Origin of the sequence: Gottfriedia acidiceleris, assembly GCF_023115465.1 — a bacterium.
GTDB lineage: Bacteria > Bacillota > Bacilli > Bacillales > Bacillaceae_G > Gottfriedia > Gottfriedia acidiceleris_B.
In genome coordinates, this window is sequence record NZ_CP096034.1 from 115343 (window position 1) to 172284 (window position 56942).

A 56942-nucleotide genomic window follows, 5' to 3' on the forward strand; every position below is an offset into this window, starting at 1 on the left:
AATGAGAGAGCGAATTGCAGAACTGCTTGAAACGACATCTGATTGTATTAATGTTAAAGCAACAACAACTGAAAAATTAGGATTTACAGGAAGAAAAGAAGGAATTGCATCTCAAGCTGTTGTATTGTTACAAAAGAAGGCTTAAACTAATAAAGTATATTAATTATTCAGTGGAGAGTGTCTATAAATGTCAAATAGAGTAAGAGTTCGTTATGCACCTAGTCCGACAGGTCATTTACATATTGGAAATGCACGTACAGCATTATACGTATATTTATTTGCTAAGCATTTTAACGGTGATATGGTATTACGTATTGAAGATACTGATATTGAACGTAATGTTGAAGGTGGCGAAGAAAGCCAAGCGAAATATTTACACTGGTTAGGTATTGATTGGGATGAGGGTCCAGATAAAGGTGGCGAGTACGGTCCTTATCGTCAGCTAGAAAGATTAGACTTATACAAACAATATGCTAATGAATTAATTGAAAATGGTCATGCATACAAGTGCTATTGTACTGAGGAAGAGCTTGCAGCGGAACGTGAAGCACAATTAGCGGCTGGTCATCCAACTACACGTTATAGCGGAAAATGCCGTCATTTAACAGCAGAAGAAAGATCTGTAAAAGAAGCAGCAGGTGCAGAGCACACTATTCGTTTTGCGGTACCATCAAACGATACGTATGAGTGGGAAGATATCGTTCGTGGAAATATTAAATTTGAATCAAAAGATATCGGTGACTGGGTTCTTGTTAAAAAGAACGGAATCGCTACATATAACTACGCGGTAGTAGTTGACGATGCATTAATGAAGATTAGTCACGTACTACGCGGTGAAGAGCATATTTCTAATACTCCTAAACAAATAATGGTATATCGTGCATTAAATTGGGATGCTCCAGATTTTGGTCATATGGCAGTAATTGTGAACGAAAACCGTAAAAAGCTTTCAAAACGTGACGAATCTGTATTACAATTTATTGAACAATATCAAAATCTTGGTTACTTACCAGAAGCGTTATTTAACTTTATTGCACTTCTTGGTTGGTCACCAGTTGGTGAAGAAGAAATTTTTAGCAAGGATGAATTTATTAAGATTTTCGATCCTAGCCGTTTAAGTTCTGCTCCTGCTATGTTTGATAAGCAAAAATTAACTTGGATTAACAACCGATATATTAAAGAGCAACCATTAGAAAAAGTAGTAGAAATATCATTACCACATCTAATTAAAGCTGGTTTTGTAAATGAAGAACGCACTGCAGATGAAAATCTGTGGGTTACAAATCTAGTAGCTTTATATCAAGACCAAATGAGCTTTGGTGCTGAAATTGTAGAATTATCAAGCTTATTCTTCAAAGAAGTATTAACATTCGGTGAAGAAGAGAAAGCTGTTATTTCTGAAGAGCAAGTGAAGGAAGTACTTTCAGCATTAGTTGAAGAACTTAAAGCTTCTGAAGAATTTACAGTTGATTCAATTAAAGCTGCAATGAAATCAGTTCAAAAGTCAACTGGACAAAAAGGTAAAAAGTTATTTATGCCAATTCGTGTTGCAACAACTGGTCAATGTCATGGTCCTGAATTACCAGCAGCGATGACTTTATTAGGAAAAGAAAAAGTTATTGCTCGTTTACAACAAATAATTGGTTAACATTTTGATTAATTTGTAATATATATAAGTAATATTCATATAGGTAAAATGTTGATAGGGAAAAGTAAATGGCTATTCGTTACCCAGAGAGAATCACATTGGTGAAAGTGATTTTAACGGTAGTCATAGAAGTGCCCCCTTGAGTCCTTAGCCGAAAAATACGTTTGAGTAGGCTATGGCGGTGGAAACCGTTACATTACATGAGTTGAGATAATCTAGTTTATCTAAACAGAGTGGAACCGCGCATAAAGCGTCTCTGTGTATTTTATATACACAGGGACGCTTTTTATTTTTTATAAGAAATAAATAAAATTCTTAATAAATTCTTTAAGGGGAAATGAAGATGCTAAAGTACATGAAGGAAGATGTAGCGACGATATTTGAACGCGACCCAGCCGCTACTAGCTATTTAGAAGTTATTCTTACGTATGCTGGTTTACATGCATTATGGCTTTATCGATTTGCACATTATTTCTATCGGAAAAAATGGCACTTTATTGCAAGAAGTATTTCACAGTTTGCTCGTTTTTTAACAGGGATCGAGATTCATCCAGGGGCGAAAATTGGTAGACGATTTTTTATCGATCATGGAGCGGGAGTCGTAATTGGAGAAACATGTGAAATCGGTGATGATGTTACAATTTATCAAGGGGTAACATTAGGTGGAACCGGTAAGGAAAAGGGTAAGCGACATCCAACCTTATTGAGTGGGGTACTAGTAGCTACGGGAGCAAAAGTTCTAGGATCAATCACAATCGGAGAAAATGCAAAAATCGGTGCAAATTCAGTTGTACTAAAGGATGTTCCAAATAATACTACGGTTGTTGGTATACCTGGTAAGATAGTTGTTCAAGATGGAATTAGAGTAAATAATCAATTTGATCACTGTGATCTACCTGACCCAGTAGCAGATCGATTACTACAACTTGAAGCGGAATTAGAAGAGCTAAGAAGTTTAATGAGAATATCTGAAAGGAAGTAAAACGATGGCAATTCAAATTTATAATACATTAACAAGGAATAAAGAAGATTTTAAACCGATAGAAGAAGGCAAGGTCAAAATGTATGTATGTGGACCTACTGTATATAACTATATTCATATTGGTAATGCAAGACCTGCTATTGTGTTTGATACAGTAAGACGTTATTTTGAATATCGAGGATATGAAGTAAACTATGTTTCAAATTTCACTGATGTTGATGACAAGTTAATTAAAGCAGCAAATGAATTAGGTTCAGATGTCCCAACTATAGCAGATCGATTTATTAATGCATATTTTGAAGATGTTCAAGCACTAGGTTGCAAAACAGGTACGAATCATCCTCGTGTAATGGATAATATGGATATTATTATTAAGTTTATCGATGAGCTAGTAAAAAAAGGCTATGCATATGAATCCGAAGGTGATGTTTACTTCAAAACAAAGGAATTTGATGGTTACGGTAAACTTTCACACCAATCAATTGAAGACCTTCGAATTGGTGAAAGAATTGAAGTTGGTGAAAAGAAAGAAGATCCATTAGATTTCGCTCTATGGAAAGCAGCAAAACCAGGTGAAATATCTTGGGAAAGTCCATGGGGGAAAGGTAGACCAGGATGGCATATTGAGTGCTCAGCAATGGCAAAGAAATATCTTGGGGAAACAATTGATATTCATGCAGGCGGTCAAGACTTATCATTCCCACACCATGAAAATGAGATTGCTCAGTCAGAAGCTTTAAGTGGGAAAACTTTTTCAAATTATTGGATGCATAATGGATACATCAATATTGACAACGAAAAAATGTCGAAGTCATTGGGTAACTTTGTATTGGTACATGACATTATTAAAATCGTTGATCCTATGTTATTACGTTTCTTCATGTTATCAGTGCATTATCGTCACCCAATTAACTATAGCGAAGAACTTTTACAAGAAGCTAGAAATGGTTTTGAACGTATTAAAACGGCTTATCAGAATAGTAAGCATCGTTTAGAAAGCAGTACTAATTTAACAGAAGATGACAATAAGTGGTTAAAAGAAATAGCAGATGAAAAAGCTGTCTTCACAAAAGTAATGGATGATGACTTTAATACAGCTAATGCGATTTCTGTTTTATATCAATTAGCTAAATTGGCAAATCAATATTTACTAGAGACACATACTTCTACGAATGTATTAAATCAATTAGTAGCAACTTTTGATGAATTATCAAATGTACTAGGCATTACATTAGTTAAAGAAGAAGCGATGTTAGATGATGAAATCGAAGCATTAATTCAAAAACGAACAGACGCACGTAAAAATCGTGATTTTGCATTAGCAGACCAAATACGTGACCAATTAAAAGAATTAAATATAATCATTGAAGATACTCCGCAAGGTATTCGCTGGAAAAGAGGGTAACTTCATGATTGAAAGTAACCAAAATATTGATGCTAAACAATTAAACAGTTTAGCACTTGCTTATATAGGTGATGCTGTATATGAAATTTATGTACGACATCACCTCCTTGAAAAAGGGACAGTAAGACCTAATCAACTTCATCGAGCAGCAACAAGATTTGTTTCTGCGAAAGGACAAGCTAAAGTAATTAGAGAAATGCTTTTTACTGAGATATTGTCAGATGAAGAAGTCGCGGTCGTTAAAAGGGGCCGTAATGCAAAGTCAGGAACTGTACCAAAAAATACGGATGTACAAACGTATCGATACGCAACCGCAATGGAAGCGTTAATTGGATACCATTATTTATTAAAAAATGAAGATAGACTCAATACAATTGTACAATTTGCGATTCAATTTATTGAGAATGATAAAGGAGCATAATATGTCTGAGGAATTTATTATTGGACGTAATCCAGTTATGGAAGCAATACGTTCAGGTCGTGATATAAATAAAATTTGGGTTAGCGAAGGAGCAAATAAAGGTCAAATCCATAAACTTTTAGAATTAGCTAACCAAAACAAAGTGATCGTTCAAACAGCACCAAACAAGAAATTAGATGGAATGGTTAAAGGAAACCACCAAGGTGTAGTAGCGCAAGTAGCAGCATATGAATATGTAGAAATTGATGATTTATTTGAAGTGGCTAGTAGTCGAAATGAACAACCGTTCTTCTTAATACTTGATGAAATTGAAGACCCTCATAATTTAGGCTCAATTATGAGAACTGCAGATGCAGTTGGCGCTCATGGAATCATTATTCCAAAGAGAAGAGCTGTAGGTTTAACTTCAGCGGTTGCTAAAGCTTCTACGGGAGCCATTGAATACATTCCTGTAGCTCGAGTAACGAACTTAGCAAGAACTGTGGATGAATTAAAAGAAAGAGGAGTTTGGATTTTTGGTACAGATGCAAAAGGTGCTGATGACTATCGAAACATGGATGGCCAAATTTCTCTTGGGTTAATTATTGGTAGTGAAGGTAAAGGCATGAGCAGGATCTTAAAGGAAAAATGTGATTTCCTAATCAAGTTACCAATGGTCGGTAAAGTTACATCTTTAAATGCGTCTGTTGCGGCTAGTTTATTAATGTATGAAATACATCGTAAGAGACACCCGCTTGGATCATAAGAAGAAAGAGATTCTTATTGTAGATGGTTATAACATGATTGGAGCTTGGCCGAATCTTAGAAAACTTCGAGAAATTGACTTTGATAAATCACGTGATTATCTTATTACTCAACTTGCTGAGTATAAGGCATTCACAGGGATGTATATAATTGTTGTATTTGATGCTCATTTTGTAAATGGAATCGAAAAGGTCGACAAGAATTCAAAGGTCGAAGTGATTTTTACTCGAAAAAACCAGACGGCTGATGAAAAAATTGAAAAACTTGCAATTGAGCTTCGTCATGTTAACCATCATATTTATGTTGCGACATCTGACTTTACTGAGCAATGGCAAATATTTGGACAAGGTGCACTTCGTATACCTGCAATGGAACTTTATCGATCGGTTACTCAAAATAAAAAAATGATAAGCAGTCGAATTAGTGAAATACCTGATCAAAGACTGACGATTAGCAAGACTTTAAATTCGAAACAAACAGAAATTTTAGAAAAATGGCGAAGAGGGGAACGATGACTTATTGTTTCCTTCTTCTTTGTGCTGTATAATTTAAATAAATTGTTTGGTCGGAGGTGCTAATTTTGAACGTTGAACAGGAATTGAAGCTAATGATAGAGTATGGCCCTTTAGAAGATGAGGTAATTCTCGAATATGTTCGAGAAGGTGATCAAGAGGCACTAACATTTTTAATTCAAAAGTACCGCAATTTCGTTAAAGCAAAGTCTAGGTCTTATTTCCTAATAGGAGCTGACCGTGAAGACATCATTCAAGAAGGTATGATTGGATTATACAAAGCAATTCGTGATTACAAAGAAGACAAACTTTCGTCCTTCAAGGCGTTTGCAGAATTATGCATTACAAGACAAATTATTACAGCAATTAAAACAGCAACTAGACAAAAGCATATCCCATTAAATTCTTATGTTTCATTGGACAAGCCTATTTATGATGAGGAATCTGATCGTACATTACTGGATGTTTTAACAGAAACAAAAAACATGGATCCAGAGGAACTTGTTATCAATCAAGAAGAAAATGTGGACATAGAGCTTAAAATGTCTGAATTATTAAGCGATTTAGAAAGGAAAGTATTATCACTCTATTTAGATGGTCGATCTTACCAAGAAATATCAGAAGAGTTAAATAGACATGTGAAATCGATTGATAATGCTTTACAAAGAGTGAAAAGAAAACTTGAGAGATATATGGAAATAAGAGAACTGTCAGTTTAATTAGATCAAAGAAACTCCTTTGTAATTCATAATAATTTATAGGAATACAAGGGTATAGAAATGAGTTTGACAGTTTATTGTTCGCATGGTACATTCTTAATGGATAATTATAGATGAATTAGGTTGGTGTCACCATGAGAAAAAAAGTTGTCCTGTCGTGCGCTAATTGCAATAATAGAAATTACTCCACGATGAAGAATTCCTCTTCTGTAGAACGTTTGGAGATGAAAAAGTTTTGTAAAACGTGCAATGAGCATACTACACATAAAGAAACAAAATAGATTAAGTAAGATAAATGATAATTGCGAATGTCCTTATTCTGTATATAAACTAAAGATCATGCACTATTTTTGGACAAGGCGGACGTTTCGTAAATCTCTAAACTAGTATATATGGGGGTTGCATCTGTGGGTCGTATCGGTAAGTTTTTTCGCGAAGTAAAAAGTGAAATGAAAAAAGTTTCATGGCCTAAACGTAAAGAATTAGTTAATTCAACAGTTACAGTATTAGCTACAGTTTTGTTCTTTGTAGTATTCTTCGCTGTAATTGACACAGGAATTTCTAAACTAATTCGACTTATTCTTGAATAAGTTAAAACTAATTGTGCTATAATGAGTGATAATGTTTAAAAAAAAGCCCGGTGACGGGTTTTTTAATTTGCAAGAAAGTTGACCGGGGAGGGAAGGACAAGTAGTCCTCTAACATGGAAAAAAGATGGTATGTAGTTCATACTTACTCAGGATATGAGAATAAAGTAAAAGCTAATTTAGAAAAACGTGTAGAAACAATGGGAATGCAGGATAAAATTTTCCGTGTAATAGTTCCAGAAGAATCAGAAGTAGAAATGAAGAACGGTAAAGAAAAAGTAACGAAACGTAAAGTGTTTCCAGGTTATGTGTTAGTTGAACTAGTCATGACTGACGATTCTTGGTATGTAGTTCGAAATACACCGGGAGTAACTGGTTTCGTTGGCTCAGCTGGATCTGGTTCAAAACCAACCCCACTTTTAGAAGAAGAAATTACACATATTCTAAAACATATGGGTCTAGATGAACAAATAATTGATTTTGATTTAGATGTAAATGAAGTTGTTCGATTAAAAGAAGGTCCGTTTGCGAATTATACTGGATCAATTAAAGAAATTGACTTCGAAAAGAAAAAAGTGACTGTGTTAGTAGAATTCTTTAATAAAGAAACGCCGGTAGAACTGGATTTACATCTTGTTGAAAAATTATAATACAAGACCTTGCATTTTTAATTTGAAAATGTTAGACTTTTAAAGGTCAATATGCATCGAAAAGATGGTATTAACTTCTGTATAAGAATATGCATGCAAATGCAAAACGATATGAGTGGGAGGGTGTAAAACCCCATTACCACATCACGGACTTAAGGAGGTGTGTCTCGTGGCTAAAAAAGTAATTAAAATGGTAAAATTGCAAATTCCTGCAGGGAAAGCAAACCCAGCACCACCAGTTGGTCCTGCACTAGGACAAGCAGGTGTTAACATCATGGGATTCTGTAAAGAGTTCAACGCTCGTACAGCTGACCAAGCTGGTCTAATTATTCCTGTTGAAATCACTGTATTCGAAGATCGTTCGTTTACATTCATTACGAAAACTCCTCCTGCTGCTGTACTTCTTAAAGTAGCGGCTGGTATCGAGTCTGGTTCAGGTGAACCAAATCGTAAAAAAGTAGCAACAGTTAAACGCGATAAAGTGCGTGAGATTGCTGAACAAAAAATGCCTGATTTAAATGCTGCTTCTGTTGAAGCTGCTATGCGTATGGTAGAAGGTACTGCACGTAGTATGGGTATCGTTATTGAAGACTAATCCCATCTTCAATAAGGTGTGATTGAGGAGGTTGCGAACATCGTTTGATGTGTTTTATCGCAACCTTTATTCGTGGGAGGAAAATCCGTTAAAACCACATTAGGAGGAATAAAACATGGCTAACAAAGGTAAAAAATACCAAGAAGCTATTAAATTAGTAGATCGTACAGCTGTTTACGCAGTAAACGAAGCTGTTGAACTTGTTAAAAAGACTACAACTGTTAACTTTGATGCAACAGTTGAAGTAGCATTCCGTTTAGGAGTAGACCCAAAGAAAGCTGACCAACAAATTCGTGGTGCAGTAGTTCTTCCGCACGGTACTGGTAAAGTACAACGTGTATTAGTATTCGCTAAAGGTGAAAAAGCTAAAGAAGCTGAAGCTGCTGGTGCTGATTTCGTAGGCGATGCTGACATGATTAACAAAATCCAACAAGGTTGGTTCGATTTTGATGTAGTAGTAGCAACTCCAGACATGATGGCTGAAGTTGGTAAATTAGGACGTGTATTAGGACCTAAAGGTTTAATGCCAAACCCGAAAACAGGTACAGTTACATTTGACGTAACAAAAGCTGTTAACGAAATCAAAGCTGGTAAAGTTGAATACCGTGTTGATAAAGCTGGTAACATTCACGTACCAATCGGTAAAGTATCTTTCGAAAACGAAAAGTTAGTAGAAAACTTTACAACAATCTTTGAAACTATGGTAAAAGTTAAACCTGCTGCTGCTAAAGGAACATACATGAAGAATGTTGCAATCACTTCAACTATGGGCCCTGGTATCAAAGTAGATCCAGCTAGTTTCTAAGATAAAAAACAAAGTTGACAATTCGACAAGAACTCTCTATAATGGAGATTGTCTTGCTAATTAAATAGACTACCGTAGACAGTAGGTGCTTAAGCTTAATATCCTACCGAGGTGTATAACTGATAAATTCGTGCATATACAACCTCCATGTCTTTTTTTGAAAAATTCGTGGAGGTTTTGCTATGGTTACACTTTTGCGGTATATACACTAAAATCCACAGGAGGTGTAATAAATGAGCGCAGTATTAGAAGCTAAAAAACAAGTTGTAACTGAAGTAGCTGCAAAATTACGTGATAGCAAAGCAACAGTTGTTGTTGACTACCGTGGTTTAAATGTTGCTGAAGTAACTGAATTACGTAAGCAATTACGTGAAGCTGGCGTTGAGTTCAAAGTTTACAAAAACACTTTAACTCGTCGTGCTGCTGAAGAGGCTGGTTTAGTTGGTTTAAATGAATCATTAACTGGTCCAAACGCAATCGCGTTTAGCATGGAGGATGTAATTGCTCCTGCTAAAGTAATCAACGATTTCGCTAAAAAACATGAAGCTTTAGAAATTAAAGCTGGTGTAATCGAAGGAAACGTTGCTACTGTTGAAGAAGTTAAAGCTCTTGCTGAACTTCCATCTCGCGAAGGTTTACTTTCTATGTTGCTTAGCGTGCTACAAGCACCAATCCGCAACTTCGCTCTTGCAACTAAAGCAGTTGCAGAACAAAAAGAAGAACAAGGCGCTTAATGCCAAGATCGCTTAAAATATATAATTTAAAGGTATAAACAAGGAGGAAATTAACAATGACTAAAGAACAAATCATTGAAGCAGTTAAAAACATGACTGTATTAGAATTAAATGACTTAGTAAAAGCAATCGAAGAAGAGTTCGGCGTAACTGCTGCTGCTCCTGTAGCTATGATGGGTGGCGCTGTTGAAGCTGCTGCTGAGCAAACTGAATTTGATTTAGTATTAGCTAGCCCTGGCGACCAAAAAATCAAAGTAATCAAAGTTGTTCGTGAATTAACTGGTTTAGGATTAAAAGAAGCTAAAGAATTAGTTGACAACACTCCTAAAGCAATTAAAGAAGGAATCAGCAAAGAAGAAGCTGAAGAAATGAAAGCTAAACTTGAAGAAGTTGGCGCTAACGTAGAAGTTAAGTAATTTCTAAAAGTTTTTAGAAAAGCTCGCATTTATGCGAGCTTTTTTTGTACATATGGGATTACTTTTGGAAAGACTGTTGATAAGTATATTTATGGAAGAAGGATTTTTTTATGGCAGATCATTATTTTACAAATCAACCGAATAGTAAAACTGATAAAAAGGTATTTTCGTTTACTCTGAGAGGTAATGATTTGAAATTCCAATCTGATTCGGGTGTTTTTTCTAGGAATGAAGTTGACTTTGGATCCCGTGTTTTAATTAACGCATTCACATTTCCAGAAATTGAAGGTAATATTTTAGATGTTGGATGTGGGTACGGCCCAATAGGATTATCAATCGCAAAAGATTGTACTAGTCGAATCGTGGAAATGGTTGATGTGAATTTAAGGGCAATTGAATTAGCGAAAGAAAATGCGAATGTAAATAAAATAGAAAATGTAAAAATCTATGAAAGTAGCATCTATGAAAATGTAATAGGTGAATATGCGGCTATTTTAACAAATCCGCCAATTCGTGCTGGAAAAAGTGTTGTTCATGAAATTTTAAAAGGGGCTCATGATAAATTACTTCCTGGTGGAGAGTTATGGGTAGTTATACAAAAGAAGCAAGGAGCGTCATCAGCTCTTGATTTATTAAAAGAGACTTTCGACGAGGTTGAGGTAGTAAAAAAGGATAAAGGATATTATATCATAAAAAGTAAAAAAGATTGACTGTAATTTTTGCTTGTGATAGTATTATTAAATGCCAATATATATTTATTTTCAAAAATGATTTTTTGAAAGTGGGTATATTTCTATATTCTTTGGAAATGATAGTAAAATGACTGTCGTTGAGTTTAATAAATGGTTTTCATTTTGAAACCATTTTATTTTTTGTTTAACAAGTAAGGGATGTTTTCTGCTTATTTGTTACTATTTTTTTGTTTTAAATACTCTTGATTTAAGGGGTGAATATGTTGACAGGTCAACTAGTTCAATATGGACGACACCGCCAACGCAGAAGTTATGCTCGTATCAGTGAAGTTTTAGAGTTACCTAACTTAATTGAAATTCAAACAGCATCTTACCAATGGTTCTTAGATGAAGGTTTGAGAGAAATGTTCCAAGACATTTCACCAATTGAGGATTTCACAGGTAATCTATCATTAGAATTCATTGATTACAGCCTAGGTGAGCCGAAGTATGTTGTAGAAGAATCGAAAGAGCGTGACGTAAACTACGCTGCTCCACTTCGAGTGAAAGTTCGCCTATTAAATAAGGAAACTGGCGAAGTTAAGGAGCAAGACGTTTTCATGGGGGATTTCCCACTGATGACGGACACAGGCACATTCATTATTAATGGTGCTGAACGTGTAATCGTTTCACAATTAGTACGTTCTCCAAGTGTGTACTATAGTGGAAAGATCGACAAAAATGGTAAAAAAGGTTTTACGGCTACAGTTATTCCGAACCGTGGTGCTTGGTTAGAATACGAAACGGACGCGAAGGATGTAGTTTATGTACGTATTGACCGTACAAGAAAATTACCTGTAACGGTACTACTACGTTCGCTTGGGTTTGGTACAGACCAAGAGATTCTAGACTTATTAGGCGAAAACGAATACCTACGTAATACTCTTGAAAAAGATAACACAGATAGCACTGAAAAAGCGCTTCTTGAAATCTATGAAAGATTACGTCCAGGTGAACCACCTACAGTAGAAAACGCTAAAAACCTATTAATTACTCGCTTCTTTGATCCGAAGCGTTATGACTTAGCTAGCGTTGGACGCTACAAAATAAATAAAAAATTACACATTAAAAATAGACTGTTTAACCAACGTATTGCAGAAACATTAGTGGATCCAGAAACTGGTGAAATTATTGTAGAAAAAGGGACAACTCTTGATCGCCGTACGTTAGACCGTATTCTTCCATTCTTAGAAAAGAATATCGGTGAAAAAGTTGCTCACCCTGCTGGTGGTGTATTAGAAGATGAGATTACTTTACAATCTATTAAAATTTACGCTCCTGTAGAAGATGGTGAACAAGTTATTCAAGTTATTGGAAATGCGAATGTAAGCAAAAGTGTGAAAAACATTTCACCTGCGGACATCATCGCTTCAATTTCTTACTTCTTTAACCTGCTACATAACGTAGGTGACACTGACGATATTGACCATTTAGGAAATCGTCGTTTACGTTCAGTTGGTGAATTACTTCAAAACCAATTCCGTATCGGTCTATCTCGTATGGAACGTGTAGTACGTGAACGTATGTCAATTCAAGATACAAACGCAGTTACTCCACAGGCATTAATTAATATTCGCCCTGTAATTGCTTCGATTAAAGAATTCTTTGGTAGTTCACAGCTATCTCAATTCATGGACCAAACAAATCCTCTTGCTGAATTAACTCATAAACGAAGACTATCAGCACTTGGACCAGGTGGTTTAACACGTGAACGTGCAGGATTTGAAGTGCGTGACGTTCATTACTCACACTATGGTCGTATGTGTCCGATTGAAACGCCTGAGGGACCAAACATCGGATTAATTAACTCACTTTCTTCTTATGCAAAAGTAAATCAATTTGGTTTCATTGAAACTCCATATCGTCGTGTAGACCCTGAAACAGGTCGTCTAACTGATAAAATTGACTATTTAACTGCTGATGAAGAAGATAACTATGTAGTTGCCCAAGCGAATGCTCGTTTAGGTGAAGATGGTAGTTTCTTAGATGAAGATGTAGTTGCTCGTTTCCGTGGAGACAACACTGTTGTAAAACGTGAGCGTATTGACTACATGGATGTATCTCCTAAACAAGTAGTATCAGCTGCGACAGCATGTATTCCTTTCTTAGAGAACGATGACTCAAACCGTGCCCTAATGGGAGCGAACATGCAACGTCAAGCAGTACCATTATTAAACCCTGAATCTCCAATCGTAGGTACAGGTATGGAATACGTTTCAGCAAAAGACTCAGGTGCTGCAGTAATTTGTAAACACCCAGGTATCGTTGAACGTGTTGAAGCGAAAGAAGTTTGGGTACGTCGCTACTTAGAAGTAGATGGACAAAAAGTTAAAGGTGACCTTGATAAATATCGTATGTTAAAATTCGTACGTTCTAACCAAGGTACTTGTTATAACCAACGCCCAATCGTAAGTGTTGGTGACGAAGTAGTAAGAGGCGAAATTCTTGCAGATGGACCTTCAATGGAAAAAGGTGAATTAGCACTAGGACGTAACGTATTAGTAGCGTTCATGACATGGGATGGTTACAACTACGAGGATGCGATCATTATGAGTCGCCGTCTTGTTAAAGAAGATGTTTACACTTCAGTTCATATTGAAGAATATGAATCAGAAGCTCGTGATACAAAATTAGGACCTGAAGAAATCACTCGTGATATTCCAAACGTTGGTGAAGATGCACTTAAAAATCTTGATGAGCGTGGAATTATCCGAATTGGTGCAGAAGTAAAAGATGGCGATTTATTAGTTGGTAAAGTAACGCCTAAAGGTGTAACTGAATTAACTGCTGAAGAACGTCTTCTACATGCAATCTTCGGTGAAAAAGCTCGTGAAGTTCGTGATACCTCTTTACGTGTTCCACACGGTGGAGGCGGAATTATTCTTGATGTGAAAGTATTCACTCGTGAAAACGGTGATGAATTACCACCAGGAGTAAACCAACTTGTTCGTGTTTATATCGTTCAGAAACGTAAAATCTCTGAAGGGGATAAAATGGCTGGACGACATGGTAATAAAGGGGTTATCTCTCGTATTTTACCAGAAGAAGATATGCCATTCTTACCTGATGGAACGCCAGTTGATATCATGTTAAATCCTTTAGGGGTACCTTCTCGTATGAACATTGGTCAGGTATTAGAGCTACACTTAGGTATGGCTGCAAGATATCTTGGCATTCATGTTGCTTCTCCAGTATTTGACGGAGCGCGTGAGGAAGATGTTTGGGGAACAATTGAAGAAGCTGGTATGGCACGTGATGCGAAAACTGTACTTTATGATGGACGTACAGGTGAGCCATTCGATAACCGTGTATCTGTTGGTGTCATGTATATGATTAAACTTGCACACATGGTTGACGATAAGCTACATGCTCGTTCAACAGGACCTTACTCACTTGTAACACAACAACCACTTGGTGGTAAAGCGCAATTCGGTGGACAACGTTTTGGTGAGATGGAGGTTTGGGCACTTGAAGCATACGGTGCTGCTTACACATTACAAGAAATCTTAACAGTTAAATCTGATGACGTTGTTGGACGTGTGAAAACATATGAAGCAATCGTTAAAGGTGAAAATGTACCAGAACCAGGTGTTCCTGAATCATTCAAAGTATTAATTAAAGAATTACAGTCACTTGGTATGGATGTTAAGATGATGTCTGCTACAGACGAAGAAATTGAAATGCGTGATACTGAAGATGATGATGATCAAACTTCAGAACATTTAGCGATGGATATGGAATACGTAAAAGAATAAGTATTATATAGGGTAAAACCTTAGGACAGAAAGGGAGGTAGGCCCCTTGATAGATGTAAATAATTTCGAGTATATGAAGATCGGACTTGCATCGCCTGACAAAATTCGCTCGTGGTCATACGGGGAAATTAAAAAACCTGAAACAATTAACTACCGTACATTAAAACCTGAAAAAGATGGTCTTTTCTGTGAACGCATTTTCGGTCCTACGAAAGATTGGGAATGTCACTGCGGAAAATATAAACGTGTACGTTATAAAGGTGTAGTTTGTGATCGTTGTGGAGTTGAAGTAACTCGTGCAAAAGTACGTCGTGAGCGTATGGGTCATATCGAATTAGCTGCACCAGTATCACATATTTGGTATTTCAAAGGTATTCCAAGCCGAATGGGACTTGTTTTAGACATGTCCCCTCGTGCTCTGGAAGAAGTAATCTACTTTGCTTCTTACGTAGTAACAGAAGCTGGGGATACTCCTTTAGAAAAGAAACAATTGCTTTCTGAGAAAGAGTTCCGTGCTTATCGTGAGCGTTACGGTCAAACTTTCCAAGCATCTATGGGTGCTGAGGCAATTAAAAAACTATTAAGCGATATTAATCTTGAAAAAGATGTTGATTCATTAAAAGAGGAGTTAAAAACTGCTCAAGGTCAACGTCGTACAAGAGCAATTAAACGTTTAGAAGTTTTAGAAGCATTCCGTAACTCTGGTAATGAGCCTTCTTGGATGATCTTAGATGTGCTACCAGTAATCCCACCTGAATTACGACCAATGGTTCAATTAGATGGTGGACGTTTTGCAACTTCTGATCTAAACGATTTATATCGTCGTGTAATTAACCGTAACAACCGTTTAAAACGTTTATTAGACCTTGGTGCACCAAGCATTATCGTACAAAACGAAAAACGTATGCTTCAAGAGGCAGTTGATGCGTTAATTGACAATGGTCGCCGTGGCCGTCCAGTTACTGGACCAGGTAACCGTCCATTAAAATCTCTTTCTCACATGCTTAAAGGTAAGCAAGGACGTTTCCGTCAAAACTTACTTGGTAAACGTGTTGACTACTCTGGCCGTTCGGTTATCGTTGTAGGACCAAACTTACAAATGTATCAATGTGGATTACCAAAAGAAATGGCAATTGAATTATTCAAGCCATTCGTGATGAAAGAATTAGTAGAGCGTGGATTAGCACATAACATTAAGTCTGCGAAACGTAAAATTGAGCGTTTACACCCTGAAATTTGGGATGTATTAGAATCAGTTATTCGTGAGCATCCGGTGTTACTAAACCGTGCCCCAACTCTGCACAGACTTGGTATCCAAGCGTTCGAACCTACATTAGTAGAAGGCCGTGCAATCCGTCTACATCCACTTGTATGTACTGCATACAATGCCGATTTTGATGGTGACCAAATGGCTGTTCACGTACCGTTATCAAGTGAAGCACAAGCAGAAGCTCGTATCCTAATGCTTGCAGCACAAAACATCCTGAACCCGAAAGATGGTAAACCAGTAGTTACACCATCTCAAGATATGGTACTAGGTAACTATTACTTAACTCTTGAGCGTGCAGGCGCAGTCGGTGAAGGTATGGTATTTAAAGATATCAATGAGGCGTTAATTGCATATCAAAATGGTTATGTACATTTACATTCTCGTGTTGCTGTTGCAGCAAATTCGTTAAATAACGAAACATTTACTGAAGAACAAAATAATTCATTATTAATCACAACGGTTGGTAAGCTAATCTTCAATGAAATCTTGCCTACTTCGTTCCCATATATTAATGAACCTACTCAGAGTAACCTTGAGAAGGAAACTCCTCAAATGTATTTCGTGGCTAAAGGTGCGAATATTAAAGAGATTATTGAAAGTAGAGAAGAAATTGCTCCTTTCAAAAAGAAAATACTTGGAAATATCATCGCTGAAGTATTTAAACGTTTCAAAATTACTGAAACATCTAAAATGCTAGACCGCATGAAGGATCTTGGATTTAGACACTCTACTAAAGCTGGTATTACAGTTGGTGTATCCGATATCATCGTATTACCTGAGAAGCAATTAATTATTGCTGAAGCTCAAGAAAAAGTAGATAAAGTTCTAAAACAATTCCGCCGTGGTTTAATCACAGAAGATGAGCGTTACGATCGTGTAATCGCAATTTGGAGTGATGCAAAGGATGTTATTCAAGGCAAACTGATGGCTTCCCTAAATAAACGTAACCCAATCTTTATGATGAGTGACTCTGGTGCCCGTGGTAACGCATCAAACTTTACTCAGCTTGCTGGTATGCGTGGTCTAATGGCCAACCCGGCTGGTCGTATTATTGAGTTACCAATCAAATCTTCATTCCGTGAAGGTCTGACGGTACTTGAATACTTCATCTCTACACACGGTGCACGTAAAGGTCTTGCCGATACAGCACTAAAAACTGCCGATTCAGGTTACTTAACTCGTCGTCTAGTTGACGTTGCACAAGATGTAATCGTTCGTCAAGATGATTGTGGTACTGACCGTGGATTACACGTTAAAGCAATTAAAGAAGGTAACGAAATTATTGAGGGATTATACGATCGTTTAGTAGGTCGTCATTTACGTTCAACGATACGCCACCCAGAAACAGGTGTGTTACTTGCTCAAGAGAACGATTTAATCACAGAAGACTTAGCTCGTGAAATTATTGATGCTGGTATTGAAGAAGTTAATATCCGTTCTGCGTTCACATGTAATACTAACCATGGAGTATGTAAAAAATGTTATGGCCGTAACTTAGCTACAGGTGCTGAGGTTGAAGTTGGTGAGGCAGTAGGTATTATCGCTGCACAATCAATCGGTGAACCTGGTACACAGTTAACGATGCGTACATTCCATACAGGTGGGGTAGCAGGAGACGATATTACTCAAGGTTTACCTCGTATTCAAGAGCTATTTGAAGCACGTAATCCTAAAGGTCAAGCGGTTATTTCTGAAATTGATGGTATTATTTCAATTTCTACTGACGCGAAAGATAAACAAGAAATTATTGTTCAAGGCTCAGTAGAAACTAGAAACTACCCAGTTCCTTATGGCGCAAGACTAAAAGTTCAAGAAGGTGAAACGATTGAACGCGGTCAAGTAATGACTGAAGGTTCAATTGATCCTAAAGAACTTCTAAAAGTAAAAGGTACAAATGCTGTTCAAGAATACTTACTACGTGAAGTACAAAAAGTATACCGTATGCAAGGGGTAGAAATTGGTGACAAGCACGTAGAGGTAATGGTACGTCAAATGTTGAAGAAAGTTCGTGTAATGGATGCAGGCGAAACTGATTTATTACCTGGTACATTATTAGAGCTTCACCAGTTTACTGAAGCAAATAAAGAAGCTTTATATGCAGGTAAACAACCAGCTACTGCACGCCCATTATTACTAGGTATTACAAAAGCTTCATTAGAAACAGACTCATTCCTTTCTGCTGCATCATTCCAAGAAACAACGCGTGTATTAACAGACGCTGCGATTAAAGGAAAACGTGATGAGTTGCTAGGATTGAAAGAGAATGTTATTATAGGTAAGTTGGTTCCAGCTGGTACTGGTATGAACAGATACCGTAAAGTAGATCTTGTTAAAGATTTAAATGAATCAGTTGAAATGAACGAAGAAGTATTAGTTGAAAAATAATCTTAAAATATTTTAAAACTTGAGTTGACATCATTTGATGAAAAATGATATTATATTCAAGGTTGCTCCTAGACAATAGCACTGCTAATCTAAGCAGGTTAGATCCGGGGCTAATTTAGGAATATACAGTTAAAACTGTTTTTGTGAGAGGGGAGGCTTCTTCCTTCTTGCAAAAACTTTGTTTTCAACTTATTATGAACCACCTGGATGTGTGGTCTTATAAATATTTGAAGGGAGGAAAACTCATGCCTACTATTAACCAGTTAGTGCGTAATGGACGTACTTCTAAAGTATGGAAATCAAAATCACCAGCATTAAATAAAGGTTTCAACTCATTAAAGAAAAAATCAACTGATTTATCAGCTCCACAAAAACGTGGTGTTTGTACTCGTGTTGGTACTATGACTCCAAAGAAACCGAACTCAGCATTACGTAAATATGCTCGTGTACGTTTAACAAACCAAATCGAGGTAACTGCTTATATCCCAGGTATCGGACACAACTTACAAGAGCACAGTGTTGTTCTTATCCGTGGTGGACGTGTAAAGGATTTACCGGGGGTACGTTACCATATCGTTCGTGGTGCATTAGATACTGCAGGTGTTGACAAACGTATGCAAGGTCGTTCTAAATACGGAACTAAGAGACCAAAAGCAGCTAAGAAGTAATAAATTACAACTAGCCGAAAGGAGGAAATAACATGCCACGTAAAGGTCCTGTTGCAAAAAGAGATGTATTACCAGATCCGCTTTATAATTCAAAGTTAGTTTCTCGTTTAATCAACAAAATGATGATTGACGGAAAAAGAGGAAAATCTCAAGCTATCTTATACGGAGCATTTGAATTAATCCAAGAACGTTCTGGTAAAGAACCAATGGAAGTATTCGAAGCAGCTCTTAAAAATATCATGCCAGTTCTAGAAGTAAGAGCTCGTCGTGTTGGTGGTTCTAACTACCAAGTACCAGTTGAGGTACGTCCAGAGCGTCGTACTACTCTAGGTCTACGTTGGTTAGTAAACTATGCTCGTCTTCGTGGAGAAAAAACGATGGAAGAGCGTTTAGCTAACGAAATTCTTGACGCAGCTAACAACTCAGGTTCTGCAGTTAAGAAACGTGAAGATACACATAAAATGGCAGAAGCGAACAAAGCGTTTGCTCACTACCGTTGGTAAGATTAAAAGCAATTTAGTTATTTCTGCACATAATGAATGTTGGTTAAGTCGTTCACCTATTTCTAATTTAGCTTGCTAGATTAAATAGGTGAACGTCGGATTACATAACTTAGGATCATAATTGTTCTTTGATTGTAGTGCTTGCTTAACTTAATAACATGAGGTATGTATAGGAATAACTTTTTCTTGTACTAAAAAATCCTAACTAATACTGGAAGGGAGAAAGAACCCTGATGACAAGAGAGTTCTCCTTAAATAACACTCGTAATATCGGGATCATGGCTCACATTGATGCTGGTAAAACAACAACAACTGAGCGTATCCTTTATTACACAGGTCGTATTCACAAAATTGGTGAAACTCATGAAGGAGCTTCACAAATGGACTGGATGGAGCAAGAGCAAGAACGTGGTATCACTATCACTTCTGCTGCTACAACAGCTCAGTGGAATAACCACCGTGTAAATATCATTGACACTCCAGGTCACGTAGACTTCACTGTAGAAGTTGAACGTTCACTACGTGTACTTGATGGCGCAGTAGCAGTACTTGATGCACAATCAGGTGTTGAGCCTCAAACTGAAACAGTTTGGCGTCAAGCAACTACTTACGGAGTTCCACGTGTAGTATTCGTTAACAAAATGGATAAAATCGGCGCGGATTTCTTATACTCTGTAGGTACTTTACATGACCGTTTACAAGCTAACGCACACCCAATCCAATTAGCGATGGGTGCTGAAGATAACTTCTGGGGCATTGTTGACCTAGTTGAAATGAAAGCTATTAAGTACAATAACGACTTAGGAACTGACATTGAAACTATCGAAATTCCAGAAGAATATCAAGAACTAGCTGAAGAGTACCGTGGTCGTTTAGTCGAAGCGGTAGCTGAACTTGACGAAGAATTAATGATGAAATATCTTGAAGGTGAAGAAATCACAATTCCTGAATTAAAAGCTGCTATTCGTACAGCTACATGTTCAGTACAATTCTACCCAGTAGTATGTGGTTCTGCTTTCAAAAACAAAGGTGTTCAATTAATGCTTGACGCAGTAATTGATTACTTACCATCTCCATTAGATGTACCAGCTATCAAAGGAACATTACCTGATACTGATGAAGAGAGAGTAGTTCCATCAAGTGATGAAGAGCCTTTCGCAGCATTAGCTTTCAAAATCATGACTGATCCTTATGTTGGTAAATTAACGTTCTTCCGAGTATACTCAGGTACGTTAGAATCTGGTTCATACGTTCAAAACTCTACAAAAGGTAAGCGCGAGCGTGTAGGTCGTATCCTACAAATGCATGCTAACTCTCGTCAAGAGATTTCGAAAGTATATGCTGGAGATATCGCAGCAGCTGTAGGTCTTAAAGATACTACAACTGGTGATACTTTATGTGATGAAAAGAATCTAGTAATTCTTGAGTCTATGGAATTCCCTGATCCAGTTATCTCAATTGCGATTGAGCCAAAATCTAAAGCTGACCAAGATAAAATGGGTCAAGCATTAGTAAAATTAACTGAAGAAGATCCAACATTCCGTGCACATACTGACCAAGAAACTGGTCAAGTAATCATTGCTGGTATGGGTGAGCTTCACCTTGATATCATCGTTGACCGTATGCGTCGTGAATTCAAAGTAGAAGCTAACGTAGGTGCTCCTCAAGTAGCATACCGTGAAACTTTCCGTTCTTCTGCACAAGTAGAAGGAAAATTCGTTCGTCAATCAGGTGGACGTGGACAATTCGGACACGTTTGGATTGAATTCTCACCAAACGAAGAAGGAAAAGGCTTCGAATTTGAAAACGCAATCGTTGGTGGTGTTGTTCCTCGTGAATACATCCCAGCTGTAGCTGCAGGTCTTGAAGATTCTCTTAAAAATGGTGTATTAGCTGGATTCCCACTAATTGACATTAAAGCGAAATTATTCGATGGATCATACCATGATGTTGACTCAAACGAAATGGCGTTTAAAGTAGCTGCTTCATTAGCTCTTAAAAATGCTGTTAAGAAATGTAACCCAGTTCTACTTGAACCATTAATGAAAGTAGAAGTTGTTATCCCTGAGGAATACTTAGGAGATATCATGGGTGATATTACTTCTCGTCGTGGACGCGTTGAAGGTATGGAAGCACGTGGAAACGCTCAAGTTGTACGTGCAATGGTACCTCTTTCTGAAATGTTTGGTTATGCAACTTCATTACGTTCTAACACTCAAGGTCGTGGAACGTTCTCAATGGTATTTGACCATTACGAAGATGTACCAAAATCAATCTCAGAAGAAATTATCAAAAAATATAAAGGTGAGTAATTGATTATTTAGTTCTCATCATGTATAACTATTTATGTTAGCTACAAAGGGTGTTTCACCCTTTGTGGCATAATAATAAAACTAAAAATTAATTTTCTTAATTATAAGGAGGATTTTTACAATGGGTAAAGCTAAATTCGAACGTGTAAAACCACACGTTAACATTGGTACAATCGGACACGTTGACCATGGTAAAACTACATTAACTGCTGCTATTACAACTGTATTAGCTAAAGTAGGTGGAGCTGAAGCTCGCGCTTACGATCAAATCGATGGTGCTCCAGAAGAAAGAGAGCGTGGTATCACAATCTCTACTGCACACGTTGAGTACGAAACAGAAACTCGTCACTATGCACACGTTGACTGCCCAGGACACGCTGACTATGTTAAAAACATGATCACTGGTGCTGCTCAAATGGACGGCGGTATCTTAGTAGTATCTGCTGCTGATGGTCCAATGCCTCAAACTCGTGAGCACATTCTTTTATCTCGTCAAGTAGGTGTACCTTACATCGTAGTATTCATGAACAAATGTGATATGGTTGACGACGAAGAATTACTTGAATTAGTTGAAATGGAAATCCGTGATCTATTATCAGAATACGAATTCCCTGGCGATGACATTCCTGTAATCAAAGGTTCTGCACTTAAAGCTCTTGAAGGAGATGCTGAGTGGGAAGCTAAAATCCATGAATTAATGGCTGAAGTTGATTCTTACATTCCAACACCAGCTCGTGAAACTGACAAGCCTTTCTTAATGCCAGTTGAGGACGTATTCTCAATCACTGGTCGTGGAACAGTTGCTACTGGTCGTGTTGAGCGTGGTATCGTTAAAGTTGGTGACGTAGTAGAAATCATCGGTCTTGTTGAAGAACCAAAATCAACTACTGTAACAGGTGTTGAAATGTTCCGTAAACTTCTTGACCAAGCAGAAGCTGGAGATAACATCGGTGCACTTCTTCGTGGGGTTGCTCGTGACGATATCCAACGTGGTCAAGTTTTAGCTAAACCAGGTTCAGTTAAACAACACACTAAGTTCAAAGCTGAAGTTTACGTTTTATCTAAAGAAGAAGGTGGACGTCACACTCCATTCTTCGCTAACTACCGTCCACAATTCTATTTCCGTACAACTGACGTAACTGGTATCATCCAATTACCAGAAGGCGTTGAAATGGTTATGCCTGGCGACAACATCGAAATGACTGTTGAGTTAATCAACGCAATCGCTGTTGAAGAAGGAACTAAGTTCTCTATCCGTGAGGGTGGACGTACTGTAGGCGCTGGCGTAGTTGCTACAATCGTTGAATAATTAAACTTAAAAGCTTAGAAGATCTATTCTTCTAAGCTTTTTTTTATAAGTAAATTGGAAATATTTAAAATATGCATTAAAACCGTTTCTTGCTTGATTTTAACAATTGAAGATAATATAATAACTAAGTACTGAAGACGACGAGAACATTATTTATCTAAACTTATAACAAATGCTTGCAATAGCATTATTTTTTATGTATAATAGATGATGTTGGTCTTTGACTGCGTAGAAATGGAAGGTTGCTGATACACCCGGCCGCTTTGCCATGGCGAGTGTAAGGAAATTTCCATGGAGTATGTCTATTATTTAAATAGGCGAAAAAGGAGGGAAAATTATGGCAAAAGAAAAAATTCGTATTCGTTTAAAAGCTTATGATCACCGTATTTTAGATCAATCTGCAGAGAAAATCGTTGAAACAGCGAAACGTTCTGGTGCTTCTGTATCTGGTCCGATTCCGTTACCAACTGAGAAATCAATTTACACGATCCTTCGTGCAGTTCATAAATACAAAGATTCTCGTGAGCAATTCGAAATGCGCACTCACAAACGTTTAATCGATATCGTGAATCCAACTCCACAAACAGTTGATTCATTAATGAGACTAGATTTACCATCTGGCGTTGATATTGAAATCAAACTTTAATAACATTATATATAAATTCAGGAGGTGTGACTTATGACTAAAGGAATCTTAGGGAAAAAGATCGGTATGACACAAGTATTTGCTGAAAACGGCGAGTTAATTCCAGTAACTGTAATCGAAGCTACTCCAAACGTGGTTTTACAAAAGAAAACTACTGAAACTGATGGCTACGAAGCTATCCAAATCGGTTTCGCTGACAAACGTGAAAAATTAGCTAACAAACCAGAAAAAGGGCACTCTGCTAAAGCAAACACTGCACCTAAGCGCTTCGTTCGTGAACTTCGCAACGCTGACGTATCGGCTTATGAAGTTGGTCAAGAAGTCAAAGTAGATATTTTTGCAAATGGTGACATCGTTGATGTAACTGGAACTTCAAAAGGTAAAGGATTCCAAGGTAGCATTAAGCGCCACGGACAATCTCGTGGACCAATGTCTCACGGTTCTCGTTACCACCGTCGTCCAGGTTCAATGGGTCCTGTTGCTCCGAACCGTGTATTCAAAAACAAAGCTTTACCTGGTCAAATGGGTGGAGAAAAAGTAACTGTACAAAACCTACAAATCGTTAAAGTTGACGTTGAACGTAACTTACTTTTAGTAAAAGGTAATGTACCAGGTTCTAAAAAATCTTACGTAACAATCCGTACTGCGGTTAAATCTAAATAATTAATTTAGAAGAAAGGAGGAAATAAAATGCCTAAAGTTACTATGTTTAATCAAACAGGCGTTCAAGTAGGAGAAATCGAATTAGCTGATGCTGTATTCGGAATCGCTCCAAACGAACATGCTTTATTTGATGCTGTAATGATGCAACGTGCATCTTTACGTCAAGGTACTCACAAAGTTAAAACACGTTCTGAAGTACGTGGTGGTGGTCGTAAACCATGGAGACAAAAAGGAACTGGACGTGCTCGTCAAGGTTCAATCCGTTCTCCACAATGGCGTGGTGGTGGTATCGTATTCGGTCCAACTCCAAGATCATATTCTTATAAATTACCTAAAAAGGTACGTCGCTTAGCGATTAAATCTGCATTATCAACTAAAGTATTAGAACAAAATATGTTAGTTCTTGAAGATTTAGCGTTAAACGCACCAAAAACAAAAGATATGGTTACTGTATTAACTGGCTTATCAGTTGCTAAGAAAGTTTTAATCGTAACAGCTGACCTAAATGAAAACGTAGCTTTATCTGCTCGCAATATTCCTGGAATCACAGTTCTTGCAGCAAATGAAGTAAACGTAATCGACGTTTTACATCATGATACATTAATCATGACTAAAGCTGCGGTGGAAAAAGTAGAGGAGGTGCTTGCGTAATGAAGGATCCTCGTGATATTATCAAACGCCCAGTTATCACTGAAGCTTCTATGGAAGCAATCGCTGAAAAAAAATACACTTTTGAAGTAGATGTAAGAGCTAATAAAACTGAAGTTAAAGATGCTGTTGAAGCAATCTTCGGTGTTAAAGTAGAAAAAGTTAACGTAATGAACTACAAAGGTAAGTTTAAACGTATGGGTAAACATGCTGGTTACACAAACCGTCGTAGAAAAGCAATCGTTAAATTAACTGCTGATAGCCAAGAAATTACATTATTCGAAGGCGTTTAATACTAACTACTAGAAAAGGAGGGAAATTACGATGGGAATCAAAAAGTATAAACCAACCACTAACGGTCGCCGTGGTATGACTACTAATGATTTTGCTGAGATCACTACTGACAAACCAGAAAAATCATTACTAGCTCCACTTAACAAAAAAGCTGGCCGTAATAACCAAGGTAAAATTACTGTTCGTCACCAAGGTGGTGGACACAAACGTCAATACCGTATCATCGATTTCAAACGAGATAAAGATGGTATACCAGGACGCGTTGCTACAATCGAGTACGATCCAAACCGTTCTGCAAACATTGCGTTAATTAACTACGCTGATGGAGAAAAACGTTACATCCTAGCTCCTAAAAACTTAGTAGTAGGAATGGAAATCGTTTCAGGTCCTGAAGCTGATATTAAAGTAGGTAACGCTTTACCACTTGTTAACATTCCAGTAGGTACTACAATCCACAACATCGAGTTAAAACCAGGCCGTGGAGGACAATTAGTACGTTCAGCTGGTACTTCTGCTCAAGTATTAGGTAAAGAAGATCGTTATGTACTAGTTCGTTTAAACTCTGGTGAAGTACGTATGATATTAGCAACTTGCCGCGCGACAGTAGGTCAAGTTGGTAACGAGCATCACGAACTTATTAACATCGGTAAAGCAGGTCGTTCTCGTTGGATGGGTAAACGCCCAACTGTACGTGGATCTGTAATGAACCCAGTTGATCACCCACACGGTGGTGGTGAAGGACGTTCTCCAATCGGACGTAAATCACCAATGTCTCCATGGGGTAAACCAACTCTTGGTTATAAAACTCGTAAGAAAAACAAAGCGTCAGACAAGTTTATCGTTCGTCGTCGTAAAAAATAACGCGATTGTGCTACGGTTCACTAGAACCGTAGGTCAATCACGAAGGGAGGTACCACAATGGGACGCAGCCTGAAAAAAGGTCCATTTATTGATGATCACTTATTAGCTAAAGTTGAGAAATTAAACGAGACTGACTCTAAGCAAGTTGTTAAAACTTGGTCACGTCGTTCGACTATTTTCCCACAATTTATCGGACATACTATTGCAGTATACGATGGTCGTAAACACGTACCTGTATATGTATCGGAAGATATGGTAGGTCACAAACTTGGTGAATTTGCTCCAACTCGTACTTATAAAGGTCACGATGCGGATGACAAGAAAACTAGAAGATAATGAGAGGAGGCACTCCAATGCAAGCTAAAGCTGTACTGAGAACAGTTCGTATCGCTCCTCGTAAAGTTCGTCTAGTAGTCGATTTAATCCGAGGTAAACAAGTTGGCGAAGCGATCGCAATCCTTCGACACACACCGAAAACTGCTTCTCCTGTTGTAGAAAAATTATTAAAATCTGCTATTGCTAACGCAGAGCATAACTATGATATGGATGTTAATAACTTATACATCGAAAAAGTATTCGTTGATGAAGGTGCTACTTTAAAACGTTTCCGCCCTCGTGCACAAGGACGTGCTAGCGCAATCAACAAACGCACAAGCCACATTACAATCGTGGTATCAGAGAAGAAGGAGGGATAATCGATGGGACAAAAGGTAAATCCAGTCGGACTTCGTGTTGGTATTATTAAAGATTGGGAATCTAAATGGTACGCTGAAAAAGATTACGCTGATCTTTTACATGAAGACATCAAAATTCGTGAGTACATCAGCACTCGTTTAAAAGATTCTGCTGTTTCTAAAGTAGAAATCGAAAGAGCTGCTAATCGTGTAAACATTACAGTTCACACTGCAAAACCAGGTATGGTAATCGGTAAAGGTGGTTCGGAAGTTGAAGCTCTTCGTAAAGCTTTAAACAACCTTACTGGCAAACGTGTTCATATCAACATCATTGAAATTAAAAGAGCAGATCTTGATGCTAAATTAGTAGCTGAAAACATCGCTCGTCAATTAGAAAACCGTGTTTCTTTCCGTCGTGCTCAAAAGCAAGTACTTCAACGTGCTATGCGTGCTGGTGCACTAGGTATTAAAACACAAGTTTCTGGTCGTCTTGGCGGAGCAGATATTGCTCGTGCAGAATCATATAGTGAAGGTACAGTGCCACTTCATACATTACGTGCGGATATCGACTATGCAACTGCAGAAGCAGATACAACATACGGTAAACTAGGCGTAAAAGTATGGATCTACAAAGGTGAAGTTCTTCCTACAAAAAAGAAAGCTTCTGAGGAAGGAGGAAATTAATTATGTTAATGCCTAAACGTGTTAAATATAGAAGAGAGCATCGTGGAAAAATGCGTGGACGTGCCAAAGGTGGTACTGAAGTAGCATTTGGTGAATTCGGTTTACAATCTACTGAAGCTTCTTGGATTACTAACCGTCAAATTGAAGCAGCGCGTCGTGCAATGACTCGTTACATGAAACGTGGCGGTAAAGTATGGATTAAAATCTTCCCTTCTAAACCTTACACAGCTAAACCTCTTGAGGTTCGTATGGGTAGCGGTAAAGGTGCTCCTGAAGGTTGGGTAGCAGTCGTTAAACCAGGAAAAATTATGTTCGAAATCGCTGGTGTATCTGAAGAAGTAGCTCGTGAAGCACTACGCTTAGCAGCTCACAAATTACCAGTTAAATGTAAGTTTGTAAAACGTGAAGACAATGGTGGTGATTCTAATGAAAACTAATGAGATTCGCGATCTTACCACTGCTGAAATTGAATTAAAAGTGAAATCTCTTAAAGAAGAGTTATTCAACCTTCGTTTCCAATTAGCTACAGGACAATTAGAGAACACTGCTCGTATCCGCGAGGTTCGTAAGGCAATTGCTCGTATGAAAACTGTAGTTCGTGAAAGAGAAATTAACTCTAATAATTAATGATGAGGGGAGGTTTGCACAGTGAGCGAACGTAACCAACGTAAAGTTTACACAGGGCGTGTAGTTTCTGATAAGATGGATAAGACAATTACTGTTGTAGTTGAAACTTATAAAACACATAAACTATACGGAAAACGCGTTAAATATTCTAAGAAATATAAAGCGCACGATGAGCTAAACACTGCAAAAGTTGGCGATATCGTAAAAATCATGGAGACTCGTCCATTATCAGCTACAAAACGTTTCCGTTTAGTTGAAATCGTAGAAGAAGCTGTTATTATCTAATAGATGATCGGATATCATTCTTAATCCGAAAGGAGGTCAATTTGACATGATCCAACAAGAAACTCGTTTAAAAGTTGCTGACAATTCAGGTGCACGTGAATTACTTACTATTAAAGTATTAGGTGGTTCAGGCCGTAAAACTGCTAACATCGGTGATATCATCGTATGTTCAGTAAAACAAGCAACACCAGGTGGCGTTGTTAAAAAAGGTGATGTAGTTAAAGCTGTTATCGTTCGTACGAAACGCGGTGTTCGTCGTCCAGACGGTACTTACATCAAATTTGATGAAAACGCAGCTGTTATCATTAAAGATGATAAGAGCCCACGTGGTACTCGTATTTTCGGACCAGTTGCACGTGAATTACGTGATAGCAACTTCATGAAAATCGTATCATTAGCTCCAGAAGTACTTTAATTAATGTACTTTAATAAATACTTCAGAAAGCCTTATTAAGGAGGTGCACGAAGAAGATGCATGTAAAAAAAGGTGATAAAGTTCAAGTTATCTCTGGTAAAGACAAAGGAAAACAAGGTGTTATCCTTGCTGCTTTTCCAAAGAATAACCGCGTACTAGTTGAAGGTGTTAACATCATTAAAAAACACTCAAAACCTACTCAAGCTAACCCACAAGGTGGCATCATCGAGAAAGAAGCACCAATCCATGTTTCTAATGTTATGGCATTAGATCCAAAAACTGGAGTACCTACACGCGTAGGTTACCAATTAGTGGATGGTAAAAAAGTACGTATTGCAAAAAAATCAGGCGAATTACTTGATAAATAATAGAAATTTATGAAAGGAGGTCAACTGAATGAACCGCCTAGTCGAGAAATATCAAAATGAAATCACTCCTGCTCTAATGAGCAAGTTTAACTATAAATCAGTTATGCAAGTGCCAAAAATTGAAAAGATCGTCATCAACATGGGTGTTGGTGAGGCTGTTTCAAATTCAAAAGCATTAGATACTGCTGTTGAGGAATTAACTTTAATCGCAGGTCAAAAACCTGTTGTAACTAGAGCTAAAAAATCAATCGCACAATTCCGTCTTCGTGAAGGAATGCCTATCGGTGCTAAAGTTACATTACGCGGTGAGCGTATGTATGAATTCTTTGAGAAATTAGTTTCTGTAACATTACCTCGTGTACGTGACTTCCGTGGAATCTCTAAAAAAGCATTCGATGGCCGTGGAAACTACACTTTAGGTGTTAAAGAGCAATTAATCTTCCCAGAGATCGATTATGATAAAGTAAACAAAGTACGTGGTATGGACATCGTTATTGTAACTACTGCAAATACTGATGAAGAAGCTCGTGAAATGCTAACATTATTCGGAATGCCTTTTCAAAAATAATGAAAGCCAGCGCTAAAGAAGAGGAGGCGAAAACGTGGCTAAAAAATCAATGATTGCGAAACAAAAACGTGCTCAGAAATTTAAAGTACAAGAGTATACACGTTGCGAACGTTGCGGACGTCCACACTCAGTATTACGTAAATTTAAACTTTGCCGTATTTGTTTCCGTGAACTTGCTTACAAAGGACAAATCCCTGGCGTTAAAAAAGCTAGTTGGTAATTCTATAGATATTAGGAAGGAGGTTATCTGAACATGGTCATGACAGATCCTATTGCAGATATGCTTACTCGCATTCGTAATGCGAACATGGTACGTCACGAGAAATTAGAATTCCCAGGTTCTAACCTAAAGAAAGAGGTTGCTGAAATTCTAAAACGTGAAGGTTTCATCCGTGACGTTGAGTACATTGAAGATGATAAACAAGGTATCATCCGTATTTTCTTAAAATATGGTGTGAACAACGAACGTGTTATCACTGGATTAAAAAGAATTTCTAAGCCTGGCTTACGTGTATACGCGAAAGCTGACGAAGTACCTCGCGTACTTAACGGTTTAGGTGTTGCTATTGTATCAACATCTAAAGGTGTAATGACAGATAAAGAAGCTCGTCAAGCAAAAACTGGTGGCGAAATCTTAGCATACGTTTGGTAATATAACACAGAGAGAATGGAGGTGTAGTGAATGTCTCGTGTTGGTAAAAAAGAACTTGTAATTCCAGCTGGAGTTACTCTTACTAATAACAACAATACTATTACAGTAAAAGGACCTAAAGGTGAGTTAACTCGTACTTTTAGCCCTGATATGACAATCGAAGTTAACGAGAACGTATTATCAGTTGCACGTCCAACTGATAACAAAGAGCACCGTGCTCTTCATGGTACAACTCGTGCTATCTTAGGTAACATGGTTGAAGGTGTAACTAATGGTTATACTCGTAACCTTGAATTAGTTGGGGTAGGTTACCGTGCAACTAAAACAGGTGACAAACTTGTTCTAGCTGTTGGTTATTCTCACCCAGTTGAGATCACTCCTGAAAAAGGTGTTGAAATCGAAGTACCTTCAAATACTAAGATCAGTATTAAAGGTATCGACAAAGAACGTGTAGGCGCTCTTGCTGCTTACATCCGTCAAGTACGTCCACCAGAGCCTTACAAAGGTAAAGGTATTCGTTACGAAGGCGAAATGGTTCGTCGTAAAGAAGGTAAAACTGCTAAGTAATCTATAACTAGATAAGAGAAAGGAGTGACCAAGATGATCTTTAAGGCTGATAAAAATGCAGTACGTAAAAAGAGACATGCTCGTGTTCGTACTAAATTATCTGGTACTCAAGAACGTCCACGTTTAAACGTTTACCGTTCAAACAACCATATCTATGCTCAAATCATTGATGATGTTAATGGTGTGACATTAGCAAGTGCATCAACTTTAGATAAAGAATTAACTTTAAATGGTACTGGTAATATCGAAGCAGCAACATTAGTAGGTAGCTTAGTTGCAAAACGCGCTACTGAAAAAGGTGTTACTGAAGTTGTATTCGACCGCGGTGGTTACTTATATCATGGTCGCGTAAAAGCTTTAGCTGAAGCTGCTCGTGAAGCTGGTTTACAATTTTAATAAAAGAAGGAGGGACATACATGCGTCGCATTGATCCTAATAAATTAGAGCTTGAAGAACGCTTAGTTACGATCAACCGTGTTGCTAAAGTTGTAAAAGGTGGTCGTCGTTTCCGCTTTGCAGCATTAGTAGTTGTTGGTGACAAAAACGGTCATGTAGGTTTTGGTACTGGTAAAGCTCAAGAAGTACCTGATGCTATTCGTAAAGCTGTTGAAGATGCTAAGAAAAATCTAATTAATGTACCAATCGTTGGAACTACAATTCCTCACGTAATTACTGGTCGTTTTGGAGCTGGTGAAGTATTCTTAAAACCTGCTTCTGAAGGTACTGGAGTTATCGCTGGAGGTCCTGTTCGTGCGGTATTAGAACTTGCTGGGGTACATGATATTTTATCTAAATCTCTTGGTTCTAACACACCAGTAAACATTGTACGTGCTACTATCGAAGGTTTAAGTAACTTAAAACGTGCGGATGAAGTTGCTAAATTACGTGGTAAATCTGTAGAAGAATTACTAGGTTAATAAGGAGGGATAACGATGGCTAAACAGTTAGAAATTACCCTTACTCGCAGTGTAATTGGTCGTAAACAAGATCAAATTGCAACAGTTCGTGCTTTAGGTATTACTAAAACAAACCAAACTGTTGTTAAAGAAGATAACGCTGCAATGCGTGGGATGATTAACAAAGTTTCTCACCTTGTATCTGTAAAAGAAATTTAATTGAACATGAATAAGTAAGGAGGTGCCCTAATGAAACTTCATGAATTAAAACCTACAGAAGGTTCTCGTAAAGTATCTAAACGTATCGGTCGTGGTATTGGTTCAGGTACTGGTAAAACTGCAGGTAAAGGTCATAAAGGACAAAACGCTCGTTCAGGTGGCGGTGTTCGTCTTGGATTTGAAGGTGGTCAAACTCCTTTATTCCGTCGTTTACCAAAACGTGGTTTCACTAACATCAACCGTAAGGATTATGCAATCGTTAATGTTGAAACGTTAAATCGCTTCGAAAACGGAACTGAAGTAACTCCTGAGTTACTGATCGAAACTGGTATTGTTCGTAAAGAATTAGCTGGTATTAAGATTTTAGGTAAAGGTAAGTTAGAAGTTAAACTTACTGTTAAAGCTCACAAGTTCTCATCTTCTGCAGTAGAGGCAATCGAAGCAGCTGGTGGAAATGCTGAGGTGATCTAAAATGTTCCGGACAATCTCCAACTTTATGCGCATTGCAGATATTAGAAAAAAAATATTCTTTACGTTATTAATGTTAATTGTATTTCGTATTGGAACGTTTATACCTGTTCCAAACGTCAACGCCGATGTATTAGCATCTCAAGATAGCTCAAGCATCTTTGGGGTACTAAACACATTCGGTGGAGGAGCTCTTAAACAGTTCTCGATTTTTGCAATGGGTATAATGCCTTACATTACTGCTTCAATCATTATTCAGTTACTTCAAATGGACGTTGTTCCGAAGTTAACTGAATGGTCGAAGCAAGGTGAGATTGGTCGACGTAAATTGACTCAACTGACTAGATACATCACAATTATTCTTGGATTCGTAGAAGCAATTGGATTATCAATCAGTATGAATAATATTACTGGCGGAATGTTAATTGAAAATCCAGGTTGGTCAACCTATCTTTATATAGCAATTGTACTAACAGCTGGAACATCTTTCTTATTGTGGTTAGGTGAGCAGATTACTGCTAAAGGTGTAGGGAACGGTATATCAGTTATCATCTTTGGTGGTATAGTTGCTGCTATACCTAATACATTAAGTCAAGTTTATCAGCAACAATTTAAAGGTGCTGGTGACGCGCTATTTTTAAACATCGTGAAAGTTGGCCTAGTGTTTTTAGTTTTACTATTAGTAATCGTAGCTGTAATTTACATCCAACAAGCTAATCGTAAAATTCCAATTCAATATGCTAAACGTAACAATGGTAATAATAGCTATGTCGGAGGACAATCTACTCACTTGCCATTAAAAGTAAATGGCGCTGGGGTTATTCCGGTAATCTTCGCTGTTTCATTTTTAATTACTCCTTCAACAATTGCATCGTTCTTACCAAGTAACAATGTGACTGAATGGATTAAAACGCATTTTACGTATAACAATCCATGGGGAATGGCATTTTATTTAATCTTGATCATTGCTTTCACATATTTTTATACTTTTGTTCAGGCTAATCCAGAGCAAATGGCTGAAAATCTTCAGAAGCAAGGTGGCTACATCCCGGGTATTCGCCCAGGTAAGAGCACTCAAGAATATATCATTAAAGTCTTATATCGTTTAACTTTCGTAGGAGCAATTTTCTTAGCTGTCATCGCTTTATTACCAATCATATTTGGTAAATTTGCGAACTTACCACCTTCAGCTCAAATTGGAGGAACAAGTTTACTAATCGTAGTCGGAGTTGCGCTTGAAACAATGAAACAATTAGAAAGTCAGCTTGTTAAGAGAAACTACAAAGGCTTTATTAAAGAACGAGCATAGGGAAATGCATAATTCCCTATTGCTCACCTAATTTTGAGGAGGATTAACCATGAATTTAATTCTTATGGGGCTTCCTGGTGCAGGCAAAGGCACACAAGCTGAGAAAATTGTCGAAAAATACGGCATTCCTCATATATCTACTGGTGATATGTTCCGTGCAGCGATTAAAGACGGCACTGAACTAGGTCTTCAAGCAAAATCGTTTATGGATCAAGGTCAACTTGTTCCTGATGAAGTAACAATTGGTATTGTACGTGAACGATTAGCTAAAGATGATTGCCAAAATGGTTTTTTACTGGATGGTTTTCCTAGAACAGTTGCGCAGGCTGTAGCACTAGAAGAAACTTTGAAAGTAATGAATCGTAAAATTGACTTCGTGTTAAACATTCATGTAGACCAACAACTTTTAATTGAACGTTTAACAGGTCGTCGTATTTGCAAAGAGTGTGGGGCAACTTATCATTTAATTTTCAATCCACCTGTTGAAGAGGGTGTTTGCCCTAAATGTGGCGGAGAACTTTATCAACGAGCGGATGATAATGAAGAAACAGTTGCAAATCGCCTTGAAGTAAATATCAAACAAACTCAGCCTTTACTTGATTTCTACAATAATCTTGGTTATGTAAAAACAATTGAAGGTGAACAAGAGATTAATAAAGTCTTCAATGACATTGATAATCTTTTAAAAGAGTTAGTTTAATAATTGAACGATAAGATCGTCGTTCCTTGTGTATGACGTATTGTTGTTTCGTCAAAACTGATACTGTTATTAAAGCTTAAACATAGCTTTGCTTGGAACGATTGATATAATATAGGTCTTTAGTAGGCCAAAAAATCTCCAACATATCAGAGCACTTTGGCTTAATGTTCCTAAGCGTATGTTTGCCTACAAGCAAGCTACTGATTTGAAGAAAGGAGAATGCCCTAATGGCGAAAGATGATGTAATTGAAATTGAAGGTACCGTTACGGAAACACTTCCGAATGCGATGTTCAAGGTTGAATTGGAAAATGGTCATGTCGTTCTTGCACACGTTTCTGGTAAAATTCGTATGAACTTCATTCGTATTCTTCCAGGTGACAAGGTTACTGTAGAACTATCTCCATATGATTTAACTCGTGGCCGTATTACGTACCGTTTTAAATAATAAATATGCACTCCGTAATCTACAAGGAGGTTGAAATCATGAAAGTGAGACCATCAGTAAAACCAATCTGTGAAAAATGTAAAGTTATCCGCAGACGTGGTAAAGTAATGGTAATTTGTGAAAATCCAAAACATAAACAAAAACAAGGTTAATAAAGAAGGAGGTGCACTAGAATGGCTCGTATTGCTGGTGTAGATATTCCTCGCGATAAACGCGTGGTTGTTTCTTTAACTTATGTATACGGAATCGGTCGTGCAACTTCTGAAAAAATCTTAGCTGAAGCTGGTATTTCAGAAGACACTCGTGTACGTGATTTAACAGAAGAAGAATTAGGTAAAATTCGTGAATTAATCGATAAGTTGAAAGTTGAAGGGGATCTTCGTCGTGAAGTTTCTTTAAACATTAAACGTTTAATCGAAATCGGTTCATATCGTGGTATTCGCCACCGTCGTAGCTTACCTGTTCGTGGTCAAAACACTAAAAACAATGCTCGTACTCGTAAAGGCCCACGCCGTACAGTAGCGAACAAAAAGAAATAATATTTTTTAAGTAAAGGAGGGTATTCAACATGGCACGTAAAACAAATGTACGTAAACGTCGTGTGAAAAAGAATATTGAAGCTGGTACAGCTCATATTCGTTCAACTTTCAATAACACAATCGTAACAATCACTGATGTTCATGGTAACGCAATTTCATGGTCAAGCGCTGGATCATTAGGTTTCAAAGGATCTCGTAAATCTACTCCATTCGCTGCACAAATGGCTGCTGAAACTGCTGCTAAAGCTTCTATGGAACACGGTTTAAAAACTCTTGACGTAACTGTTAAAGGTCCGGGTGCTGGTCGTGAGGCTGCTATCCGTGCTCTTCAAGCTGCTGGTCTTGAAGTAACTGCTATCAGAGACGTTACTCCAGTTCCACATAACGGATGCCGTCCACCAAAACGTCGTCGTGTATAATTTGTCTGTATAAGTTTTCAAAAATTGTCTATAATGGATTATGATATATGTTTGGCAAATATTAACAGACATCTCTTGTTGTGCACAATTAGGAACTGCCTAATAGGGACTTTCGGTTAGCTTGGTCTAACCGAGGGTTTCGACGTTTTGAAGGAGGGTTTAAAAAATGATTGAAATCGAAAAGCCGAAAATCGAAACGGTTGAGATCAGTGACGATTCCAAATATGGTAAATTCGTTATTGAACCACTTGAGCGTGGATATGGTACAACGCTAGGTAACTCCTTACGTCGTATCCTTTTATCCTCACTTCCTGGTGCCGCTGTAACTGCTATTCAAATTGATGGCGTGTTACATGAGTTCTCTACAGTTGAAGGTGTTGTAGAAGACGTTACAACAATTATCCTTAATGTTAAAAAACTTGCTCTGAAAATTTATTCAGACGAAGAAAAAACATTAGAAATTGATGTACGCGGTGAGGGGCCAATTACTGCAGCCGATATTACGCATGATAGCGATGTTGAAGTTCTAAATCCAGATCTTCATATTGCAACTCTTGCTAAAGATGCTCATTTACGTATGCGTCTAACTGCTAGACGTGGACGTGGATACATCCCTGCAGATGGTAACAAAAGAGAGGATCAAGCAATAGGTGTTATTCCTATCGACTCGATTTACACTCCAGTGTCTCGTGTCACATACCAAGTTGAAAATACACGTGTGGGACAGGTTTCAAATTTCGATAAGTTAACACTTGATGTTTGGACTGACGGAAGTATTGGACCAAAGGATGCTATCGCACTAGGTTCAAAAATTCTTACTGAACACTTAAACATTTTTGTAGGTTTAACTGACGAAGCTAAAAATGCAGAAATCATGGTCGAAAAAGAAGAAGATCAAAAAGATAAAGTCCTTGAAATGACGATTGAAGAACTTGATCTTTCTGTTCGTTCATATAACTGCTTAAAGCGAGCTGGTATTAATACTGTACAAGAGCTTGCGAATAAGACAGAAGAAGACATGATGAAAGTACGTAACTTAGGTCGTAAGTCTTTAGAAGAAGTAAAACATAAGTTAGAAGAGTTAGGTCTTGGCCTACGTAAAGAAGACTGATTGTAGCTTCGATAAAGGGAGAGGCGTTCTCTTCATGTCTATATGACCCAATTTTGATACTACTTACAAAGGAGGGAACTAGAAATGGGATACAGAAAATTAGGACGTACTAGCTCACAACGTAAAGCTATGTTACGTGACTTAGCTACTGATTTAATTATCAACGAACGTATTCAAACAACTGAGACTCGTGCGAAGGAGTTACGTTCTGTTGTTGAAAAAATGATTACATTAGGTAAACGTGGAGACTTACACGCTCGTCGTCTAGCTGCTGCTTACATCCGTAATGAAGTTGCTAACGCTGAAAACGGTCAAGACGCTTTACAAAAATTATTTGCTGACATCGCTCCTCGTTACACTGAGCGTCAAGGTGGATACACTCGTATCGCAAAAATTGGTCCTCGTCGCGGAGACGCAGCACCAATGGTTGTTATCGAATTAGTTTAATATTCGAATACAAAAGGGCTCGACGTTTCTTGTAAACATGTCGTTGCCCTTTTTTTCTGTTTACTTTTAGACTATTATATATCTATAAACAATGAGAAATTATAGGTGAACAAATGAGAAAAGATAGTATTAAAGTAGATAACATCTCTTTTAAATATCCACAGGCACAATCAAATGCAATTCATTCTGTATCATTCAATATAAAAGAAAATGAATGGATCGCTATTGTAGGTAGAAACGGATCAGGAAAGTCAACATTAGCTAAACTTTTAAATGGACTAATATTACCTGAAGAGGGCCAAATTGTGATTGATGAGGAAATTAGCTTATCAGAAAAAACAATATGGGACGTGCGAAAGAAAATAGCGATGGTATTTCAAAATCCTGATAATCAGTTTGTAGGTACAACCGTAATAGACGATATTGCATTTGGATTAGAGAACCATGGAATAGAGAAAAAAGAAATGGATCGTCGAATTGAAGAAGTTTTAAACATTGTTAATATGAACGAATTTGTGCTCCATGAGCCACACTCTCTTTCTGGTGGCCAAAAACAAAGAGTAGCAATAGCAGGAGCATTAGCAATTCAACCTAGTATTTTAATATTGGATGAAGCTACATCGATGCTAGATCCTTTCGGTAGAAAAGAAGTAATCGAGACAATACGTGATTTACATAAAGATATTAATATGACTGTTATTTCAATTACTCATGATATAGAAGAAGCAATACATGCAGACCGTATTTTAATTATGCATGATGGTCATTTAATTCAAAGTGTAACTCCAGAAGAACTTTTAAAAACAGAGTTTTCTCTAGAGTCGCTTGGATTAGCATCTCCCTTTACAAATAACCTTTCTAGTTTATTAATCGAAAAAGGTTTACCTTTAAGACAAGACCATCTAGAGCAAGAAAGCTTGGTGAGCGAATTATGCAAATTACTTTTGAAAAAGTAGGCTATACTTATCAGCCGAAGACACCTTTTGAGCATCGTGCTCTTTATGATATTGATGTTACGATCCCAGATGGGTCATATTATGCTGTAATTGGTCACACAGGCTCAGGTAAATCTACTTTTCTGCAACATTTAAATGGCCTCTTACAACCAACAGAGGGCATCGCCAAAATAGACGATATTACCCTTTTATCAGATAAGAAAAACAAGAATTTAAAATCATTAAGAAAAAAAGTAGGATTAGTTTTTCAGTTTCCTGAGCAGCAATTATTTGAAGAAACTGTAGAGAAAGATATTTGCTTTGGTCCAATGAATTTTGGTGTATCTCAAGATGAAGCAAAAAAAAGAGCTAAAGATTTAATTGAAAAAGTAGGATTAAGTGAAGAATATTTAATGAAGTCACCATTTGAACTAAGTGGTGGGCAAATGAGAAGGGTTGCTATTGCAGGTGTTTTAGCAATGGAGCCAGAAGTTTTAGTTTTGGATGAACCAACTGCTGGTCTTGATCCAAGTGGTCAAAAAGCGCTAATGGATATGTTTTACGAATTGCATAAAGAAAAGGGCCTGACGATCATTTTGGTGACGCATAGCATGGAAGATGCAGCGAGATATGCTGATACAATCCATGTGCTTCAAAAAGGGACTACGTATTTAAAGGGAAGCCCTTTAGAAGTGTTCTCATATGAAAAGGAACTAGAGGAAATTGGATTACAAATTCCACTTTCTTTAAAATTCCACCAAGAACTAAATCAAAAATTAGGCATTAATGACAAAGCTACAAGTTTAACAATCGAACAACTCGCAAATTATATAGCGAATCTTTATAATGGGGAAACAAAATGAATAGTCTAATTATCGGAAAATATATTCCAGTCGATTCACTTATTCATCGTCTAGATGCTAGAGCAAAACTTCTTACAATGTTCATTTTTATTTGTATCGTTTTCTTAGCAAATAATTTTATAACATACGGTATTTTATTTTTATTTTCAATTGTAACAGTATTGTTATCAAGAGTACCTCTTAATTATTATTTAAAAGGATTAAGAGCAATCTGGTTGTTAGCATTGTTTACGTTTTTATTGCATGTTTTTACAAATAAAGAGGGACCACTAATTTATCATTTTGGATGGGTCGAAATTCATAAAGAAGGAATTATTCAAGGTATTTATATATCTTTGAGATTTTTTCTTTTAGTTTCAATTACTACCTTACTAACATTAACAACAAATCCAATCGAAATTACCGATGGACTTGAGTCATTATTTAACCCATTTAAACGGTTTGGTCTACCAGTGCATGAAATGGCTTTAATGATGTCAATTTCACTACGATTTATTCCAACGCTTATGGAAGAGACTGAAAAGATTATGAAGGCACAATCGTCTCGAGGAGTGGATTTCTCTTCAGGACCTATAAAAGACAGGTTAAAAGCATTAGTTTCTTTACTTGTTCCATTATTTATTCATTCATTTAAACGAGCTGAGGACTTAGCAGTTGCGATGGAAGCTAGAGGTTACCAAGGCGGAGATGGAAGATCAAAGTTTCGTATTATGAAGTGGCATTTACGGGATACAGCATGTTTTGTTGTATTATTAATATTATTTTTACTATTATTGTTTTTACGTAAGTAATGGAGATAATTTATGAATCGAATTAAGTGTATAATATCATATGATGGCACACTATTTAATGGATACCAAGTTCAACCTAATCAGAGAACAGTCCAAACAGATTTTGAGAAGGTTCTAACAAAAATGCACAAAGGTAATCCAATAAGAATCCATGCCTCAGGTAGGACAGATACAGGGGTACACGCAGTAGGACAAGTAATACATTTTGATAGTGAATACGCCCTTCAACCAGAGCAATGGAAAAGAGCATTAAATGCACAATTACCTAAAGATATTAATGTTAGATTTGTAGAGATTGTTGATGATAATTTTCATTCTAGATTTGACGTCGTTCGGAAAGAATACCGTTATTTTATTTGGAATGAAAAAGACGAAAATGTTTTTTCTAGAAACCATCATTATTTTTTTCCTTTTGATCTAAATATTGTTAAAATGCAAGAAGCATTAGATTGCTTACTAGGTACACATGATTTTAGTTCATTTTGTGCCTCAAATACGGATATTAAGGACAAAGTACGAACGATTTATAAAGGAAGTATTAATAAAACAGATCAGGGGATTGTCATCGCTCTTGAAGGAAATGGTTTTCTTTATAATATGGTAAGAATTATTGTTGGAACATTAATTGAAGTAGGGCAAGGAAAGCGTGATGTAAAAAGCGTTAAAAACGCATTATTAGCACGTGATCGAGCCAAGGCTGGCAAGACTTCACCGCCTAATGGGCTGTTTTTATGGAAAGTTGATTATAACAACTAATCCTGGTGTAACATTTGCTTGACATTAGAAGGTATAAAGTTTAATATTAAATACGGTATTGTTTTAAGAACCACGATTAGCCCCGGAACCAGTCGTGTTAAAGATAAACAATAAAAACAATTTTACTTTATGTATATTGTATTAGGAGGAAAATAGAATGCGCACAACTTATATGGCAAAAGCTAGCGAAGTTGAACGTAAGTGGTTCGTTGTAGACGCTGAAGGAAAAACTTTAGGTCGTCTTGCAACTGAAGTAGCTACTTTACTTCGCGGTAAGCACAAACCAACTTTCACACCACACGTTGATACAGGTGATAACGTAATCATCATCAATGCTGAGAAAGTTGAATTAACAGGAAACAAATTAAACGATAAAATTTACTACCGTCATACAATGTATGCTGGTGGTTTAAAAGAGCGTACAGCTTTAGAAATGCGTACTAACTACCCAGTTAAAATGCTTGAGTTAGCTGTTAAAGGTATGCTTCCAAAAGGACGTCTTGGACGTGCTCAAATTAAAAAGTTACACGTGTATGCTGGTAACGAGCATCCACACCAAGCACAAAAACCAGAAGTTTACGAACTTCGCGGATAATTATAAAAGGAGGGCATTCACATGGCACAAGTACAATACTATGGCACAGGACGTCGTAAAAGCTCAGTAGCTCGTGTACGTTTAGTTCCTGGCGAAGGACGCGTTATCATTAACGGTCGTGATTTTGAAGATTACATCCCATTCGCTGCATTAAGAGAAGTTGTTAAACAACCACTTGTTGCAACTGAAACATTAGGTAGCTATGATATTTTAGTAAACGTTAACGGTGGTGGATACACTGGTCAAGCTGGTGCAATTCGTCACGGTATCTCAAGAGCATTATTACAAGTTGATCCTGAATACCGCGGAACTTTAAAACGCGCTGGATTATTAACTCGTGATGCACGTATGAAAGAGCGTAAAAAATACGGTCTTAAAGGTGCACGTAGAGCTCCTCAGTTCTCAAAACGTTAATTTTTATTTATACGTTCAAAACTCCTCTCCACTTTGTGGACAGGAGTTTTTTATTTTGTGGATTTATTTCTTCATGCGTCAATTCAGCTATTTTCAGTTCTTTCCCTTACTACACTTCCTTTTCCTATCTTCCTTTGATTATGGACAGACTTTTTCTTTTTATCTATTCCTTGTGAAATCCGCTTGACCATTTAACGTATTGAAACTTTTTATAATTATTTTAAAAGTGTTTGTAGGTTTTTGTATTGTTTTGTAGGTTTGCATTTAGAATTAGTTATGTATTTCATTTATATATTTGAAAGCGTTAACAAGGGGGATTTATATGAAGAAGTTTGGATTAGCTACGCAAATCTTTGTTGCTCTTATATTAGGTATTGTTGTAGGAGCTTTAGTATACGGAAATGAAAAGGCAATATCTTATATTCAACCGATTGGTGATATCTTTATTCATTTAATTAAAATGATCGTTATGCCAATTGTAATTTCAGCTCTTGTAGTAGCTGTAGCAGGTGTTGGGGATATAAAAAAGCTAGGGAAACTTGGAGGAAAAACACTTCTTTATTTTGAAATCATTACGACGATTGCGCTTGGTATTGGAATGATTGCAGCGAATTTATTCCACCCAGGTAAAGGCGTAGATATGACTCATTTGCAAAAAGGTGATATTTCAGCATATGAACAAACAGCAACTGCAACTCAACAAAGTGGTTTTGCAGAGACAATTGTTCATATTTTCCCGAAAAATGTGTTTGAATCAATGGCACAAGGTGATTTATTGCCAATTATTTTCTTCTCTGTTCTATTTGGTTTAGGAGTAGCAGCGATTGGTGATAAAGGAAAGCCTGTTCTTGGATTTTTTGAAGGCATTTTAGAAGCGATGTTTTGGGTTACAAATCAAGTTATGAAAACTGCTCCGTTTGGGGTTTTCGCGTTAATTGCTGTAACAGTTGCAAAGTTTGGTGTAAGTACTTTATTACCACTTGGTAAACTTGTTTTAGCTGTTTATATAACTGTAGCATTTTTTGCTATTGTTATTTTAGGTATTAATGCTAAAATGACAGGGACGAATATTTTTACACTTATGAAGATTTTAAAGGAAGAGCTGATTCTTTCTTTTACAACAGCAAGTTCGGAAGCTGTACTTCCAAACATTATGAAAAAAATGGAAGACATGGGTTGTCCAAAAGCAATAGTATCTTTTGTAATACCGACAGGGTACTCGTTTAATTTAACGGGTTCAGCTATTTACCAAGCTCTTGCTGCATTATTTGTTGCTCAGATGTACAATATTCACATGTCATTTATGGAGCAGGTAACATTATTATTTGTACTAATGCTTACATCAAAAGGTATGGCTGGTGTCCCTGGTGCATCGTTCGTAGTAGTACTGGCTACACTAGGTTCAATGGGATTACCTTTAGAAGGAATCGCATTAATTGCAGGTATTGATCGTATTTTAGATATGGTTCGTTCTGCAGTAAATGTATTAGGAAACTCATTAGCAGCCATTACGATGGCGAAATGGGAAGGCGAATACGATAAAGATAAAGCGCAACAATATATTGATTCGATTAAGGAGTCAAAAGTTGCGTAAAGATGGGAGAAAAAACAAATGGCGGCTATTGAAAGTAAACCAAACATACGCATTGAAAAAGATTTTTTAGGGGAAAAAGAAATTCCAGCAGATGCCTACTATGGTGTCCAAACATTACGCGCAGTTGAGAATTTTCCTATTACTGGTTATAAAATTCACGAAGAGCTTATTAAAGCTTTAGCAATTGTAAAGAAGGCAGCAGCACTTGCTAACGTAGAAACAAAACGCCTTTATGAGGGAAATGGTAAAGCGATTGCAGAGGCAGCTCAAGAAATTATTGAGGGCAAATGGCACGATCAGTTCATTGTTGATCCGATTCAAGGTGGAGCAGGGACATCAATGAATATGAATGCAAATGAAGTTATTGCAAATCGTGCGCTTGAAATACTAGGTAAAGAAAAAGGCGACTATTTCTGCATTAGTCCAAATACCCATGTAAATATGTCGCAGTCTACAAATGATGCATTCCCAACTGCAATTCATATCGCGACTTTAAATATGTTAGAAAAATTATTAAACACAATGAATTATATGCGTGATGTATTTGAGTTAAAGGCAAAAGAATTTGACCATGTAATTAAAATGGGTCGTACTCACTTACAAGATGCAGTACCTATCCGTTTAGGACAAGAATTCGAAGCATATTCTCGAGTGCTTGGTCGTGATATAAAACGTATCGAACAATCTCGTCAGCACCTATATGAAGTAAATATGGGAGCTACAGCGGTTGGAACGGGTTTAAATGCAGATCCCCGCTATATTGAACTAGTTGTTAAGCAACTTGCCGAAATCAGCGGCTTATCACTTGTAGGAGCTGAGCATCTTGTTGATGCTACTCAAAACACTGATGCTTACACAGAAGTATCGGCTGCTCTAAAAGTATGTATGATGAATATGTCTAAGATTGCGAATGATTTACGTTTAATGGCTTCTGGCCCACGCGCTGGACTTGGTGAAATTTCATTACCAGCACGTCAACCTGGTTCATCTATTATGCCTGGTAAAGTAAATCCTGTAATGGCAGAAGTAATTAACCAAGTGGCATTCCAAGTAATCGGTAATGATCATACAATCTGTTTAGCGTCTGAAGCAGGACAATTAGAATTAAACGTTATGGAGCCTGTTTTAGTATTTAATTTACTTCAATCAATTAACATCATGAATAATGCATTCCGTGTATTCACAGATAATTGTTTAAAAGGAATTGAAGCTAATGAAGACAGAATGAAGGAATATGTAGAAAAGAGCGTTGGTCTAATTACAGCTGTTAATCCACATATCGGTTATGAAGTTGCTGCGAGAATAGCAAGAGAAGCTATTTTAACAGGAAAGCCAATTCGTGAACTTTGCTTAAAATATGACGTATTATCTGAAGATGAGCTCGATCTTATTTTAGATCCATTTGAAATGACTCACCCTGGTATTGCTGGTGCAGTTCTTTTAGAACGTCAATAAAACAGTCAGCCTACTGATAAACGCTCACTTTCTATTTGCTTAGCCTGTTTGTGGTGCTTAAAGTGCCATGTATGTAAATTTAGCACCACTTCTGGCCTTGCGGATTGAAAGATACATCGGTTTCAATCAGTCTGACAATTAATACTTTCAAAGTAAGGGCGAAAAGCCCTTTTTTGCTTAACAAAAAAAGATAAAAATAAATTAGATAGAAAAGGGATGGGATTATATGCATAAATTCAAGGTAGGTTCGAATGGAGAAGTGGAGACTACCTTGCGTGGTGCCGAATTATTAGGTGTGCCAATGCTTAATAAAGGAGTTGCATTTACTCAAGAGGAACGAAAAGAATTAGGTTTAACAGGATTATTACCGCCAGCTGTACTGACGCTTGAGGAGCAAGCTAAACGAGCTTACGCGCAATTTTCGTCACAACCGACTGATTTGCATAAAAATGTTGCATTATCAGCTTTACATGATCGTAATGAAACATTATTTTATCGAGTACTAACTGATCACTTACCTGAAATGCTTCCGGTTGTTTATACACCTACAGTTGGGTTAGCAATTCAACGTTATAGCAATGAATATAGAAGACCTCGTGGTATATATCTTTCAATTAATGAAGAAGATGGTATTGCGCAAGCATTTGATAATTATGGCGCAAATTCAGATGAAATTGATTTAATCGTTATTACTGACGGTGAAGGAATATTAGGAATTGGTGACTGGGGAGTTGGCGGTATTAATATCGCAATTGGTAAATTAGCTGTATATACAGCTGCGGCAGGTATTGATCCAACACGAGTATTGCCAGTCGTTTTAGATGTTGGTACTGATCGCGAAGAGCTACTAGATAATCCATTTTATGTTGGAAACCGTCATCCTCGCGTTCGCGATAGTCGATATGATGCGTTCATTGATAAGTTTGTAACAACTGCTGTAGAAAAATTCCCAAATGCATTACTTCATTGGGAGGATTTTAGCTCTAAAAATGCACGAAACATATTAGATAAGTATCGTCACCAAGTTTGTACTTTCAATGATGATATTCAAGGCACAGGAGCTGTGTCACTTGCAGCTGTGCTAGCAGCAGTGAATGCATCTGGTATTCCGCTTAGTGAACATCGTGTAGTTGTATTTGGTGCAGGAGCGGCTGGTATTGGAATCGCAGATCAAGTACGTGATGCAATGGTACGTGAAGGCCTTTCATTCGAATTAGCAAACCGCAGATTCTGGTGTATTGACCGAAATGGATTGCTTGCAGAGGATATGGAAGGGTTGTTCGACTTCCAACAACCGTATGCACGCCCAATCGAGGAAAATAACTCAGGTGCAAGCTTAGCTGAAGTTGTAAGCCAAGTTCATCCTACAATCTTAATCGGTACTTCAACTGTTGCCGGCGCTTTCACAGAAGAGATTGTAAAAGATATGGCAGCACATGTTGAACGACCTGTAATTTTACCGATGTCCAATCCTACACCACTTGCAGAAGCAAAACCTTCTGATTTAATCAAGTGGACTGAAGGAAGAGCATTAGTAGCAACAGGAAGTCCTTTTGCTCCAGTAACATATAACAAAACGGTTTATGTAATTGGTCAATCAAATAACGCGCTTATTTTCCCAGGCTTAGGACTTGGAACAAATGTTTCACGTGCTAGTATTATTACTGATGGAATGTTTGCAGCGGCTGCAGAAGCTGTAGCGGAAATGATTGATGTAAGTAAATTAGGTGCACCTTTACTTCCTCAAATCGAGAATCTACGTACTATTTCTGAAGTAGTTGCGATTGAAGTAGCAAAAGCAGCAGTTGCAGATGGAGTAGCTCGAGTTGTACACGACGATATTGAGCAAGCAGTACGAAACGCAATGTGGGAGCCTGCTTATCGTCAAATTAAAGCTGCAAAAGAATTAGTCACTATATAAAAAAACAAAAAATACAGCTTGTATTATCAAGCTGTATTTTCTTATGAAATTTAGTAGTATGGAGGATCATTGTGTTAATAACAACAAGGCGATATACTAGTAGCAAAAATCAGGAAGTGGCGGATTTGAAATCTAAAGGATTGCAAGGTAAAGATTTCTGGATTGTTATTGCACTTATGGTTATAGTTCCAATAGCGGGTGAACTGAACTTTCATCCATTTGATAATATATTCCGCGTTAGTTTTGGAACCCCAATTTTTTTCTTTTCTTTATTGTATTTTAGGAATTATCATTCTGTTTTAATAGGACTATTGATAGGCATATCTGTCTTTGTATTCCGTGTTGGACTAGATTGGTTAGTATTGACCGATTTTAATCTTGCTTCATCTTTTTCGGTTAGATTTCCTACTTTCTTATATTATTTTTCATATTCCGTTTTATTTTATTTACTGAAGGTGAATCGGTTTCAGCATCCTTTACTAATAGGAATCTTCGGTATTACGATTGAAATCACTTCTAGTTTAATCGAATTAATACTTCAACTATATGGAATGGGTTCTTCACTTACAGTCGACGAGTTAAACAAAATTATTATTATTGCGGTGTTTAGAAGCTTCTTTGTATTAGCGTTTATCAATATGATGAAACTTTATGAGCTAAAACTGAAGGAATCACAAACTCGTAAAGAAAATGAAAATATGCTTATGCATTTATCCAATTTATATGTAGAATCTGTATATTTGAAAAAGACATTACAAAATGCCGAAACAATAACAAAAGAATCTTACAATTTATATCGAGACATGAGTAAGTACAAACAGGATTTAGGTGTTCCTATTGAAAAATGGGGGAGAAATTCTTTAAGAATTGCAGGAGAGGTACATGAAATAAAAAAGGATAACCAAAGAATTTTTGCAGGACTTTCTAAACTTATTACAAGTGAAAGTTTGCCTGAATATATGAGTGTAAATGATTTAGTGACGATGGTTATCCGAATTAATCAAAAATATGCAGGCATGCTAGGAAAGAAAATTGAGTTTATTTCTCAAATAAAGGGACAACATCCACACTATCATATCTATCTAATGCTTTCGTTTATTAATAACCTAGTTGCGAACGCAGTTGAAGCTATAGAGCATAAAGGGACGATTCTCTTGTCAATAGAAAGAGTTGAAGATTGGATTGAATGTAAGGTTATTGATAATGGACCTGGAGTTCCTTCAAAATATATGAAGCTTATTTTTAAACCTGGATTTACGTCTAAATATAGCGATGATGGAACTCCATCTACAGGAATTGGTTTATCCTATATCAAAGAAATGGCAGAAGAACTGGGAGGAGAAGTTATTCTCAATCAAACAGAGAGTGAATGTATTTTTACGATTCGACTACCAATCGGAGCTCTCGTCTTAGAAAGGATGAATTTATGAATTTTTATATCACAGATGATGATGAAGTCTTTCGATCGATGTTATCACAAATTATAGAGGATGAAGAGTTAGGTGAAGTTGTTGGTGAGGCGGAAGACGGCTTTTTTTTAGATGCAAATACGCTTGAAATAAATCATGTTGATATATTATTTATCGATTTATTAATGCCCCTTCAGGACGGTATCGAAACAATACGGAGAATGGGCTCCTCTTTCAAAGGGAAAATTATTATGATTTCTCAAGTGGAGTCTAAAGAATTAATTGGAGAAGCTTATTCTCTCGGTATTGAATATTACATTACTAAGCCATTGAACAAAATTGAAGTAATATCGGTCGTTAGAAAGGTCATGGAACGAATTCGACTAGAGCGATCGATTCTTGATATTCAAAAATCATTAAGTAATGTTTTTGATGTAAATTCAATCAATCAACATAATCCAATGTCTGATAAAAAGAAAATTACGGATTGGGGACAGGTTCTATTATCAGAACTTGGCATAGCGGGAGAAAATGGGAGCAAAGACTTGCTTGATATGCTCAATTACCTATATGAGTATGAAACAAGTTTTGGTTTAGAGGCAGGATTTCCTACATTAAAGGATATATACACGCACATCAGTTTGAAAAAGCTAGGGGTTGTAAATTCTCAAGAAGACGTTGAGCGGGAAAGGAAATCAACAGAACAACGAGTTCGTAGAGCAATTTATCAATCATTAAACCATATAGCATCAATAGGACTGGCGGATTTTGCGAACCCTAAATTTGAAAATTATGCTTCAAAGTTTTTTGATTTTGAAACAGTTCGTCAAAGAATGAGTGAATTGAAGCAAGTATCCTTGACTTCCTCAACACATACTCGCATTAATGCAAAGAAATTTATACAAGTTTTATACTTTGAATCGAAACAGCTTTTAGTTGAAAGATATTAAAAATAAATTTTATTAGGCCCTCAAGCTTTTAGGTGAGGGTCTTTTAGCATGTGATTACTTTTTGGAATAAACTAATAGTATACTCATAGTCTAAAATAACAAATAATTAAAAAATTCTAATAATTAAAGCTTAAATTGTAGCATAGATGAGTTTTAAAAGAATAAAATAATATACCTTAATAAATTATACCTATGGCCATCTACGTTAGGGGTGATGTACATTGGGCTTAATCCACTGGATAATGGGCAAAATGAATTTTCAATCAAGTACTAGTTCTTTTGAGTTATTAAATGATGAAGGGGATGGCCAATTAACATTAGGCAATACATTATTTAAGAATGATGTGATTAGGGCATGTATTAGACCTAAAGCCAATGCTATTGGAAAACTAAAAGTAACGCATGTTAGAGAAAATAATAGAGAATGCAAGAGTAACCCTGATCCATGGATTTATAATGTGCTTCAAGAACCAAATCCATTTATGTCTAGGCAATTACTCTTAGAGAAAATGGTAACTCAGCTTGACCTAAACAGTAATGCGTTTGCATTTATAAGGCGAAATGATTTTGGTTATCCTACCGCTATTTTTCCTATTCCTTGTACGAAAGTTGAAGTGCTTGAAAATAATCAAGGTTTGATCTTTTTAAAATTCACATTCAAAACCAAAAATGTACTAATTTTACCTTATAGCGATATCATTCATTTAAGACAAGATTTTAATAGTAATGATGTATTTGGTACACCACCATATGATCCTTTACTTCCGTTATTAGAAGTGATTGATTCGGTAGATGACAGCATCGTCCGAAATGTAAATAATAATCGCTTTATAAATTGGCTATTGAACTTTAAGGAAGTACTGGATCAAGAAGATATGATTGAGAATACGAATGAATTTGTAAATAATTATATGAAATTTACAGGTGATGGTATAAAAGCAGGTTTTTCAGAGCCTTCATATACTTTGCAACAAGTACCCATAAGTAATTATGCTCCTGAGGCACAAAGAACGAATGATGCGATCAGTCGGATCTATAGTTTTTTTAATACGAACGAAAAAATCGTTCAAAGTACATTTAACGAGGTTGAATGGAATACCTACAATGAAGCTGTAATTAATCCTTTAGTCATCCAACTAAATAATGAATTTACACGAAAATTCTTCACCCCAGCCGAACGAAAAAATGGTAATCGTATTGTTTTTGAAGCATCAAACTTAGAATTTGCATCTATTGCGACAAAATTAGCCTTTTCCGTAATGGTAGAACGAGCTTCCTTAACTCCTAATGAATGGCGTTCCTTAATGGGAATAGGGCCAATCCAAAGAGGAGATGTTCCACTTCTAAAAACTGATACTGCTCCAATCGATCAGAAAGAAAGAGATAGAGAATTTGAGTTACGCGTTGAAAGAGAAAAGAAACGCGAAGAAGAAATTGAAAAATGCAAACAAGAGTGTATTGAAGAATGTAAAAAATTTAAAGAATTTTGTATGGAAGAACAGAAGAAACTTTTAGAAAAACCAGAAACAGATGGAAAAAATAATTAATTAGATAAAATAGAGCTATTAACTAATTATTAGTTAGGCTTTTTTTTTTTCAATATGAAAGTTAGCATAGGTTAGATAGACAGGATACTTGTCCGAACACTTTTTCCATTGGTTCATATAGTAAAGTAAAAGCTAATATTAAACCAATTTATGGAGTTGTTTATATGTTTGAAAAAGATGCGATTATTACCCTATTAGGTAGTTCTGGCGGAGTGGCAAAAGCAGTACTTTCTATATTTAATAAAGCGGCAAAGGATCCAAAAGATCCGATCCATCAGATAATGAAAAATACCAGGTTTCATTTAATTGATTTGAAACAGAAAGAACTATCCTATTTTGAAAGGATTATTCCTAACTTAATAAAAAATGTTACATTTCATGAAATGAATGTTAATAATATTGATTTAATGAAAAAACATCTTATTGAGAGTAATACAGTGATTGTAGTTGATGTATCTAGAGCGGATTCTGTTGAAATGTTGCGCTGTTGTAATGAGTTTGGTGTGAAGTATGTCAACACAGCTTTAGAAAGTGAAATTGTAGATGAAGATGAAAGTATTAGTTCTGGGTTCCCACTTAAAGAACGCATACGTATCTTCGAGGAAAATAAACGAAAGTTTAAAAATACTACAGCAATTATTGGTTCAGGCATGAATCCTGGAATTGTACAATGGATGGCAATCGATTTAATGAACCAATTCCCTTCCGAGAAACCTCTTGCATGTTACATTGTTGAACATGATAATTCTTTTTATGAAAACCCTTCAATAGCTCAAAAAGAAACAATTTACACCACATGGTCCCCAGATTGCTTCCTAGAAGAGGCAGTCACCAGCTTTCCTATGTTTGTTAAACATAATATTCCAATCTTCTTGTATGATGATGTTTATTCTGTTGAATTTAAAGTATCGTTAGGGGAAAAAGTCTTTTATGGTTGTCTTATGCCACATGAAGAAGTATTTATTATTGGCAAATTGTTCAACTTAGAAAGTGGTTTTGTGTATCGTGTTAATGAGCATACAACAAATCTAATTAGAAATAATTTAAAAAACACTGACGAAATATTGGGTTTTGATAAAAAGCTTCTAGATCCTTCAACAGCTCCCTTGGTAGGAGAGGACGTAGTTGGAGTTTTACTTGTGTACGAAGATAAAGAACGTTATATCTATAATGTTATGAACAATAAAGATTCATTCGCTAATTACGGTACAAATGCAACCTATCTTCAAGTCGCGTGCGGAGTTTATGCAGGAGTTGCAAGTTTATTTTTGGATACTGTAGTAAAAGGTGCCTACTTTGTAGATGAATTAGTATTAAATACAAACAGTAAATATGGAGAGTATTTAAAATATCATATGCCTCAGTTTGTATATGGAGAAAATGAAAAAAGCGATGGATTACTTTTACAAAGAATGAAATCATTCGATAATTAAAAATACGAAAGAGGGTAGGAAGTTTTTTTAAAACCCCTCTTTTTTATTTTATTTAAGTACATGTTGACCTTTTTAGTCTTGAAAATTTTCTATTATATAAAATCTTTGTTTTTTATGAAAATTACTTTTTTTTTATGGAAGAAATTAAGTATGTAGTTTTTGAATGAAGCACACCTTTTCGTCTTAGACTATGGCTACGGGGAGGTTTCATCATGAATCTTATAACAAATTTCCGAGAAAAAAGAAGAGCAAAGCAGATTAAATTTGAAAAGAGCTTATTAAAAGAACTAAAAATAATGCAATTAAAAGCCCAATTAAAGGATTCATTTTCATACTGTATAGACGCAGATATCAACCAAAGAAAAGCAAGAGAAGATTACTGTTTAGAGCTAGCAGTAGAAACATACTTATTGGGTGCAAGATATAGCCGATTTGGTTTTTATGGTGAACCAATTGAGAATGTTAAACAAAGATCAGCTAAAGAATCTGAATGGTTAGCTTATTTATTTTATTCATCTGTATTTGGTCGTAAGGATGATATTCAAACAGAACCATTTGACCGATGTAAATCCTTTTTAAATAGTTGGTGGTTAGATGGATATGTAAAAGGAGAAAGAAGACATAGACTTCGTTTATCAAAGTAAGTCATATTCTTCCTAGTTGTCCCATATATTTTTTATAGGACAATCAGGGGGAGAAAAAATGAAAAGATGGCATTTAATCGTTATCATTGTAACCTTTGTTTTTTTGATTTTGAGTATACCTTTATTACAAAAAACGTCAAAGACCTGGAATTTTAGAGGACTACCTCTAGACGGAAAAGTAATTGTTTTGGATGCTGGGCATGGTGGACCAGATGGAGGTGCTTCAGGTGGTGATGTTATTGAAAAAGTTGTTGCTCTATCGATAACAAACAAACTAAGGGATTATTTACAAGGTCAAGGCGCAACGGTTATTATGACAAGAGATGGAGATTACGATCTAGCAGAGGATGGAATGAAAGGATATAGTAGAAGAAAAAGCGTTGATTTAAGGAAAAGGGTAGAAATTATTAATGGATCAAACGCAGACCTATACATATCAATTCATTTAAACTCCTTACCAAGAACATCTTCAAAAGGTGCACAAACATTCTATTATGGTTCATTAATTGAAAATGAGCGTTTTGCAAAATACGTCCAAGCTGAGTTAAGGGAAAGTCTAAATAATACTCATCGATTAGCGAAAATTATTAATCATGTTTATTTGATGAAATATGCCAAAGTACCAGGTGCGCTTGTAGAAGTTGGCTTTTTATCAAATTATGAAGAAACTCAGCAGTTAAGAGATGAAGAATATCAAGATAAACTTGCTGCAGCTATATATAGAGGGGTTATTAGATATTATACAGATAAAAATGAACCGCCAAATTAATCGGTGTTTCAAACTATTGGCAAACGCTCGCTTTCTTCGTTACTTCGTCTGCTTACGGTGCTCATTACCTTTTAGGGTAACTCCGCTCCGCACAGACTTTGTGCCTCGAAAGACAAACGTTTTCAATTAGTTTGAAAATCAAATTTTTTGGACTTCGTCTACGATAAGGAACAGCAAAGGCTCGCTTTCATTGTTACTTCGTCTGCTTACGGTGCTCATTACCATTTAGGGTAACTCCGCTCCGCACAGACTTCGTGCCTCGAAAGACAAACGTTTTCAATTAGTTTGAAAATCATATACTTTGGACTTCTTCTACGATAAGGAACCGCCGAATTATTCGGTGGTTTTCATTTTTACTAACTAATTAATGTTACTTAAGACTAACTATGAGACATGTGTTATACTATTTAGTATATTAAGATAACGAGGTGTAAATATGCTTACTAATGAACAAGTATTATCACTTTTAGGTACAATTAATGAGCCATTTTTAAATAAATCATTAGCAGATTTAGATGCTGTTAAAGAAATATCGATAAAAGAAGAGAAGAAACATGTAAGCGTTAAAATTGCATTGTTGAAAACGGGCACAGCTGAACAAATGCAAATTCAAACACAAATTGTTCAGCTATTAAAGCAGAATGGTGCTGATACAGTTGGAATTCGATTTACTGAATTAACAGAAGAAGAAAAAGGTCAGTTTATTGAAGGCAATGAAGAAAACTCAACACTTTCACTTTTAGATAATAAAAAAGTACAATTTTTAGCGATCGCAAGCGGAAAAGGTGGAGTAGGAAAATCAACTGTTTCTGTAAACTTAGCTGTTTCTTTAGCAAGATTAGGTAAAAAAGTTGGTATTATTGATGCTGATATTTATGGCTTTAGTGTACCGGATATGATGGGAATTACGACAAGACCTGTGATCAGGGGTGAGCGTATTATTCCAGTTGAACGTTTTGGAGTAAAGGTTATATCAATGGGATTTTTTGTAGAAGATAATTCACCAATTATTTGGAGAGGTCCAATGCTTGGTAAAATGCTACAACAGTTTTTCACAGAAGTTGAATGGGGAGATTTAGACTATTTATTATTAGATTTACCACCAGGTACTGGAGATGTAGCGTTAGACGTTCATAGCATGTTACCATCTTGTAAGGAAATAATTGTAACAACACCACATCCTACAGCTTCAATTGTTGCAGCTAGAGCGGGAGTAATGGCATTAAAAACAAACCATGAAATTATTGGTGTTGTAGAAAATATGAGTTATTATGAAAGTAAAAAAACTAGCGAAAAAGAGTATGTTTTTGGTAAAGGTGGAGGAGAAAGGCTTGCAAAAGAGCTTCAAACAACTCTATTAGGACAACTACCTTTACAGCAGCCCGATTGGGATGAAGAGGACTTTGCTCCTTCAATATATGATAAAGATCACCCAACTGGTAAAATCTATACGTCGATTGCTGAGCAAGTAGTCGAAAAAATCGTATTAAATAAATAATAAACAATACCCTTTTAATTTGTATGCTTGTTTTTTGTTAGTAATGGTTATACGATAACCATTGCTAATATTTAGACATGAATTAAATTATTAGGGTATTTATATTGATTAAATAGTTAATAAAGTTTTATATGAATCGTTAATTTAAGAAGAAAATCAGAAGCTTTGTGAAAACGGGGGATTAAGAAACGAATGACGAGTCGGAAATTGGTTCGATTATTTTTTACAACATTACTAGTTGGTGGAATCGCAACAATTATAACAGGTATTCTTTATGGTTATAAAGAGTACTTAGGTTACGTTCAAGATGGTAGATTTATTAAGCTGCTAGTAGAAGTATCATTTTTATTTATATTAGGATTAGTATTCAGTGCAGTAAGTCAGATGGGATTCTTTGCATATTTGACAATACATAGATTTGGATTAGGCTTATTTAAGTCTTTATGGAATACAGTTCAAATTGTATTAATCATATTAGCTTTATTTGATCTAGCTTATTTTCGATTTAAAGAGTATGCGCATGGAGAAGCTTTTACTGTATATTTAATATTCCCAATAGTGCTTTTAGTAGGTAGTTTAATTGTTTCTTATATAAAAATGAAAGAAACAAACAAAGGGGCGTTTATTCCAGCATTATTTTTTATGATTGTCGTTACAATCGTTGAATGGGTTCCTGCATTAAGACAGAATGATCTTTCGTGGTTAATTCTAATGTTAGTACCGTTATTTATTTGTAATGCGTATCAGTTATTAACTCTACACAAAATACTAAAAAGCTAAGAGAAATATCTCTTAGCTTTTTTATTTTACAATTTTAATATTTGTTTTAGTATTAGATATCATTTGAGAAACAGTTATATTTTTATATCCTTCGTCTTTTAAGTAGGACCAAATTAATGGCAATGCTTTTGGAGTTTGAAGTGCGGAATCACTTGCATGAAGCAAAATGATGGCGCCTGGATCAGTATTATTTTCTACGCTTTTAACAATTTTATTTGTCCCAGGATTTCTCCAGTCTTCAGTATTAACACTCCAATGAATCACAGAAAGATTGTTCCGTGCAGCAAGTTTTATAACTTCTTTATTATATTCACCATTTGGTGGTCTAAATAACTTAACGTCTTTTACGCCTAGACGATTAAATACTTCTGCTGAATTATTTAAATCTCTTTGCATTTCAACTGGAGTTAGTTGAGTGTAGCTTTTATAACGATATCCAAGTGTTCCAATTTCGTGACCTTGTTTAACGATGGTTTCAACGATCTCTGGATGTCGCTCTGCCCATGATGCAGATAAGAAAAAAGTGGCATTCGTAATTTTTTGATTTCGTAATACGTCCAAAACTTTGAGTACATTTTCATCGCCCCAGCTTATATCAAAAGTAAGAGCGACATTTTTTTGTGAGGCATCACCTTTGTAAATTGCCATTGGCCCCTTGTTGGTTGAAAAAGTTGAAAATGTTTTAGGTGCTTGTATATAAACTAAGCAAGCTGTGAAAAATGCAATAATAGTAATTAAAGAAAACTGCTTTAATTTCCTTTTTGAAGTGATGTAAAAGTAAAAAAGCATAAAATCGCCTTCTTTCTTGTCCAAGTTCTTATATAAAGGATATGAGATTAAGTAAGCTTGTATGCTACAAAACGAAATGATTAAATGTTCTAAGTATTGGAACAATAAAATCGGGATTTGCTTAAAGACGAAAGTAACATGG

The 56942-nt window shown here is 36.5% G+C and carries 69 protein-coding genes and 2 other annotated features (1 of these 71 cut by a window edge); of the genes, 68 read left to right on the forward strand and 1 reads right to left on the reverse strand.

Annotated elements, in window-relative coordinates; translation table 11 throughout:
• From ispF to MY490_RS00930, 68 genes are all read left to right on the forward strand, one after another.
• A protein-coding gene (gene ispF, locus MY490_RS00595; protein WP_056467343.1) for a 2-C-methyl-D-erythritol 2,4-cyclodiphosphate synthase crosses the window boundary here: on the forward strand, window positions 1–145 show its 3' end. Its footprint begins 335 nt before the window's first position; only the last 145 of its 480 coding nucleotides appear in the window; its start codon lies beyond the left edge, outside the window; the stop codon is at window positions 143–145.
• A gap of 42 nt (window positions 146–187) precedes the next feature.
• Complete coding sequence (gene gltX, locus MY490_RS00600) at window positions 188–1648, forward strand: glutamate--tRNA ligase (protein ID WP_248267592.1); 1461 nt, start codon at window positions 188–190, stop codon at window positions 1646–1648.
• A 42-nt stretch (window positions 1649–1690) separates the two neighbouring features.
• Window positions 1691–1909 (forward strand) — a binding site (T-box leader).
• An 82-nt stretch (window positions 1910–1991) separates the two neighbouring features.
• Window positions 1992–2630: a serine O-acetyltransferase gene (gene cysE, locus MY490_RS00605; RefSeq protein ID WP_097978211.1), complete on the forward strand. Its 639-nt coding sequence runs from the start codon at window positions 1992–1994 to the stop codon at window positions 2628–2630.
• 4 nt (window positions 2631–2634) lie between these two features.
• Entirely contained in the window at window positions 2635–4035 is a 1401-nt protein-coding gene (cysS, locus tag MY490_RS00610) for a cysteine--tRNA ligase (protein WP_248267593.1), read from the forward strand.
• Window positions 4036–4039: 4 nt separating this feature from the next.
• The gene (locus MY490_RS00615; RefSeq protein ID WP_097978209.1) at window positions 4040–4456 is read left to right on the forward strand and encodes a Mini-ribonuclease 3; all 417 of its coding nucleotides are present in this window, start codon (window positions 4040–4042) and stop codon (window positions 4454–4456) included.
• Window position 4457: 1 nt separating this feature from the next.
• On the forward strand, window positions 4458–5201 hold the full coding sequence (rlmB, locus tag MY490_RS00620) for a 23S rRNA (guanosine(2251)-2'-O)-methyltransferase RlmB (protein WP_088014618.1): 744 nt from the start codon (window positions 4458–4460) through the stop codon (window positions 5199–5201).
• A gap of 34 nt (window positions 5202–5235) precedes the next feature.
• Complete coding sequence (locus MY490_RS00625) at window positions 5236–5715, forward strand: NYN domain-containing protein (protein ID WP_248269290.1); 480 nt, start codon at window positions 5236–5238, stop codon at window positions 5713–5715.
• Between the two features lie 92 nt (window positions 5716–5807).
• Window positions 5808–6431 (forward strand): RNA polymerase sporulation sigma factor SigH, encoded by a 624-nt coding sequence (sigH, locus tag MY490_RS00630; RefSeq protein WP_088014634.1) that lies wholly within the window; start codon window positions 5808–5810, stop codon window positions 6429–6431.
• Window positions 6432–6565: 134 nt separating this feature from the next.
• A complete protein-coding gene (rpmG, locus tag MY490_RS00635; RefSeq protein WP_082459366.1) occupies window positions 6566–6712 on the forward strand; it encodes a 50S ribosomal protein L33 in 147 nt (48 codons plus the stop codon).
• 111 nt (window positions 6713–6823) lie between these two features.
• Window positions 6824–7021 carry a preprotein translocase subunit SecE gene (gene secE / locus MY490_RS00640; RefSeq protein WP_248267594.1) on the forward strand — a complete coding sequence of 66 codons (198 nt, stop codon included), beginning with the start codon at window positions 6824–6826 and terminating at the stop codon, window positions 7019–7021.
• 113 nt (window positions 7022–7134) lie between these two features.
• Entirely contained in the window at window positions 7135–7668 is a 534-nt protein-coding gene (nusG, locus tag MY490_RS00645) for a transcription termination/antitermination protein NusG (RefSeq protein ID WP_088014615.1), read from the forward strand.
• Between the two features lie 169 nt (window positions 7669–7837).
• Complete coding sequence (gene rplK / locus MY490_RS00650) at window positions 7838–8263, forward strand: 50S ribosomal protein L11 (protein ID WP_056467373.1); 426 nt, start codon at window positions 7838–7840, stop codon at window positions 8261–8263.
• Window positions 8264–8378: 115 nt separating this feature from the next.
• On the forward strand, window positions 8379–9068 hold the full coding sequence (rplA, locus tag MY490_RS00655) for a 50S ribosomal protein L1 (RefSeq protein WP_056467376.1): 690 nt from the start codon (window positions 8379–8381) through the stop codon (window positions 9066–9068).
• Window positions 9069–9122: 54 nt separating this feature from the next.
• Window positions 9123–9258 (forward strand) — a sequence feature (ribosomal protein L10 leader region).
• 43 nt (window positions 9259–9301) lie between these two features.
• Entirely contained in the window at window positions 9302–9802 is a 501-nt protein-coding gene (rplJ, locus tag MY490_RS00660) for a 50S ribosomal protein L10 (RefSeq protein WP_248267595.1), read from the forward strand.
• A gap of 56 nt (window positions 9803–9858) precedes the next feature.
• Window positions 9859–10218 carry a 50S ribosomal protein L7/L12 gene (gene rplL, locus MY490_RS00665; protein WP_069033604.1) on the forward strand — a complete coding sequence of 120 codons (360 nt, stop codon included), beginning with the start codon at window positions 9859–9861 and terminating at the stop codon, window positions 10216–10218.
• Window positions 10219–10328: 110 nt separating this feature from the next.
• Complete coding sequence (locus MY490_RS00670; RefSeq protein WP_248267596.1) at window positions 10329–10928, forward strand: class I SAM-dependent methyltransferase; 600 nt, start codon at window positions 10329–10331, stop codon at window positions 10926–10928.
• 245 nt (window positions 10929–11173) lie between these two features.
• Window positions 11174–14704: a DNA-directed RNA polymerase subunit beta gene (gene rpoB / locus MY490_RS00675; RefSeq protein WP_248267597.1), complete on the forward strand. Its 3531-nt coding sequence runs from the start codon at window positions 11174–11176 to the stop codon at window positions 14702–14704.
• A gap of 46 nt (window positions 14705–14750) precedes the next feature.
• A complete protein-coding gene (rpoC, locus tag MY490_RS00680) occupies window positions 14751–18359 on the forward strand; it encodes a DNA-directed RNA polymerase subunit beta' (RefSeq protein WP_114346994.1) in 3609 nt (1202 codons plus the stop codon).
• 245 nt (window positions 18360–18604) lie between these two features.
• On the forward strand, window positions 18605–19027 hold the full coding sequence (gene rpsL / locus MY490_RS00685) for a 30S ribosomal protein S12 (protein WP_056467392.1): 423 nt from the start codon (window positions 18605–18607) through the stop codon (window positions 19025–19027).
• A gap of 32 nt (window positions 19028–19059) precedes the next feature.
• Complete coding sequence (gene rpsG, locus MY490_RS00690) at window positions 19060–19530, forward strand: 30S ribosomal protein S7 (protein WP_056467395.1); 471 nt, start codon at window positions 19060–19062, stop codon at window positions 19528–19530.
• Between the two features lie 233 nt (window positions 19531–19763).
• Complete coding sequence (gene fusA, locus MY490_RS00695) at window positions 19764–21842, forward strand: elongation factor G (protein WP_248267598.1); 2079 nt, start codon at window positions 19764–19766, stop codon at window positions 21840–21842.
• 121 nt (window positions 21843–21963) lie between these two features.
• The gene (gene tuf, locus MY490_RS00700; protein ID WP_088070810.1) at window positions 21964–23151 is read left to right on the forward strand and encodes an elongation factor Tu; all 1188 of its coding nucleotides are present in this window, start codon (window positions 21964–21966) and stop codon (window positions 23149–23151) included.
• A 337-nt stretch (window positions 23152–23488) separates the two neighbouring features.
• A complete protein-coding gene (gene rpsJ, locus MY490_RS00705; RefSeq protein WP_088003795.1) occupies window positions 23489–23797 on the forward strand; it encodes a 30S ribosomal protein S10 in 309 nt (102 codons plus the stop codon).
• 33 nt (window positions 23798–23830) lie between these two features.
• On the forward strand, window positions 23831–24460 hold the full coding sequence (gene rplC, locus MY490_RS00710; RefSeq protein ID WP_056467410.1) for a 50S ribosomal protein L3: 630 nt from the start codon (window positions 23831–23833) through the stop codon (window positions 24458–24460).
• 27 nt (window positions 24461–24487) lie between these two features.
• Entirely contained in the window at window positions 24488–25111 is a 624-nt protein-coding gene (gene rplD, locus MY490_RS00715; protein WP_248267599.1) for a 50S ribosomal protein L4, read from the forward strand.
• Window positions 25111–25401, forward strand: coding sequence for a 50S ribosomal protein L23 (rplW, locus tag MY490_RS00720; RefSeq protein ID WP_056467416.1), 291 nt, complete (start codon window positions 25111–25113; stop codon window positions 25399–25401). Before rplD ends, rplW begins: the two co-directional genes overlap by 1 nt.
• A gap of 31 nt (window positions 25402–25432) precedes the next feature.
• Entirely contained in the window at window positions 25433–26263 is an 831-nt protein-coding gene (gene rplB, locus MY490_RS00725) for a 50S ribosomal protein L2 (protein WP_248267600.1), read from the forward strand.
• Between the two features lie 57 nt (window positions 26264–26320).
• Window positions 26321–26599 carry a 30S ribosomal protein S19 gene (gene rpsS, locus MY490_RS00730; RefSeq protein ID WP_069033610.1) on the forward strand — a complete coding sequence of 93 codons (279 nt, stop codon included), beginning with the start codon at window positions 26321–26323 and terminating at the stop codon, window positions 26597–26599.
• 17 nt (window positions 26600–26616) lie between these two features.
• Entirely contained in the window at window positions 26617–26958 is a 342-nt protein-coding gene (rplV, locus tag MY490_RS00735) for a 50S ribosomal protein L22 (RefSeq protein WP_056467425.1), read from the forward strand.
• Between the two features lie 3 nt (window positions 26959–26961).
• Entirely contained in the window at window positions 26962–27621 is a 660-nt protein-coding gene (gene rpsC / locus MY490_RS00740) for a 30S ribosomal protein S3 (RefSeq protein ID WP_088014603.1), read from the forward strand.
• Window positions 27622–27623: 2 nt separating this feature from the next.
• On the forward strand, window positions 27624–28058 hold the full coding sequence (rplP, locus tag MY490_RS00745) for a 50S ribosomal protein L16 (RefSeq protein ID WP_069033611.1): 435 nt from the start codon (window positions 27624–27626) through the stop codon (window positions 28056–28058).
• On the forward strand, window positions 28048–28248 hold the full coding sequence (gene rpmC / locus MY490_RS00750) for a 50S ribosomal protein L29 (protein ID WP_056467434.1): 201 nt from the start codon (window positions 28048–28050) through the stop codon (window positions 28246–28248). Before rplP ends, rpmC begins: the two co-directional genes overlap by 11 nt.
• Before the next feature lie 21 nt (window positions 28249–28269).
• Window positions 28270–28533, forward strand: a complete 264-nt coding sequence (gene rpsQ / locus MY490_RS00755; protein WP_056467437.1) for a 30S ribosomal protein S17 — start codon at window positions 28270–28272, stop codon at window positions 28531–28533.
• A gap of 46 nt (window positions 28534–28579) precedes the next feature.
• Window positions 28580–28948, forward strand: a complete 369-nt coding sequence (gene rplN, locus MY490_RS00760; RefSeq protein ID WP_088014602.1) for a 50S ribosomal protein L14 — start codon at window positions 28580–28582, stop codon at window positions 28946–28948.
• Window positions 28949–29004: 56 nt separating this feature from the next.
• Window positions 29005–29316 (forward strand): 50S ribosomal protein L24, encoded by a 312-nt coding sequence (rplX, locus tag MY490_RS00765; protein ID WP_056467443.1) that lies wholly within the window; start codon window positions 29005–29007, stop codon window positions 29314–29316.
• Between the two features lie 28 nt (window positions 29317–29344).
• Window positions 29345–29884 carry a 50S ribosomal protein L5 gene (gene rplE / locus MY490_RS00770; RefSeq protein WP_248267601.1) on the forward strand — a complete coding sequence of 180 codons (540 nt, stop codon included), beginning with the start codon at window positions 29345–29347 and terminating at the stop codon, window positions 29882–29884.
• A gap of 34 nt (window positions 29885–29918) precedes the next feature.
• Window positions 29919–30104, forward strand: coding sequence for a type Z 30S ribosomal protein S14 (locus MY490_RS00775; protein WP_056467450.1), 186 nt, complete (start codon window positions 29919–29921; stop codon window positions 30102–30104).
• A gap of 33 nt (window positions 30105–30137) precedes the next feature.
• Window positions 30138–30536 carry a 30S ribosomal protein S8 gene (gene rpsH, locus MY490_RS00780; protein WP_056467453.1) on the forward strand — a complete coding sequence of 133 codons (399 nt, stop codon included), beginning with the start codon at window positions 30138–30140 and terminating at the stop codon, window positions 30534–30536.
• Window positions 30537–30566: 30 nt separating this feature from the next.
• Entirely contained in the window at window positions 30567–31103 is a 537-nt protein-coding gene (rplF, locus tag MY490_RS00785; protein WP_088014601.1) for a 50S ribosomal protein L6, read from the forward strand.
• A 33-nt stretch (window positions 31104–31136) separates the two neighbouring features.
• A complete protein-coding gene (rplR, locus tag MY490_RS00790) occupies window positions 31137–31499 on the forward strand; it encodes a 50S ribosomal protein L18 (RefSeq protein WP_098848446.1) in 363 nt (120 codons plus the stop codon).
• Between the two features lie 20 nt (window positions 31500–31519).
• Entirely contained in the window at window positions 31520–32020 is a 501-nt protein-coding gene (gene rpsE / locus MY490_RS00795) for a 30S ribosomal protein S5 (RefSeq protein WP_056467462.1), read from the forward strand.
• Window positions 32021–32035: 15 nt separating this feature from the next.
• Window positions 32036–32218, forward strand: coding sequence for a 50S ribosomal protein L30 (rpmD, locus tag MY490_RS00800; protein ID WP_088070790.1), 183 nt, complete (start codon window positions 32036–32038; stop codon window positions 32216–32218).
• A gap of 30 nt (window positions 32219–32248) precedes the next feature.
• Window positions 32249–32689, forward strand: a complete 441-nt coding sequence (gene rplO / locus MY490_RS00805; RefSeq protein WP_056467467.1) for a 50S ribosomal protein L15 — start codon at window positions 32249–32251, stop codon at window positions 32687–32689.
• Between the two features lies 1 nt (window position 32690).
• Window positions 32691–33995 (forward strand): preprotein translocase subunit SecY, encoded by a 1305-nt coding sequence (gene secY / locus MY490_RS00810; RefSeq protein WP_248267602.1) that lies wholly within the window; start codon window positions 32691–32693, stop codon window positions 33993–33995.
• A 49-nt stretch (window positions 33996–34044) separates the two neighbouring features.
• The gene (locus MY490_RS00815; protein WP_248267603.1) at window positions 34045–34695 is read left to right on the forward strand and encodes an adenylate kinase; all 651 of its coding nucleotides are present in this window, start codon (window positions 34045–34047) and stop codon (window positions 34693–34695) included.
• A gap of 227 nt (window positions 34696–34922) precedes the next feature.
• Entirely contained in the window at window positions 34923–35141 is a 219-nt protein-coding gene (gene infA / locus MY490_RS00820; RefSeq protein ID WP_056467475.1) for a translation initiation factor IF-1, read from the forward strand.
• 38 nt (window positions 35142–35179) lie between these two features.
• A complete protein-coding gene (gene rpmJ / locus MY490_RS00825; protein ID WP_000868344.1) occupies window positions 35180–35293 on the forward strand; it encodes a 50S ribosomal protein L36 in 114 nt (37 codons plus the stop codon).
• 21 nt (window positions 35294–35314) lie between these two features.
• The gene (gene rpsM, locus MY490_RS00830; RefSeq protein ID WP_056467478.1) at window positions 35315–35680 is read left to right on the forward strand and encodes a 30S ribosomal protein S13; all 366 of its coding nucleotides are present in this window, start codon (window positions 35315–35317) and stop codon (window positions 35678–35680) included.
• A gap of 29 nt (window positions 35681–35709) precedes the next feature.
• Window positions 35710–36099 carry a 30S ribosomal protein S11 gene (gene rpsK, locus MY490_RS00835; RefSeq protein ID WP_056467481.1) on the forward strand — a complete coding sequence of 130 codons (390 nt, stop codon included), beginning with the start codon at window positions 35710–35712 and terminating at the stop codon, window positions 36097–36099.
• 166 nt (window positions 36100–36265) lie between these two features.
• On the forward strand, window positions 36266–37210 hold the full coding sequence (locus MY490_RS00840) for a DNA-directed RNA polymerase subunit alpha (RefSeq protein ID WP_056467484.1): 945 nt from the start codon (window positions 36266–36268) through the stop codon (window positions 37208–37210).
• An 84-nt stretch (window positions 37211–37294) separates the two neighbouring features.
• Window positions 37295–37657 (forward strand): 50S ribosomal protein L17, encoded by a 363-nt coding sequence (rplQ, locus tag MY490_RS00845; RefSeq protein WP_056467487.1) that lies wholly within the window; start codon window positions 37295–37297, stop codon window positions 37655–37657.
• A gap of 113 nt (window positions 37658–37770) precedes the next feature.
• Window positions 37771–38613 (forward strand): energy-coupling factor ABC transporter ATP-binding protein, encoded by an 843-nt coding sequence (locus tag MY490_RS00850; protein ID WP_248267604.1) that lies wholly within the window; start codon window positions 37771–37773, stop codon window positions 38611–38613.
• Window positions 38589–39455 (forward strand): energy-coupling factor ABC transporter ATP-binding protein, encoded by an 867-nt coding sequence (locus MY490_RS00855; protein WP_248267605.1) that lies wholly within the window; start codon window positions 38589–38591, stop codon window positions 39453–39455. Before MY490_RS00850 ends, MY490_RS00855 begins: the two co-directional genes overlap by 25 nt.
• Window positions 39452–40246, forward strand: a complete 795-nt coding sequence (gene cbiQ / locus MY490_RS00860) for a cobalt ECF transporter T component CbiQ (RefSeq protein ID WP_248267606.1) — start codon at window positions 39452–39454, stop codon at window positions 40244–40246. The genes MY490_RS00855 and cbiQ overlap by 4 nt, the downstream gene beginning before the upstream one ends.
• Before the next feature lie 12 nt (window positions 40247–40258).
• Window positions 40259–41002, forward strand: coding sequence for a tRNA pseudouridine(38-40) synthase TruA (truA, locus tag MY490_RS00865; protein ID WP_248267607.1), 744 nt, complete (start codon window positions 40259–40261; stop codon window positions 41000–41002).
• Between the two features lie 157 nt (window positions 41003–41159).
• A complete protein-coding gene (rplM, locus tag MY490_RS00870) occupies window positions 41160–41597 on the forward strand; it encodes a 50S ribosomal protein L13 (RefSeq protein ID WP_088014592.1) in 438 nt (145 codons plus the stop codon).
• Between the two features lie 21 nt (window positions 41598–41618).
• The gene (gene rpsI, locus MY490_RS00875; RefSeq protein WP_056467505.1) at window positions 41619–42011 is read left to right on the forward strand and encodes a 30S ribosomal protein S9; all 393 of its coding nucleotides are present in this window, start codon (window positions 41619–41621) and stop codon (window positions 42009–42011) included.
• A gap of 322 nt (window positions 42012–42333) precedes the next feature.
• Window positions 42334–43605 carry a cation:dicarboxylate symporter family transporter gene (locus tag MY490_RS00880; RefSeq protein WP_248267608.1) on the forward strand — a complete coding sequence of 424 codons (1272 nt, stop codon included), beginning with the start codon at window positions 42334–42336 and terminating at the stop codon, window positions 43603–43605.
• An 18-nt stretch (window positions 43606–43623) separates the two neighbouring features.
• Entirely contained in the window at window positions 43624–45060 is a 1437-nt protein-coding gene (gene aspA, locus MY490_RS00885) for an aspartate ammonia-lyase (RefSeq protein WP_248267609.1), read from the forward strand.
• A gap of 226 nt (window positions 45061–45286) precedes the next feature.
• On the forward strand, window positions 45287–46981 hold the full coding sequence (locus tag MY490_RS00890) for an NAD-dependent malic enzyme (protein ID WP_248267610.1): 1695 nt from the start codon (window positions 45287–45289) through the stop codon (window positions 46979–46981).
• A 176-nt stretch (window positions 46982–47157) separates the two neighbouring features.
• A complete protein-coding gene (locus MY490_RS00895; RefSeq protein ID WP_248269291.1) occupies window positions 47158–48411 on the forward strand; it encodes an ATP-binding protein in 1254 nt (417 codons plus the stop codon).
• Complete coding sequence (locus tag MY490_RS00900) at window positions 48408–49340, forward strand: response regulator (protein ID WP_248267611.1); 933 nt, start codon at window positions 48408–48410, stop codon at window positions 49338–49340. Before MY490_RS00895 ends, MY490_RS00900 begins: the two co-directional genes overlap by 4 nt.
• Window positions 49341–49591: 251 nt before the next feature.
• On the forward strand, window positions 49592–50887 hold the full coding sequence (locus tag MY490_RS00905; RefSeq protein ID WP_248267612.1) for a phage portal protein: 1296 nt from the start codon (window positions 49592–49594) through the stop codon (window positions 50885–50887).
• 164 nt (window positions 50888–51051) lie between these two features.
• Window positions 51052–52320: a saccharopine dehydrogenase family protein gene (locus tag MY490_RS00910; RefSeq protein WP_248267613.1), complete on the forward strand. Its 1269-nt coding sequence runs from the start codon at window positions 51052–51054 to the stop codon at window positions 52318–52320.
• 212 nt (window positions 52321–52532) lie between these two features.
• Entirely contained in the window at window positions 52533–52964 is a 432-nt protein-coding gene (locus tag MY490_RS00915) for a DUF2521 family protein (protein ID WP_248267614.1), read from the forward strand.
• A gap of 58 nt (window positions 52965–53022) precedes the next feature.
• On the forward strand, window positions 53023–53733 hold the full coding sequence (gene cwlD / locus MY490_RS00920; RefSeq protein ID WP_248267615.1) for an N-acetylmuramoyl-L-alanine amidase CwlD: 711 nt from the start codon (window positions 53023–53025) through the stop codon (window positions 53731–53733).
• Between the two features lie 436 nt (window positions 53734–54169).
• Window positions 54170–55231: an Mrp/NBP35 family ATP-binding protein gene (locus MY490_RS00925; protein WP_248267616.1), complete on the forward strand. Its 1062-nt coding sequence runs from the start codon at window positions 54170–54172 to the stop codon at window positions 55229–55231.
• Between the two features lie 192 nt (window positions 55232–55423).
• Complete coding sequence (locus tag MY490_RS00930; protein ID WP_248267617.1) at window positions 55424–56011, forward strand: KinB-signaling pathway activation protein; 588 nt, start codon at window positions 55424–55426, stop codon at window positions 56009–56011.
• A gap of 21 nt (window positions 56012–56032) precedes the next feature.
• On the opposite strand, the gene pdaB is transcribed toward MY490_RS00930, so the two are convergent.
• Window positions 56033–56800: a polysaccharide deacetylase family sporulation protein PdaB gene (gene pdaB / locus MY490_RS00935; protein WP_248267618.1), complete on the reverse strand. Its 768-nt coding sequence runs from the start codon at window positions 56798–56800 to the stop codon at window positions 56033–56035.
• Between the last annotated feature and the right edge of the window lie 142 nt (window positions 56801–56942).

Excerpts from the sequence above, each read along its gene's own strand:
- MY490_RS00915 (WP_248267614.1), top strand. The coding sequence starts at position 52,533 with ATGAATCTTATAACAAATTTCCGAGAAAAAAGAAGAGCAAAGCAGATT.
- rplR (WP_098848446.1), top strand. The coding sequence starts at position 31,137 with ATGATCTTTAAGGCTGATAAAAATGCAGTACGTAAAAAGAGACATGCT.
- MY490_RS00880 (WP_248267608.1), top strand. The coding sequence starts at position 42,334 with ATGAAGAAGTTTGGATTAGCTACGCAAATCTTTGTTGCTCTTATATTA.
- rpsH (WP_056467453.1), top strand. The coding sequence starts at position 30,138 with ATGGTCATGACAGATCCTATTGCAGATATGCTTACTCGCATTCGTAAT.
- rplJ (WP_248267595.1), top strand. The coding sequence starts at position 9,302 with ATGAGCGCAGTATTAGAAGCTAAAAAACAAGTTGTAACTGAAGTAGCT.
- rplN (WP_088014602.1), top strand. The coding sequence starts at position 28,580 with ATGATCCAACAAGAAACTCGTTTAAAAGTTGCTGACAATTCAGGTGCA.
- secE (WP_248267594.1), top strand. The coding sequence starts at position 6,824 with ATGGGGGTTGCATCTGTGGGTCGTATCGGTAAGTTTTTTCGCGAAGTA.
- rplP (WP_069033611.1), top strand. The coding sequence starts at position 27,624 with ATGTTAATGCCTAAACGTGTTAAATATAGAAGAGAGCATCGTGGAAAA.
- rplA (WP_056467376.1), top strand. The coding sequence starts at position 8,379 with ATGGCTAACAAAGGTAAAAAATACCAAGAAGCTATTAAATTAGTAGAT.
- cysS (WP_248267593.1), top strand. The coding sequence starts at position 2,635 with ATGGCAATTCAAATTTATAATACATTAACAAGGAATAAAGAAGATTTT.
- rpsM (WP_056467478.1), top strand. The coding sequence starts at position 35,315 with ATGGCTCGTATTGCTGGTGTAGATATTCCTCGCGATAAACGCGTGGTT.
- infA (WP_056467475.1), top strand. The coding sequence starts at position 34,923 with ATGGCGAAAGATGATGTAATTGAAATTGAAGGTACCGTTACGGAAACA.
- rpmD (WP_088070790.1), top strand. The coding sequence starts at position 32,036 with ATGGCTAAACAGTTAGAAATTACCCTTACTCGCAGTGTAATTGGTCGT.
- cwlD (WP_248267615.1), top strand. The coding sequence starts at position 53,023 with ATGAAAAGATGGCATTTAATCGTTATCATTGTAACCTTTGTTTTTTTG.
- MY490_RS00925 (WP_248267616.1), top strand. The coding sequence starts at position 54,170 with ATGCTTACTAATGAACAAGTATTATCACTTTTAGGTACAATTAATGAG.
- aspA (WP_248267609.1), top strand. The coding sequence starts at position 43,624 with ATGGCGGCTATTGAAAGTAAACCAAACATACGCATTGAAAAAGATTTT.
- MY490_RS00670 (WP_248267596.1), top strand. The coding sequence starts at position 10,329 with ATGGCAGATCATTATTTTACAAATCAACCGAATAGTAAAACTGATAAA.
- rpsJ (WP_088003795.1), top strand. The coding sequence starts at position 23,489 with ATGGCAAAAGAAAAAATTCGTATTCGTTTAAAAGCTTATGATCACCGT.
- MY490_RS00625 (WP_248269290.1), top strand. The coding sequence starts at position 5,236 with ATGATTGGAGCTTGGCCGAATCTTAGAAAACTTCGAGAAATTGACTTT.
- rplV (WP_056467425.1), top strand. The coding sequence starts at position 26,617 with ATGCAAGCTAAAGCTGTACTGAGAACAGTTCGTATCGCTCCTCGTAAA.
- MY490_RS00930 (WP_248267617.1), top strand. The coding sequence starts at position 55,424 with ATGACGAGTCGGAAATTGGTTCGATTATTTTTTACAACATTACTAGTT.
- MY490_RS00850 (WP_248267604.1), top strand. The coding sequence starts at position 37,771 with ATGAGAAAAGATAGTATTAAAGTAGATAACATCTCTTTTAAATATCCA.
- cbiQ (WP_248267606.1), top strand. The coding sequence starts at position 39,452 with ATGAATAGTCTAATTATCGGAAAATATATTCCAGTCGATTCACTTATT.
- rpsI (WP_056467505.1), top strand. The coding sequence starts at position 41,619 with ATGGCACAAGTACAATACTATGGCACAGGACGTCGTAAAAGCTCAGTA.
- MY490_RS00910 (WP_248267613.1), top strand. The coding sequence starts at position 51,052 with ATGTTTGAAAAAGATGCGATTATTACCCTATTAGGTAGTTCTGGCGGA.
- MY490_RS00890 (WP_248267610.1), top strand. The coding sequence starts at position 45,287 with ATGCATAAATTCAAGGTAGGTTCGAATGGAGAAGTGGAGACTACCTTG.
- rplB (WP_248267600.1), top strand. The coding sequence starts at position 25,433 with ATGGGAATCAAAAAGTATAAACCAACCACTAACGGTCGCCGTGGTATG.
- rpmG (WP_082459366.1), top strand. The coding sequence starts at position 6,566 with ATGAGAAAAAAAGTTGTCCTGTCGTGCGCTAATTGCAATAATAGAAAT.
- rpsS (WP_069033610.1), top strand. The coding sequence starts at position 26,321 with ATGGGACGCAGCCTGAAAAAAGGTCCATTTATTGATGATCACTTATTA.
- rplE (WP_248267601.1), top strand. The coding sequence starts at position 29,345 with ATGAACCGCCTAGTCGAGAAATATCAAAATGAAATCACTCCTGCTCTA.
- MY490_RS00905 (WP_248267612.1), top strand. The coding sequence starts at position 49,592 with ATGAATTTTCAATCAAGTACTAGTTCTTTTGAGTTATTAAATGATGAA.
- cysE (WP_097978211.1), top strand. The coding sequence starts at position 1,992 with ATGCTAAAGTACATGAAGGAAGATGTAGCGACGATATTTGAACGCGAC.
- rpmJ (WP_000868344.1), top strand. The coding sequence starts at position 35,180 with ATGAAAGTGAGACCATCAGTAAAACCAATCTGTGAAAAATGTAAAGTT.
- MY490_RS00815 (WP_248267603.1), top strand. The coding sequence starts at position 34,045 with ATGAATTTAATTCTTATGGGGCTTCCTGGTGCAGGCAAAGGCACACAA.
- rplO (WP_056467467.1), top strand. The coding sequence starts at position 32,249 with ATGAAACTTCATGAATTAAAACCTACAGAAGGTTCTCGTAAAGTATCT.
- MY490_RS00855 (WP_248267605.1), top strand. The coding sequence starts at position 38,589 with ATGCAAATTACTTTTGAAAAAGTAGGCTATACTTATCAGCCGAAGACA.
- MY490_RS00840 (WP_056467484.1), top strand. The coding sequence starts at position 36,266 with ATGATTGAAATCGAAAAGCCGAAAATCGAAACGGTTGAGATCAGTGAC.
- sigH (WP_088014634.1), top strand. The coding sequence starts at position 5,808 with ATGATAGAGTATGGCCCTTTAGAAGATGAGGTAATTCTCGAATATGTT.
- nusG (WP_088014615.1), top strand. The coding sequence starts at position 7,135 with ATGGAAAAAAGATGGTATGTAGTTCATACTTACTCAGGATATGAGAAT.
- rpsL (WP_056467392.1), top strand. The coding sequence starts at position 18,605 with ATGCCTACTATTAACCAGTTAGTGCGTAATGGACGTACTTCTAAAGTA.
- rplL (WP_069033604.1), top strand. The coding sequence starts at position 9,859 with ATGACTAAAGAACAAATCATTGAAGCAGTTAAAAACATGACTGTATTA.
- tuf (WP_088070810.1), top strand. The coding sequence starts at position 21,964 with ATGGGTAAAGCTAAATTCGAACGTGTAAAACCACACGTTAACATTGGT.
- fusA (WP_248267598.1), top strand. The coding sequence starts at position 19,764 with ATGACAAGAGAGTTCTCCTTAAATAACACTCGTAATATCGGGATCATG.
- secY (WP_248267602.1), top strand. The coding sequence starts at position 32,691 with ATGTTCCGGACAATCTCCAACTTTATGCGCATTGCAGATATTAGAAAA.
- MY490_RS00895 (WP_248269291.1), top strand. The coding sequence starts at position 47,158 with ATGGTTATAGTTCCAATAGCGGGTGAACTGAACTTTCATCCATTTGAT.
- rpsC (WP_088014603.1), top strand. The coding sequence starts at position 26,962 with ATGGGACAAAAGGTAAATCCAGTCGGACTTCGTGTTGGTATTATTAAA.
- rplW (WP_056467416.1), top strand. The coding sequence starts at position 25,111 with ATGAAGGATCCTCGTGATATTATCAAACGCCCAGTTATCACTGAAGCT.
- rlmB (WP_088014618.1), top strand. The coding sequence starts at position 4,458 with ATGTCTGAGGAATTTATTATTGGACGTAATCCAGTTATGGAAGCAATA.
- rpmC (WP_056467434.1), top strand. The coding sequence starts at position 28,048 with ATGAAAACTAATGAGATTCGCGATCTTACCACTGCTGAAATTGAATTA.
- gltX (WP_248267592.1), top strand. The coding sequence starts at position 188 with ATGTCAAATAGAGTAAGAGTTCGTTATGCACCTAGTCCGACAGGTCAT.
- rpsK (WP_056467481.1), top strand. The coding sequence starts at position 35,710 with ATGGCACGTAAAACAAATGTACGTAAACGTCGTGTGAAAAAGAATATT.
- rplX (WP_056467443.1), top strand. The coding sequence starts at position 29,005 with ATGCATGTAAAAAAAGGTGATAAAGTTCAAGTTATCTCTGGTAAAGAC.
- rpsE (WP_056467462.1), top strand. The coding sequence starts at position 31,520 with ATGCGTCGCATTGATCCTAATAAATTAGAGCTTGAAGAACGCTTAGTT.
- rplQ (WP_056467487.1), top strand. The coding sequence starts at position 37,295 with ATGGGATACAGAAAATTAGGACGTACTAGCTCACAACGTAAAGCTATG.
- MY490_RS00615 (WP_097978209.1), top strand. The coding sequence starts at position 4,040 with ATGATTGAAAGTAACCAAAATATTGATGCTAAACAATTAAACAGTTTA.
- rplF (WP_088014601.1), top strand. The coding sequence starts at position 30,567 with ATGTCTCGTGTTGGTAAAAAAGAACTTGTAATTCCAGCTGGAGTTACT.
- rplC (WP_056467410.1), top strand. The coding sequence starts at position 23,831 with ATGACTAAAGGAATCTTAGGGAAAAAGATCGGTATGACACAAGTATTT.
- pdaB (WP_248267618.1), bottom strand. The coding sequence starts at position 56,800 with ATGCTTTTTTACTTTTACATCACTTCAAAAAGGAAATTAAAGCAGTTT.
- rplM (WP_088014592.1), top strand. The coding sequence starts at position 41,160 with ATGCGCACAACTTATATGGCAAAAGCTAGCGAAGTTGAACGTAAGTGG.
- rplD (WP_248267599.1), top strand. The coding sequence starts at position 24,488 with ATGCCTAAAGTTACTATGTTTAATCAAACAGGCGTTCAAGTAGGAGAA.
- truA (WP_248267607.1), top strand. The coding sequence starts at position 40,259 with ATGAATCGAATTAAGTGTATAATATCATATGATGGCACACTATTTAAT.
- rpsG (WP_056467395.1), top strand. The coding sequence starts at position 19,060 with ATGCCACGTAAAGGTCCTGTTGCAAAAAGAGATGTATTACCAGATCCG.
- MY490_RS00900 (WP_248267611.1), top strand. The coding sequence starts at position 48,408 with ATGAATTTTTATATCACAGATGATGATGAAGTCTTTCGATCGATGTTA.